The 57671-nt window shown below is 40.5% G+C and carries 51 protein-coding genes, 1 pseudogene, 1 riboswitch and 1 other annotated feature (2 of these 54 cut by a window edge); of the genes and pseudogenes, 33 read left to right on the top strand and 19 right to left on the bottom strand.

The window, feature by feature from the left end; genetic code table 11:
* The 3 genes from holB to ACE3G9_RS10640 form a co-directional block, all read left to right on the top strand.
* Nucleotides 1-141: the 3' portion of a DNA polymerase III subunit delta' gene (gene holB, locus ACE3G9_RS10650; protein ID WP_417879136.1), read on the top strand. The gene continues 819 nt to the left of window position 1, outside the view; the window shows 141 of its 960 coding nt (coding positions 820-960); its start codon lies beyond the left edge, outside the window; its stop codon occupies nucleotides 139-141.
* Nucleotides 142-207: 66 nt separating this feature from the next.
* A complete protein-coding gene (locus ACE3G9_RS10645; protein WP_449219105.1) occupies nucleotides 208-975 on the top strand; it encodes a TatD family hydrolase in 768 nt (255 codons plus the stop codon).
* A gap of 501 nt (nucleotides 976-1476) precedes the next feature.
* On the top strand, nucleotides 1477-2973 hold the full coding sequence (locus ACE3G9_RS10640) for a PTS transporter subunit EIIC (RefSeq protein ID WP_417879134.1): 1497 nt from the start codon (nucleotides 1477-1479) through the stop codon (nucleotides 2971-2973).
* 380 nt (nucleotides 2974-3353) lie between these two features.
* On the opposite strand, the gene ACE3G9_RS10635 is transcribed toward ACE3G9_RS10640, so the two are convergent.
* Entirely contained in the window at nucleotides 3354-3449 is a 96-nt protein-coding gene (locus tag ACE3G9_RS10635; protein ID WP_417879133.1) for a MetS family NSS transporter small subunit, read from the bottom strand.
* A gap of 1 nt (nucleotide 3450) precedes the next feature.
* Entirely contained in the window at nucleotides 3451-4923 is a 1473-nt protein-coding gene (locus ACE3G9_RS10630) for a sodium-dependent transporter (RefSeq protein ID WP_417879132.1), read from the bottom strand.
* Between the two features lie 715 nt (nucleotides 4924-5638).
* Between ACE3G9_RS10630 and ACE3G9_RS10625 the strand changes: the two genes are divergently transcribed.
* Complete coding sequence (locus ACE3G9_RS10625; RefSeq protein ID WP_417879131.1) at nucleotides 5639-6814, top strand: patatin-like phospholipase family protein; 1176 nt, start codon at nucleotides 5639-5641, stop codon at nucleotides 6812-6814.
* A gap of 181 nt (nucleotides 6815-6995) precedes the next feature.
* Complete coding sequence (tagH, locus tag ACE3G9_RS10620; protein WP_417879130.1) at nucleotides 6996-8057, top strand: type VI secretion system-associated FHA domain protein TagH; 1062 nt, start codon at nucleotides 6996-6998, stop codon at nucleotides 8055-8057.
* Nucleotides 8058-8247: 190 nt separating this feature from the next.
* Here the strand turns inward: tagH and pyk are convergent, their stop codons facing one another.
* On the bottom strand, nucleotides 8248-9693 hold the full coding sequence (gene pyk / locus ACE3G9_RS10615; protein WP_417879129.1) for a pyruvate kinase: 1446 nt from the start codon (nucleotides 9691-9693) through the stop codon (nucleotides 8248-8250).
* A gap of 268 nt (nucleotides 9694-9961) precedes the next feature.
* Between pyk and mlc the strand changes: the two genes are divergently transcribed.
* Nucleotides 9962-11176 carry a sugar metabolism global transcriptional regulator Mlc gene (mlc, locus tag ACE3G9_RS10610; protein WP_417879128.1) on the top strand — a complete coding sequence of 405 codons (1215 nt, stop codon included), beginning with the start codon at nucleotides 9962-9964 and terminating at the stop codon, nucleotides 11174-11176.
* An 88-nt stretch (nucleotides 11177-11264) separates the two neighbouring features.
* Here the strand turns inward: mlc and ACE3G9_RS10605 are convergent, their stop codons facing one another.
* Entirely contained in the window at nucleotides 11265-12023 is a 759-nt protein-coding gene (locus tag ACE3G9_RS10605) for a YciK family oxidoreductase (protein ID WP_417879127.1), read from the bottom strand.
* 154 nt (nucleotides 12024-12177) lie between these two features.
* On the opposite strand from ACE3G9_RS10605, the gene sohB reads away from it, so the two are divergent.
* Together sohB and focA are read left to right on the top strand one after the other, a co-directional pair.
* Nucleotides 12178-13245, top strand: a complete 1068-nt coding sequence (gene sohB / locus ACE3G9_RS10600) for a protease SohB (protein ID WP_449219104.1) — start codon at nucleotides 12178-12180, stop codon at nucleotides 13243-13245.
* Nucleotides 13246-13538: 293 nt separating this feature from the next.
* Nucleotides 13539-14381: a formate transporter FocA gene (gene focA, locus ACE3G9_RS10595; RefSeq protein WP_449219103.1), complete on the top strand. Its 843-nt coding sequence runs from the start codon at nucleotides 13539-13541 to the stop codon at nucleotides 14379-14381.
* A 104-nt stretch (nucleotides 14382-14485) separates the two neighbouring features.
* On the opposite strand, the gene ACE3G9_RS10590 is transcribed toward focA, so the two are convergent.
* Nucleotides 14486-14743, bottom strand: coding sequence for a YciN family protein (locus tag ACE3G9_RS10590; RefSeq protein ID WP_417879124.1), 258 nt, complete (start codon nucleotides 14741-14743; stop codon nucleotides 14486-14488).
* Nucleotides 14744-15078: 335 nt separating this feature from the next.
* On the opposite strand from ACE3G9_RS10590, the gene topA reads away from it, so the two are divergent.
* Nucleotides 15079-17706 carry a type I DNA topoisomerase gene (gene topA / locus ACE3G9_RS10585; RefSeq protein WP_417879123.1) on the top strand — a complete coding sequence of 876 codons (2628 nt, stop codon included), beginning with the start codon at nucleotides 15079-15081 and terminating at the stop codon, nucleotides 17704-17706.
* Between the two features lie 97 nt (nucleotides 17707-17803).
* On the opposite strand, the gene miaE is transcribed toward topA, so the two are convergent.
* From miaE to ACE3G9_RS10570, 3 genes and pseudogenes are all read right to left on the bottom strand, one after another.
* Nucleotides 17804-18580: a tRNA isopentenyl-2-thiomethyl-A-37 hydroxylase MiaE gene (gene miaE, locus ACE3G9_RS10580; protein WP_449219102.1), complete on the bottom strand. Its 777-nt coding sequence runs from the start codon at nucleotides 18578-18580 to the stop codon at nucleotides 17804-17806.
* A gap of 95 nt (nucleotides 18581-18675) precedes the next feature.
* Nucleotides 18676-19899: pseudogene (locus ACE3G9_RS10575) on the bottom strand (HlyD family secretion protein).
* Nucleotides 19893-20222: an MFS transporter gene (locus ACE3G9_RS10570; protein WP_449219101.1), complete on the bottom strand. Its 330-nt coding sequence runs from the start codon at nucleotides 20220-20222 to the stop codon at nucleotides 19893-19895. Before ACE3G9_RS10570 ends, ACE3G9_RS10575 begins: the two are co-directional and overlap by 7 nt.
* A gap of 314 nt (nucleotides 20223-20536) precedes the next feature.
* On the opposite strand from ACE3G9_RS10570, the gene cysB reads away from it, so the two are divergent.
* Together cysB and ACE3G9_RS10560 are read left to right on the top strand one after the other, a co-directional pair.
* On the top strand, nucleotides 20537-21511 hold the full coding sequence (cysB, locus tag ACE3G9_RS10565) for an HTH-type transcriptional regulator CysB (RefSeq protein ID WP_417879116.1): 975 nt from the start codon (nucleotides 20537-20539) through the stop codon (nucleotides 21509-21511).
* Nucleotides 21511-22035 carry a hypothetical protein gene (locus ACE3G9_RS10560; protein WP_449219100.1) on the top strand — a complete coding sequence of 175 codons (525 nt, stop codon included), beginning with the start codon at nucleotides 21511-21513 and terminating at the stop codon, nucleotides 22033-22035. The genes cysB and ACE3G9_RS10560 overlap by 1 nt, the downstream gene beginning before the upstream one ends.
* On the opposite strand, the gene ald is transcribed toward ACE3G9_RS10560, so the two are convergent.
* Nucleotides 22036-23151, bottom strand: coding sequence for an alanine dehydrogenase (gene ald / locus ACE3G9_RS10555; RefSeq protein WP_449219099.1), 1116 nt, complete (start codon nucleotides 23149-23151; stop codon nucleotides 22036-22038).
* A gap of 154 nt (nucleotides 23152-23305) precedes the next feature.
* Here ald and lrp point away from each other — a divergent pair, with 154 nt between their 5' ends.
* The 5 genes from lrp (at nucleotide 23306) to serS (ending at nucleotide 30915) form a co-directional block, all read left to right on the top strand.
* Nucleotides 23306-23800, top strand: coding sequence for a leucine-responsive transcriptional regulator Lrp (gene lrp, locus ACE3G9_RS10550; protein ID WP_027697130.1), 495 nt, complete (start codon nucleotides 23306-23308; stop codon nucleotides 23798-23800).
* A 283-nt stretch (nucleotides 23801-24083) separates the two neighbouring features.
* Nucleotides 24084-27377 carry a DNA translocase FtsK 4TM domain-containing protein gene (locus ACE3G9_RS10545; RefSeq protein WP_449219116.1) on the top strand — a complete coding sequence of 1098 codons (3294 nt, stop codon included), beginning with the start codon at nucleotides 24084-24086 and terminating at the stop codon, nucleotides 27375-27377.
* An 87-nt stretch (nucleotides 27378-27464) separates the two neighbouring features.
* On the top strand, nucleotides 27465-28064 hold the full coding sequence (gene lolA / locus ACE3G9_RS10540; protein ID WP_417879112.1) for an outer membrane lipoprotein chaperone LolA: 600 nt from the start codon (nucleotides 27465-27467) through the stop codon (nucleotides 28062-28064).
* A 30-nt stretch (nucleotides 28065-28094) separates the two neighbouring features.
* The gene (locus tag ACE3G9_RS10535) at nucleotides 28095-29444 is read left to right on the top strand and encodes a replication-associated recombination protein A (protein ID WP_449219098.1); all 1350 of its coding nucleotides are present in this window, start codon (nucleotides 28095-28097) and stop codon (nucleotides 29442-29444) included.
* A 148-nt stretch (nucleotides 29445-29592) separates the two neighbouring features.
* Complete coding sequence (gene serS, locus ACE3G9_RS10530; protein ID WP_449219097.1) at nucleotides 29593-30915, top strand: serine--tRNA ligase; 1323 nt, start codon at nucleotides 29593-29595, stop codon at nucleotides 30913-30915.
* 309 nt (nucleotides 30916-31224) lie between these two features.
* Here the strand turns inward: serS and ACE3G9_RS10525 are convergent, their stop codons facing one another.
* Both ACE3G9_RS10525 and bioA read right to left on the bottom strand, forming a co-directional pair.
* Nucleotides 31225-31821 (bottom strand): ATP-dependent zinc protease family protein, encoded by a 597-nt coding sequence (locus tag ACE3G9_RS10525; RefSeq protein ID WP_417879109.1) that lies wholly within the window; start codon nucleotides 31819-31821, stop codon nucleotides 31225-31227.
* Between the two features lie 129 nt (nucleotides 31822-31950).
* Entirely contained in the window at nucleotides 31951-33303 is a 1353-nt protein-coding gene (gene bioA / locus ACE3G9_RS10520) for an adenosylmethionine--8-amino-7-oxononanoate transaminase (RefSeq protein ID WP_449219096.1), read from the bottom strand.
* Between the two features lie 109 nt (nucleotides 33304-33412).
* Here bioA and bioB point away from each other — a divergent pair, with 109 nt between their 5' ends.
* Genes bioB through bioD form a run of 4 tightly spaced genes read left to right on the top strand, consistent with a single transcriptional unit; the run spans nucleotide 33413 to nucleotide 37204 of the window.
* Nucleotides 33413-34465 (top strand): biotin synthase BioB, encoded by a 1053-nt coding sequence (bioB, locus tag ACE3G9_RS10515; protein WP_417879107.1) that lies wholly within the window; start codon nucleotides 33413-33415, stop codon nucleotides 34463-34465.
* A gap of 5 nt (nucleotides 34466-34470) precedes the next feature.
* Complete coding sequence (locus ACE3G9_RS10510; RefSeq protein ID WP_449219095.1) at nucleotides 34471-35721, top strand: 8-amino-7-oxononanoate synthase; 1251 nt, start codon at nucleotides 34471-34473, stop codon at nucleotides 35719-35721.
* Nucleotides 35721-36524 carry a malonyl-ACP O-methyltransferase BioC gene (gene bioC / locus ACE3G9_RS10505; protein ID WP_417879105.1) on the top strand — a complete coding sequence of 268 codons (804 nt, stop codon included), beginning with the start codon at nucleotides 35721-35723 and terminating at the stop codon, nucleotides 36522-36524. Before ACE3G9_RS10510 ends, bioC begins: the two co-directional genes overlap by 1 nt.
* Nucleotides 36521-37204 carry a dethiobiotin synthase gene (gene bioD, locus ACE3G9_RS10500; protein WP_449219094.1) on the top strand — a complete coding sequence of 228 codons (684 nt, stop codon included), beginning with the start codon at nucleotides 36521-36523 and terminating at the stop codon, nucleotides 37202-37204. Before bioC ends, bioD begins: the two co-directional genes overlap by 4 nt.
* A gap of 94 nt (nucleotides 37205-37298) precedes the next feature.
* On the opposite strand, the gene ACE3G9_RS10495 is transcribed toward bioD, so the two are convergent.
* On the bottom strand, nucleotides 37299-37454 hold the full coding sequence (locus ACE3G9_RS10495; RefSeq protein ID WP_417879103.1) for a hypothetical protein: 156 nt from the start codon (nucleotides 37452-37454) through the stop codon (nucleotides 37299-37301).
* A 389-nt stretch (nucleotides 37455-37843) separates the two neighbouring features.
* Here ACE3G9_RS10495 and htpX point away from each other — a divergent pair, with 389 nt between their 5' ends.
* Nucleotides 37844-38707 carry a protease HtpX gene (htpX, locus tag ACE3G9_RS10490; RefSeq protein ID WP_237295261.1) on the top strand — a complete coding sequence of 288 codons (864 nt, stop codon included), beginning with the start codon at nucleotides 37844-37846 and terminating at the stop codon, nucleotides 38705-38707.
* Between the two features lie 186 nt (nucleotides 38708-38893).
* Here the strand turns inward: htpX and rsmS are convergent, their stop codons facing one another.
* Genes rsmS through dinG form a run of 4 tightly spaced genes read right to left on the bottom strand, consistent with a single transcriptional unit; the run spans nucleotide 38894 to nucleotide 42496 of the window.
* Nucleotides 38894-39064: a pleiotropic regulatory protein RsmS gene (rsmS, locus tag ACE3G9_RS10485; protein WP_417879102.1), complete on the bottom strand. Its 171-nt coding sequence runs from the start codon at nucleotides 39062-39064 to the stop codon at nucleotides 38894-38896.
* Complete coding sequence (locus ACE3G9_RS10480) at nucleotides 39054-39617, bottom strand: primosomal replication protein (RefSeq protein WP_417879101.1); 564 nt, start codon at nucleotides 39615-39617, stop codon at nucleotides 39054-39056. Before ACE3G9_RS10480 ends, rsmS begins: the two co-directional genes overlap by 11 nt.
* A gap of 11 nt (nucleotides 39618-39628) precedes the next feature.
* Nucleotides 39629-40399 carry a TSUP family transporter gene (locus ACE3G9_RS10475; protein WP_449219093.1) on the bottom strand — a complete coding sequence of 257 codons (771 nt, stop codon included), beginning with the start codon at nucleotides 40397-40399 and terminating at the stop codon, nucleotides 39629-39631.
* Between the two features lie 15 nt (nucleotides 40400-40414).
* Nucleotides 40415-42496 carry an ATP-dependent DNA helicase DinG gene (gene dinG, locus ACE3G9_RS10470; RefSeq protein ID WP_417879099.1) on the bottom strand — a complete coding sequence of 694 codons (2082 nt, stop codon included), beginning with the start codon at nucleotides 42494-42496 and terminating at the stop codon, nucleotides 40415-40417.
* A gap of 642 nt (nucleotides 42497-43138) precedes the next feature.
* Between dinG and ACE3G9_RS10465 the strand changes: the two genes are divergently transcribed.
* The 3 genes from ACE3G9_RS10465 to ACE3G9_RS10455 all read left to right on the top strand — a co-directional run bounded on the left by ACE3G9_RS10465 (nucleotide 43139) and on the right by ACE3G9_RS10455 (nucleotide 46338).
* Nucleotides 43139-44155: a porin gene (locus ACE3G9_RS10465; protein WP_449219092.1), complete on the top strand. Its 1017-nt coding sequence runs from the start codon at nucleotides 43139-43141 to the stop codon at nucleotides 44153-44155.
* A 75-nt stretch (nucleotides 44156-44230) separates the two neighbouring features.
* On the top strand, nucleotides 44231-44866 hold the full coding sequence (locus ACE3G9_RS10460; RefSeq protein WP_449219091.1) for a DUF2057 family protein: 636 nt from the start codon (nucleotides 44231-44233) through the stop codon (nucleotides 44864-44866).
* Nucleotides 44867-45033: 167 nt separating this feature from the next.
* Entirely contained in the window at nucleotides 45034-46338 is a 1305-nt protein-coding gene (locus ACE3G9_RS10455; RefSeq protein ID WP_417879096.1) for an inosine/guanosine kinase, read from the top strand.
* A gap of 171 nt (nucleotides 46339-46509) precedes the next feature.
* Here ACE3G9_RS10455 and ACE3G9_RS10450 read toward each other — a convergent pair whose 3' ends face one another.
* Nucleotides 46510-46926, bottom strand: a complete 417-nt coding sequence (locus ACE3G9_RS10450) for an H-NS family histone-like protein (RefSeq protein WP_192999320.1) — start codon at nucleotides 46924-46926, stop codon at nucleotides 46510-46512.
* A gap of 398 nt (nucleotides 46927-47324) precedes the next feature.
* Nucleotides 47325-47559, top strand: a riboswitch (Lysine riboswitch).
* Between the two features lie 120 nt (nucleotides 47560-47679).
* Here ACE3G9_RS10450 and ACE3G9_RS10445 point away from each other — a divergent pair.
* From ACE3G9_RS10445 to hisIE, 9 genes are all read left to right on the top strand, one after another.
* Complete coding sequence (locus ACE3G9_RS10445; RefSeq protein WP_417879095.1) at nucleotides 47680-49263, top strand: Na+/H+ antiporter NhaC family protein; 1584 nt, start codon at nucleotides 47680-47682, stop codon at nucleotides 49261-49263.
* Nucleotides 49264-49454: 191 nt separating this feature from the next.
* Nucleotides 49455-49582: a sequence feature (His leader region), on the top strand.
* 87 nt (nucleotides 49583-49669) lie between these two features.
* A complete protein-coding gene (gene hisG / locus ACE3G9_RS10440) occupies nucleotides 49670-50566 on the top strand; it encodes an ATP phosphoribosyltransferase (protein WP_449219090.1) in 897 nt (298 codons plus the stop codon).
* A 5-nt stretch (nucleotides 50567-50571) separates the two neighbouring features.
* A complete protein-coding gene (gene hisD / locus ACE3G9_RS10435; protein ID WP_449219089.1) occupies nucleotides 50572-51879 on the top strand; it encodes a histidinol dehydrogenase in 1308 nt (435 codons plus the stop codon).
* Nucleotides 51880-51890: 11 nt separating this feature from the next.
* Nucleotides 51891-52940 carry a histidinol-phosphate transaminase gene (hisC, locus tag ACE3G9_RS10430; protein WP_449219088.1) on the top strand — a complete coding sequence of 350 codons (1050 nt, stop codon included), beginning with the start codon at nucleotides 51891-51893 and terminating at the stop codon, nucleotides 52938-52940.
* A gap of 83 nt (nucleotides 52941-53023) precedes the next feature.
* Nucleotides 53024-54097, top strand: coding sequence for a bifunctional histidinol-phosphatase/imidazoleglycerol-phosphate dehydratase HisB (hisB, locus tag ACE3G9_RS10425; RefSeq protein WP_417879091.1), 1074 nt, complete (start codon nucleotides 53024-53026; stop codon nucleotides 54095-54097).
* Complete coding sequence (gene hisH / locus ACE3G9_RS10420) at nucleotides 54097-54738, top strand: imidazole glycerol phosphate synthase subunit HisH (RefSeq protein WP_417879090.1); 642 nt, start codon at nucleotides 54097-54099, stop codon at nucleotides 54736-54738. The genes hisB and hisH overlap by 1 nt, the downstream gene beginning before the upstream one ends.
* Nucleotides 54739-54752: 14 nt before the next feature.
* Nucleotides 54753-55490, top strand: a complete 738-nt coding sequence (gene hisA / locus ACE3G9_RS10415) for a 1-(5-phosphoribosyl)-5-[(5-phosphoribosylamino)methylideneamino]imidazole-4-carboxamide isomerase (RefSeq protein WP_417879089.1) — start codon at nucleotides 54753-54755, stop codon at nucleotides 55488-55490.
* Entirely contained in the window at nucleotides 55472-56245 is a 774-nt protein-coding gene (gene hisF / locus ACE3G9_RS10410; RefSeq protein ID WP_417879088.1) for an imidazole glycerol phosphate synthase subunit HisF, read from the top strand. The genes hisA and hisF overlap by 19 nt, the downstream gene beginning before the upstream one ends.
* On the top strand, nucleotides 56242-56901 hold the full coding sequence (gene hisIE / locus ACE3G9_RS10405; protein ID WP_417879087.1) for a bifunctional phosphoribosyl-AMP cyclohydrolase/phosphoribosyl-ATP diphosphatase HisIE: 660 nt from the start codon (nucleotides 56242-56244) through the stop codon (nucleotides 56899-56901). Before hisF ends, hisIE begins: the two co-directional genes overlap by 4 nt.
* Before the next feature lie 107 nt (nucleotides 56902-57008).
* On the opposite strand, the gene ACE3G9_RS10400 is transcribed toward hisIE, so the two are convergent.
* Both ACE3G9_RS10400 and ACE3G9_RS10395 read right to left on the bottom strand, forming a co-directional pair.
* Entirely contained in the window at nucleotides 57009-57497 is a 489-nt protein-coding gene (locus tag ACE3G9_RS10400) for a YchJ family metal-binding protein (protein WP_417879086.1), read from the bottom strand.
* Between the two features lie 10 nt (nucleotides 57498-57507).
* Nucleotides 57508-57671: the final stretch of an EAL and HDOD domain-containing protein gene (locus ACE3G9_RS10395; protein ID WP_449219087.1), read on the bottom strand. 1063 nt of this gene lie beyond the right edge of the window; the window shows 164 of its 1227 coding nt (coding positions 1064-1227); its start codon lies beyond the right edge, outside the window; it ends in the stop codon at nucleotides 57508-57510.

Below are 57671 nucleotides of genomic sequence, written 5' to 3'. Positions count from 1 at the left end.
CTTGCGAGTTGTATTTCGTATACTAGCGCCTATTCTCAATATCAACACCTGCAACAAATGCATCATTCATTAGCGACTTCGAGCGGTTTGAACGCTGAGTTACTGATCGTAGATTGGTATCTCACTTTAGTCCAATCTTAAGCTCAAAGAAAAACTCAAAGCTAAATCAATACCTTATTTTCGACCTATGACGTCAGGAACTAGATTATGTTAGTTGATTCACACTGTCACCTCGATAAATTAAATTACAATGACTTACATGCAGATGTTGCGGATGTGGTAACCAAAGCAAAGCAAGTGGGTGTGGAGCAAATGTTGACTGTTGGTGTGACACTGGAAGCTTTTCCTTCAATGCTGGCGATGGTCGAACCGTTTAATAATATTCATGCATCGTGTGGCGTTCACCCGCTAGATTGCGAAAGTGAATTCGATCTTAATACGTTTAAACAATATGCCAGCCATTCAAAGGTGGTGGCGATTGGTGAGACAGGATTAGATTTTTTCTATCAACCTGAAACCGCTCTGCGACAAATAGAATTGTTTGAGCAACATGTAGCGGTTGCTAATGAATTAGATAAGCCGTTGATAATCCATACCAGGAATGCTCGTGCTGAAACGCTAGATGTATTAAAAAATGGTCATGCTGAGCGTTGCGGTGGGGTGATCCATTGTTTTACTGAAGACTTGGCGTTTGCGAAAGCGGCCATCGACCTTGGGTTTTATATTTCTTTGTCAGGGATTATTACCTTCAAGCAAGCGACAGAGTTACAAGAAGTTGTAAAACAATTACCTCTAGATAGGCTGCTTGTCGAAACCGACTCACCTTATCTAGCGCCAGTTCCACATCGTGGCAAAGAAAATCAGCCTGCTTATGTATCAGAAGTGGCTACATTTTTAGCTGACCTACAACAATGCGATGTTGAAACGGTATCTAAAGTAACAACGTCTAATTTCAACAAATTGTTTTTAAGTTAGTTAGATATATACCCAGGTGACTTCAAGATGCAGAATTCAGAGCAATCATCCAGACCTTTAGGCAAGGAAGATTGGTGACGGAATGTAAGCACCTTTCAACCCAATCGTATAGCGGGTTCTGATTCGCATTACTTGCACAAAATGAGATTGAGATCCCATTTTTTAAGCTTAAATTCATCTGTCCAGTTAAAACTTGCTTCAAATCATTACTAGAATCTAATGGCATTGTTACAATTTTCACGTTATATAAAGAATTTTTAGTCAATAAAGATGATTTAAAATTGTTAACTTAAGCAGTTATGTTGTGGGTATTCTTGTTTTTATTGAGATCTATGTCGATAAAATAATGTGCATGGATCACTTTGTTAAATTAAAAAAGTTGATTTTACTACATAGATAGAACATCCTACGCCGATTTTAAAATGTTACATTTTTATGCAAGTGGGACGGGGGAGTTATACTTCGCGCTTGTATTTTTCTAAGCATAAAGGTTAAAAAATTATGTCAAATAAAGCAGCAGCAGAAAAAATCCTTGAAGGGATTGGTGGTGCAAGTAATGTCAAATTTATGACATTCTGTGCAACACGTTTACGTTTTGAATTAAATGATGGTTCTATCGTAAATAAAGAAGCACTAGACGCAATTCCAGAAGTTATGGGTTGTGTACCTCAAAGTGGAGATCGTTATCAAATCGTTATTGGCGGAGCCGTTGGTAATATTTATAACGCGATTAAAGCACTACCTTCTATGAGTGATGGTGCAGAATCTGCTGCAGCAGACAACAATGGGGCCGCATCAAATGAGGAACTAAAATCTTCTTTACGTTCTTCTGGTGTACGTGGCAAAGTTCAATGGATTGATGCTTTCTTTGAATATCTTTCAGACTCTTTCCGTCCAATCCTAGGTGTTCTACTTGGTGCATCATTAATTATCGCATTAGCCGCTGTTCTTGATGCTCTCGGCTTAGTTGATTTCAGGGGTGAAAAATCAGCAGGTTGGGTATTTGTCGATACAATGTGGCATACAGTATTCTACTTCTTGCCGATTATGATCGCTTATAATGCATCGAAAAAATTAAACGTAGACCCTTGGTTAGGTGCTGCGATTATGGGTGCCTTAATGACACCTGAATTCCAGAAGTTAGCTTCTATGGCTTCAACAACTTCGACTCTGGATCCAGAACTAGGTATCACAACAAAAGTTGCTGACATTTTTGGTTTTGCGATGCAGTGGAATGACTACTCAGGGCAAGTATTTGTACCGTTAATCATGGTTGCAGTATTAGCACTTGTTTATCGTTTCTTGCAAAAGATCTTCCCAGAGAATGTTCACATGGTATTCGTACCGTTTTTCTCTCTAGCGATTATGATTCCATTAACGGCATTCTTCATCGGCCCACTAGGTGTTTGGATTGGTATCGACTTAGGTAATGGCCTTGCATGGTTGAATAATAACGCACCATTTGTATTTGCATTGTTGATTCCTATGCTTTACCCATTCCTAGTTCCACTAGGTCTACACTGGCCTCTAAATGCTTTAATGTTAATGAATATCCAAACACTTGGTTATGACTTCATTCAAGGTCCAATGGGTGTATGGAACTTCGCATGTTTCGGTGCAACCGCTGGTGTACTATTAATCTCAATGCGTGAAAAAGATAAGACTATGCGTCAAACTGCATCTGGTGCATTGGCAGCAGGTCTATTTGGTGGTATCTCTGAACCGTCTCTATATGGTATTCACTTACGTTTCAAACGCGTTTATTCTCGCATGCTTCCTGGTTGTTTTGCTGGTGGTCTTGTGATTGCAATTCTTGGTTCTCAATACCAAGGCGTTAAAACAACAGCATTTGCATTTACTTCATTGTTAACTATCCCGGTATTTAATCCAATGTGGGTATATGCTGTGGCAATTGCGGTAGCATTTATAGTTCCTATGTTACTGATTTTCTTCTTGGATTATCGTACAGACGAAGAAAAAGAGGCATCAAAGAATTAATCGGATTTTAATATCAATTGATATGTGATTAATACAAATGAAAAAGTCAGTTGGGTTAACTCAACTGGCTTTTTTTTATAAAAAACTGGCATATGACTAACGGTCAACCGATCATCGTACAAGTTATTTATGGTTCAACTTTGTCTGGATAATAAATTATAGCTTAAGTGCCTTGGAGGGCCGATGATGTTACATATTGCTAAAACAGGTAGTTTGCTCGTTGGTTGTAGATTTTCAAGCAACGATAGGGGTTCGATACTCTTTATAATTCTGTGTAATCAATAGTTCGCTGTATATACCGAAGTGATTTGGATATATACGAAAACAAAAAAGCCCGCAGCAGTTGCGGACTTTGTTATATGTGATGTTAATTATTGTCTTTATTCACTTTTCATCGCACGGCGGATGCATAATGCTGCGCCACCCCAGGTAATGCCCAGGCCAATAATCATCATAATAATTGCATCAGTTGTCATATTAAGCCTCTTTTGATTTCTTTAAGTTAACAATGATAGAGATAACCAACATTAGTACTAATAGGCCCCAACCTAGTGTTAATAGATCCGACATGCTGTAGCCACCATATCCATCTGTCAAGGTCGCAATAATCTTATTAGTTAGGATGATTGCAATCATAATTGGGCTTAAGAAGCGGATACATAAGTCGAACCATATACCGATAGTAAGCTCTGATACTGCGTTAGCGTGTTTACGAATATCAGCGACTTTAAATAACCATCCAACAAGAACCAATTCGATTAGACAGCTTCCTAATAGAGCGATGTTGTTGATGAAGTAATCGACTAAATCTAATAGTAATAAACCACCATTAGTTGCGAATGCTAGGGATACTATAAGGCCTGTACCACATACAATACTTGCTGCTTTACGACGAGACCATTTTAGTTTGTCGATAAAGGCAGATGTTACCGCTTCCAGAATTGAAATATGCGAGCTGAAACCAGCAACAACCAATGCCAGGAAGAATAATGGACCTAGAATGTATGGAGCTGGTAATAAGTTAATCGCTGCTGGAATCGTCACAAAGGCCAAGCCAACACCCGCAGAAACCACCTCTGTTAATGGTTTGCCTTGTTCTTGTGCCATATACCCCAATACAGAGAAGATTAAAACACCGGCTAAGATAGAAAAGCCACAGTTAATCAATACTATCATTACAGCATTGTTATTGATGTCTGACTTCTCTGGTAGGTAGCTTGAATAAGCTAACATGATGGCGAAACCAACAGATAGAGTGAAGAACATTTGACCATAAGCCGCAGACCAAACAGAAGGGTCGGTTAAGCGACTAAAGTCGGGTTGGAACATGTAGTTTAAGCCATCAACCGCTCCGGGTAAGAAAATCATACGGCCAATCAAAGCAAGTACCATGATGAATAGGATCGGCATCATGATTTTCCCAGCACGTTCAATACCACCTTTAACGCCACCGAATAGAGCCGCATAGGTGACAAGCCAGCCGACAATCATCGGTATCGCAATGTGCCATTGAATGTTACCTAGTTGACTAGGAGAATTATCTCCACCTAGTTGTAGGTATTCACCAAAGAAGTAAGCATTTGGATCATTGCCCCAGCCTTGAGTGAAAGCTAAACCAACATAAGAAATTGCCCAACCGATGATCGCGATGTAGTACACGCCGATCACCGCCGCAATCATTACTTGGAACCAACCAAGCCACTCAAATTTTGAATTGATTTTTGCTAATGTTCTTGGCGCGGAACCACGAAATTTATGACCCATGGTGAATTCCATGATCATAAAAGGAATACCCGCGGTAAGCATGGCAAAAAGGTATGGAATAAAGAATGCACCACCACCATTTTCATACGCCATGTATGGAAAACGCCAAATGTTACCTAATCCTATTGCCGATCCTACGGCCGCTAGAACAAACCCCGCTCGGGAGCCCCATTGTTCTCTTTTCATGTACAAATCCTCTGTAACTGCGTAAATGGATACTTAACAAGTTATAAACAGATTTAATTTTTAGGTTTAAAATTCTGTATTGCTTGCTACATTCCAGATTATTATTCTGATATTTTAAATGTGTGTTTGCATTGGGCGAAATATTCACCTATGCATGGCTTGAGATTACATATTCAATATAAAGAACGCAATAGAAGCACTCGAATGTATAGGTTAGGTTAAATATTGGATAAAACTTGATAAAATTATCAATATGCTAGATTGAACTGCTGTAATTAAAATTGTTAGTGTTATTTGCTGGAAATTGACGGTATTTGTCGATGTTTATATTTTAGTTTTCTGTAATCTAAATGTTGTTTTAATGTGCGATTTTTTGAGCCAGTACAATATTTTGTTCTAAATCTTATCCTAAGTGCAGTTGATTTTTTGTAAGTTGTTTACCGATCTAGGGAAGGAATGTCGTTAAATTTTATGAAAGATATTTTTTGATATATTGAGAGTTTAACGACACTTTCATAGGCTTGTAGATTAGAGTCATGCTAATATTAGTTCATCTTAATTACCTGAGGTTTTATTATGAGTCGTGATTTGAAAATTTCTGCAGTGATCATTTGTTCTATTATCGCTTTTCTTACTGCGTATGCTGCTATTGTTGTTACGCATTAATTGCATGAGCCAAAGAACATATTGCTACAAATAGAGTTAAGGAGTGAGGGTGAAAAATAGTGGCGTTATTACCGATGCGGGTATGTCTATTGACCTCACTACACTTAACAAGTATGCCAACGGACGGCATGCTTTAGTTGCCCAAGGAGGAGGACAAAAAGGCATTTTTACCGCCGGCGTTCTTGATAGTTTTCTTGAAGCAGCGCTTGATCCTTTCGATGTTTTTTATGGCACATCTGCTGGTGCTTTAAATTTAACCTCCTATATCTGTCGTCAACGAGGACTAGGCAAAGCGTTCATTACAGAGTTAACCACTCGTCCGGAATTTTTTCGCTTATTCAAACATATTCGTCGTAAACAACGTCTCGATCTTGATTGGGCTTTTGATCAATTAGTTGCTCCTCCTTATCTACTTGATATTGATGTTGGACGTTTTGCTTTAGGTGATCGAGAAGCCTATGCCGCGGTTACTAATATGGCTGATCTTCACGATGAATATTTGCCGATCACTTCTAATAACTGGTCTGATATCTTAAAAGCAACTTGTGCAATCCCAGCCTTATATCGTCATGAAGTTGAAATTAATGGTCAATATTACGTTGATGGTGGCGTTTCTGCCGCCGTTCCTGCGCAAGAGGCTTGGCGTAAAGGCGCGCGTTTAATTACGGTTATCCGTACTGAGCCAATAGATTTAACTGAAGAAATCAGACAAGAACAAAGTGCTACCGTGCTTAATTCATTTTTGAATAGAGTGGGGTTAGATCAACACTTAGAATCGCTACAAACTCGTATTGCGGAAAGAACCGCGAGTTGGCGTTTGGATTTTGATAGTTTCTTAAAACAGCGTATAGAGCGCTCTAAACTCATTGAAACAGAGCAAGCGAAACCGTTGTTAAATGGTGGGCGTTGGTTATTTGGCAGCAGTGATGTGTACCGCTTGTGTCATCTATTAGGTGATCAGTTTGATGCTGGAATCATGGACATGCTTCTAGTACATTACCAAACCTTTACGCTGACTCATAACTTTATGTTTAAACCGCCAGATGATTGTTTCATTCTGCAAATTGCTCCCGAGCAACCATTAAGATCTTCCCCATTACTTAGTAAGCAGGAAGATTTAGAATTTGATTATCAACTAGGTCTTAAAGCTGGGCGACGTTATATTGAGCACTTTTCTACCCTTGTATCAAAACCTGCGATAATTCACAAAAGCGCTTATTCTTAACTTCAGTCATATTTTAGTGATCTGATTCGATAAGCGATCGAAATGAAAGTTAACTCGATCGCAATTCTTCCTTCCTTTTATTCCCACTTGAATATTTTACGCCAAAATTTCTTTTTTATAGCCTCAAGGTAAACAAACCTTAGTGGTAATTGAAATGTTTTGCTGTGTAAATGGAGTGGTCATGGAAGAGAAAACTTTTCTCACGTTTGTTGTGATGAATACTCGTCTTTTAAAAACAGGTGGTGCAGCATCGCATCAATTTAAACAAGAAGGTGGTTACATTGGTAATGATGAGAGTTGCCACTGGGTATTACCAGATCCGAACAATGCGCTTATTACCCCTTATTGCCAGATCAAGTTTGAAAATGGAGAATACCATCTTATTGATATTCAAGGTGGGATCAGTATTAATGATGAGTCGCCTCAATTTGAACAACAACGACATATAAAAGTAAAAGATGGTGATGTTTTTCGTATCGGTTCTTATCAAATTAGAGCACATTTAAAAGTCGTGGAAGTGGAAACAGAGCAACGTTATCGCGTGGCGGAAACCGTTGCTTCTGGCGTACAAGAAGCTCCTAGTGTACAAGAAACTTCTAGTGTACAAGAGACAACTCCCTCATATATTCCTCAACTCGATATTGATTTGCCAGAAGCGCGAGAGGTTCAAGCATCGAAAACCGAGGTTGAACCACCCATAAGGCAAGATGATCAGAACAAGGAAATAAGGATGTCACCTTCAATCAATACTAATGAAATGAATGAGCCGCTAGCCGCAAGTATCGCAGGGCTATTAGCTATCCATAGCAGACAAGATAATTCTTTTCATTTATTAAATCGCAGTTTCCAGCCGATTCAAGATAACCCACTGAAAATGGGACTAACGCCAGAAGAAACCAAAAACTTGATGTTTGGTGAAGAGCGTAGTCTATTTCATTTGGAGCCAACTCAAGCAATTGAAAGTAGTTTTAAATCTATAGAATCACACAGTGAGAGAATGCATCAGGCAACAGAGTTAGCTTTAAAGTATCTACTCAATGAATTCGCACCTGAAACTTTAATAAAGCGCTTTGAAACCTATCGTAAAAATGCACCAGATAATGTAGATAAAGATGCTTGGGCTTGGAAAATGTACCAATCGTATTTTTCTGAATTAATGTCGGGGAGACAAAAAGGTTTTGAAAAGCAATTTTGGGAAGTGTTAGAGCAGTCGTATGATATTTTACAACGTAAACAACTTTAAACTCAGGTAGTTTTTCTTACCACAAATTTCAAAATTAAACCGACCTCGATACCCAAATAACTGGATATCGAGGCCTTATTTTATATATCGATATTATACCAATCTCATTATTTTTACTTGTGAAAATTCTTGATAACTGCGTTATACTTTTCGTTTATAAAGAAGTTGATTGGTATTACTTTGAGTATTTCTATTCTACTTCAATGATGCGCATACAGTTAGTTGAACCCACTAAGTCCATTACATCGCCTTGAGTGATGATGACTTTATCACCCTTCTCAAGTAGGCGATTTTCTTTTAATGTCGTAATTGCTGCTAATGCGCAAGGTAGCCCGGAGCCTGCTTCATGCTCAAAAAAAACCGGCGTCACACCACGATATAGTGCTGCTCGGTTAAGCGTAGTCTCATTACGGGATAAAGCGAAAATGGGAAGGCCAGAGCTTAGGCGTGACATCATCAATGGAGTGCGGCCTGATTCAGTCATTGAAACGACAGCAGTGATGCCTTGCATATGGTTTGCTGAATACATAGTTGCCATCGCAATGGTTTCTTCTGCCGATTGGAACTTACGGTCTAAGCGGTAGTTTGACACATTAACTGACGGCATTTTTTCGGCGCCAACACACACTTCTGCCATTGATTTTACCGTTTCAACAGGGAAACTACCTGCTGCGGTTTCCGCTGAAAGCATTACCGCATCGGTGCCATCAAGAACAGCATTCGCCACATCCATCACTTCTGCACGTGTTGGCATTGGGCTTGTGATCATTGATTCCATCATTTGTGTTGCGGTAATCACATTGCGATTTAGGCTACGTGCGCGTCGAATCAGTTGTTTTTGCACACCAACGAGCTCTGCATCACCAATTTCTACTCCTAGGTCACCACGAGCTACCATCACGACATCAGACGCTAAGATAATATCATCCATGCTTTCTTCGCTAATAACGGTTTCGGCACGCTCAACTTTGGCGACTAATTTGGCTTCAAGACCAGCGTCACGCGCTAAGCGACGGGCATAATGCATATCTTCGCCATTGCGTGGGAAAGAGATAGCAAGGTAGTCTACTTTGATTTTTGCAGCCGTGATAATGTCTTGTTTGTCTTTGTCAGTTAAGGCATCAGCGGATAAACCACCACCTTTTTTATTGATACCCTTATTATTTGAAAGAGGGCCAGCAACGGTGACTTCGGTATGTACTTTATTGCCATCGACACTGGTTACTTTAAGTTGGACACGACCATCATCAAGTAAAAGAATATCACCAGGCCCCACATCTTTTGGTAATTCTTTATAGTCTAAACCGACAGCATGTTGGTCACCATGGCCTTTTTCAAGATCACTATCCAGTGTAAATTTATCACCAATATTTAATTGAATTTTTCCGTCTTTGAAGGTTGAAACACGAATTTTAGGGCCTTGTAAGTCACCTAAAATAGCCACATGAATGCCTAATTTTGCCGCAATCGTGCGGACTTTTTCTGCTCGAATAATATGGTCCTCAGCTGAACCATGTGAGAAGTTCATTCGGACAACATTAGCACCAGCTTTGATGATATTTTCCAGGACATTATCTTTGTCTGTGGCTGGACCAAGGGTAGTGACAATTTTGGTACGTCTTAAACGTTGAGACATGAATTACTCCATTTCAGATATATAAATTATTTATACGTTATCATTAATTAAAGTGTAATTTTATGAGTTTATTTAATAAATAGTGTTTGAAAATTTATCCCTATAATTCGTGTGTGTTTTACTTTAAATTTATTTAGTGTTTAAAACTGTCAGAATAGCCAATATTTATAATTTAAGCGTGATACTTGTCACGCAACGGTTGTATGGTGCTTCACAATTAGTTTGCAGTGTAAAAAAATTGCGACAGGTTTTTCAAAAGGAGTTCTTTATGTACATGGCTCAACCTGGTCATATTGATCAAATTAAGCAAGTCAATACAGGTCGTGTATATAAACTCATCGATCAGTTTGGCCCAATCTCTCGTATCGATCTGTCAAAATTAAGTGGCTTGGCACCAGCCAGTATTACTAAAATTTCTCGTGAATTAATGGAAGGGTACTTAATTCATGAAACCGTAGTACAAGAGTCTCTTAGTCGGGGTCGTCCTGCTGTGGGGCTACAAACCGATAATACTGGTTGGCAGTTTCTGTCTATTAGACTCGGTAAGGGCTATATAATTATTGCCTTACACGAACTTGGAGGAGAGGTGGTCACCGATTATAAGGTGGAAATAGAAGCCTCAAATCAAGATCGATTACAACAACAAATCTTAAATGAAATTGAGAGTTTTTTTGTTCAGAATGCCCATTTAGTTGAGAGGATGACCAGTATTGCAGTGACACTACCTGCTCTGGTCAATTTCTCTGAAGGTGTGGTGATTCAGATGCCGCATTTTAATATTAAAAATTTAGCGTTAGGCCCCGCAATCTATGCTCAAACGGGCGTACCAGTTTTTATTGCAAATGATACTTGTGCTTGGGCTTTGGCAGAAATGTTGTTTGGTCAGTCTCAAGAAGTTGATAATTCATTACTCATTAGTAATCACCAAGGCGTTGCGGCTGGAGTGATTTTAAATGGACGTTTGGTTTACAGTCGTAATGGCAACATCGGAGAGTTAGGACATATTCAAATTGATCCTGATGGTGCCGTATGTGAGTGTGGCAAGCGCGGTTGTTTAGATACGGTCGCGTCCTCCCAAGCGGTGTGCCGTGCTGTTACCGAGAAAGTTGCTCAAGGCGAGCCAACAATATTATCGGTTAATAATATTACGATGGAAACCATTTGCTCAGCAGCGTTAGAAGGTGATGAATTAGCTAAACAAACCATTGAGAAGCTAGGGAGAGATTTAGGTAAGGGCATTGCTATTATGGTAAATATATTTAGCCCAGAAAAAATATTGCTTGGTGGTGCATTAACCAAAGCTAAGTCAATTTTATTTCCCGCTATTGAGCAAGCTTTGCAGCAATATAGCCTACCTATTTTTCACAAAGGTGTGCCTTTAGTGGAAAGTAAATTCTTTACTCAAACCACGATGCCAGGTGCGGCATTGATTAAGCAGGCACTTTATGACGGTTCATTGCTCTTGAAGGTGGTTGAAGGCTAATTCTGCATCTTGAAGTTACTAGGGTATGTATAAATAAAGCCAGCGTAATTGCTGGCTTTGTTGTCTTTGATGAACTGAGTAAGGCTTACTATTTAAATAGCTTATTACGTTCAGGTTGCGCATCAATGCATTGACCATGAATCCCTTGGCTTTCTGCTGCCATAAGGTAAACATACAGTGGCATGATATCTTTGCCCGTTTTTAGCAGGTTAGTATCTTCTGCTGGATAAGCTGAGGCTCGCATTTTTGTACGAGTTGCACCAGGATTAATCGCATTAACACGAATAGAGGTGTCACTGAGTTCATCTGCCAGAATTTGCATCATGCCTTCGGTGGCAAATTTAGAAATGGAATAACTGGCCCAGTAAGCTTTACCAATATGACCAACCGTTGAAGAGGTGAAGACAATGCGGCCGTTTTCTGATTTTTTAACCAGAGGCAGTAATGCTTGGGTCATTAGTAGCTGTGCTTTGACATTGACTTGCATCACTTCATCAAAAGCACTTTCTTCAATTTGTTCAAATGGTGTGATCGTACCTAGTAGGCCAGCATTATGTAAGATACCATCAAGTTTACCGAATTGAGCTGCGATTGTATCGGCCATATCAAGGTAGTTCTGTTTGGTCGCCCCCTTCATATCAAGAGGGATAATTGCCGCTTGCGGGTAACCTTTCGATTCGATTTCATCGTACGTCACTTCTAGTTTGGACACGGTGCGCCCTAGTAAAATAACGGTTGCGCCATGTTGAGCGTAGTGTAAGGCCGCTTCTTTACCTATACCGTCACCAGCACCAGTGACTAAAATGGTTTTACCAGTAAGCGCTGAAGGGGAAACTGAATAATTCACCGTATGTAATCCTTAATCTAACTTTATGTCATTTATGTCCATCTTATTTGAAGTCACTTAGGTATATGCAATAATGTACCGCTATTTCAAATAATAAATGGTTAGCATCAACGTAAACTCGCTTACCATACACTAAACCGTAAGTTTTGAGGGAATGATATTGGAATTTTTGTTGAATTATGGGCTGTTTCTAGCCAAAGTCGTGACGTTTGTCGTTGCAGTAATCGCATTGTTTGTTGGCATTAAAGTATTAGGCGGAAAGGGCGGTCATGCGAAAGGTGAATTACAGATCACTGACTTGTCAGAAAAGCATACTGAAACGGTCGCACAATTAGAAGAACACTTACATGATGAAGCGTATTTAAAAGCGCGTCATAAAGCTCAAGAAAAAGAACAAAAAGAAAAGAACAAAAAAGACGCCAAAGAAGCGAAAAAGGCCGCAAAATCAGGTGAGCTTGTAGATACGCGCAAACCTCATTTATTTGTTTTAGATTTTAACGGTAGCATTGATGCTAAAGAAGTATCGTCTTTACGTGAGGAAGTCACCGCAATTCTTTCTGTAGCGAAAGACGGGGATGAAGTACTACTTCGTTTAGAGTCTGGCGGTGGTATGGTTCATGGTTATGGGTTGGCTTCTTCTCAGCTTGACCGCCTTAAAAATGCCAATATTCCATTAACTATTGCCGTCGATAAAGTGGCAGCAAGTGGTGGCTATATGATGGCTTGTGTGGCGGATAAAATTGTTTCTGCACCATTTGCGATTGTTGGCTCGATTGGTGTGATCGCACAAATTCCAAATTTCAATAAATTGTTGAAAAAGAATGATATTGAATTTGAACAAATGACCGCAGGCGAATATAAACGTACCTTAACCATGTTTGGTGAAAATACTGATAAAGCCCGTGATAAGTTCAGGCACGAGTTAGAAGAAACTCATGTGCTATTTAAAGACTTTATTCGTGAGCACCGTGCAGAGCTTGATCTCGAGAAAGTAGCAACTGGTGAACATTGGTTTGGTAGCCAAGCACTAGAGTTAGGGTTAGTGGACGAAATTAAAACCTCAGATGATTTGATTGTTGCGGCAACCAAAGAAAAATCAGTATTAGCTTTACATTATGTTCGAAAGAAAAAAATATCGGATAAAATTTCTGGTAGCGCAGCGAAAACCGTCGATAGTGTACTACTTAAATTGATATCTAGAGGTCAGCGTCCAATCGTATAATGGATACCTCTAATGAGGTAGGCGTATGAAGAACTGATTTATATCAATCTTTATTGAATTAAGCTCACATCTTGTGGGCTTTTTTTTTAGTGTAATGATTTTTTATTTAGAGCTTTTTTTGTTGATTTTAGCCGGAATTCGCGACTTTTTGGTGGTTTTTCATTGATCATTTCTTGTAGTGGAATTAACTTTTTCTAACTTTTGACTAGGATTAGAAAGCTTGAATTTGGTCACATTAAAACGCAATATTCAACCATTACTCTTACTTTGTATCTAGTTGTTACGAGAGAAAAATGAAAAATAATCAATTTGAATCGTTAATGCCAGCAGATATGGCAAAAAAAGCTGCAGAAGCTGGTGTTTACAAAGTTAATAAATCTTTCTTTAAAACCTTTATGTTGGCAGTTACCGCTGGTATGCAAATTGGTATCGCATTTATCTTTTACACTACGGTAACTAGCGGTACGGCTGATGTCGCACCAGGTTTTTCACATTTTGTTGGCGGTTTAGCATTTAGTCTTGGTTTGATTTTAGTGGTCGTCACTGGAAGTGAATTATTTACCAGTTCAACTCTAGTTGTCGTCGCGAAAGCCAGCGGCTTGGTCACTTGGAGGCAATTAATTAAGAATTGGGTACAAGTTTATTTTGGTAACTTTGTTGGTTGTATTGTGTTGGTTGCTATCATGTTAGTGGCTCAGCAATATATGAGTGATGCCGGCGGCATTGGCTTGAATGCGATGCATATTGCTCAACATAAAATGCATCATTCTTTTGCTTCTGCAGTTGCACTCGGTACGATGGCTAATTTGCTCGTCTGTATTGCCGTTTGGATGTCTTATGCTGGCCGTACCTTAACTGATAAAATCCTTATTTTAATTTTGCCTGTTGCGATGTTTGTATCATCAGGTTTTGAACATAGCATCGCAAACATGTTCCAAATTCCATTTGCGATTGGCATCAAAAACTTTGCACCTTCTGAATTTTGGGAAATGACTCATACCACAGCTAGTCAGTTTGCCGACTTAAATATGGTTGATTTTGTAATGAACAACCTTATCCCTGTGACTATCGGTAATATTATTGGCGGTAGCTTATTTGTCGGTTTATGGTTTTGGTCAATTTATCTACGTAAGTAATGTAGTGATAGATAACTGACACAAAAATGCCCTAGCGGTGAACCGAACTGCCCCTCAATAGTTGGACAACCAACATTGGGGGGTTATAAGGTCCAATGTCTGAATTAGTGCGCCATATTTTCTAAGGTGAATTCTTTAGATAAATGATGTGCTAGATATTTGAACATATTAAATACCGCTGTAGTTTTTTCAGTCGGTAGTCCTTGCTCATCTAAGAAATATTCCCCTTTAAAAATCAACACATCATCTTTTTCCGTAACGGATGTGGTGCGCATTCCTTCCAGATAATTTTCATGTTCCTGAATAACTTGGTTTGCAATCAAAAGGAGTTCAAATTCGGAGATGGCTTTTTTACTACTCATAGGGCCTACTTAGAATGAAAGTTAAGGTTTTGTTGAATATCATTAAATAAGGCGTTATTGTCCGCCTCAATTTGATTTCAAAGTTTATACCTAACTCGTTTCTGGGTATAGCGAATGGCAGTAAAAAATGCTTAATTTTGTTTTTCAAAAATCGTAGCTGGTGGTCAGTTTTCTTACTGCTACTTAGTTGGTGATATGTCGTTCATTCAGAATGAAAAGTGAAAAAACAGGTTGATCTTATTTAAAACTCACTCGATAGTAAAAAAAGAAGCAATTAATTAAAGCAGCGTGCGTAATCAATAAACGCGACCTGATGAGGATGTTTAGAATTAGTTATGGGCAAATCTCTTGTTATTGTAGAGTCACCAGCTAAGGCAAAGACTATCAATAAATATCTTGGAAAAGATTTTGTTGTGAAGTCGAGCGTTGGCCACGTACGTGACTTACCTACTGCTGGCCAAAGTAGTGGAAAAAAAGCGGCCGCGATTTCAACTAAAGGTATGAGCCCTGAAGAAAAAGCTCGTATTAAAAAAGAAAAAGATAAAGCAGCCCTTATTAAAAAGATGGGAATCAATCCTTACCAAGGTTGGGAGGCAAATTATCAAATCCTTCCGGGTAAAGAGAAGGTTGTTGCTGAATTACAGAAATTAGCCAAAGACGCTGATTACGTTTATCTCGCAACCGATTTAGACCGCGAAGGGGAAGCTATTGCGTGGCACCTTCGTGAGATCATCGGTGGCGATGATACGCGATACAAGCGAGTAGTTTTTAACGAAATTACTAAAAATGCCATTCAACAAGCATTTGAAACACCAGGTGAATTGAATCTAGATGGTGTGAACGCCCAACAGACACGACGCTTTTTAGACCGCGTAGTAGGCTTTATGGCATCACCTCTGCTTTGGAAAAAAGTGGCCCGTGGTTTATCTGCTGGTCGTGTTCAATCGGTAGCTGTGAAATTATTGGTTGAGCGTGAACGTGAAATCAACGCATTTATTCCTGAAGAATTTTGGGATATTCACGCCGACACGACAACACTAAATAATACAGATTTCCGTTTACTCGTTGCTCAACAGGGTGGCTCTGCTTTCAAACCCGTCAATGAAGCGGAAACCAAAGCAGCATTATCGATTCTTGAAAAAGCGACTTATGAAGTCTGTAAGCGTGAAGATCGTCCAACTTCAAGTAAGCCTTCTGCGCCATATATCACTTCAACATTGCAACAAGCGGCAAGTACCCGCTTAGGCTATGGGGTGAAAAAGACCATGATGCTCGCTCAGAGGCTCTATGAGGCAGGTTATATCACCTATATGCGTACTGACTCAACTAACTTGAGCAAAGAGGCTGTAGAGGCTTGTCGTGAGTTTATTCAATCTGAGTTTGGTGACGCCTATTTACCAGCCAATCCTTTAGCTTACGGTAGTAAACAAGGTGCTCAAGAGGCGCACGAAGCGATTCGTCCATCTAGTGTTGAAGTAAAAGCTGAAGACTTAAATGGTATGGAAGCAGATGCCCACAAACTTTACGCACTGATCTGGAATCAATTTGTTGCCTGTCAAATGACACCAGCAAAATACGATTCAACCACAGTAAGTGTTAAGGCTGACGACTTTACGCTAAAAGCCAAAGGGCGTATTTTGAAGTTTGACGGTTGGACTCGCGTTCAGCGTCCAATGGGTAAAAATGAAGATCAAATCTTACCTGAAGTGAAAGTTGGCGATACCTTGTCGTTGAAACAACTCGATCCGAAACAGCACTTTACTAAACCGCCTGCACGTTATACCGAAGCGGCGTTAGTTAAAGAGCTTGAAAAACGTGGTATTGGTCGTCCATCGACTTATGCATCGATCATTTCCACCATTCAAGATCGTGGTTATGTCAAAGTTGATCAACGTCGTTTCTATGCAGAAAAAATGGGCGAGATTGTGACTGATCGTCTTGAGGGCAGCTTTAACGATCTGATGGATTATGATTTCACTGCTCGCATGGAAGAAAAACTCGATAAAATCGCCGAAGGTAATTTAACTTGGACCCAAGTCCTCGATGAGTTTTTTGATGCGTTCACTGCCGATTTAGATAAAGCAGAATTAGACGAATCCGAAGGTGGCATGATGCCAAATAAGATCGTTGAAACGAGCATTGAATGTCCAACGTGTTCACGTCCTATGGGCATTCGAACTGCCTCAACAGGTGTGTTCCTAGGTTGTTCAGGTTATGCGCTACCACCAAAAGAGCGTTGTAAAACTACTATTAACTTAGGTGATGAAGAAGGCGTAGTTAACGTTTTAGAAGAAGACGTTGAAACTGCTGCTCTTCGTGCTAAAAAGCGTTGTCCAATTTGTGAAACCGCAATGGACGCTTACCTGATTGATGACAAGCGTAAGATGCACGTTTGTGGTAATAACCCGAACTGTGAAGGTTATGTGGTTGAATTCGGTGAGTTCAAACCCAAAGGCTACGATGGCCCATTAGTTGAGTGTGACAAGTGTGGCTCAGATATGGTGCTGAAAAATGGCCGTTTTGGTAAGTACATGGGTTGTACTAACGAGGAATGTAAAAATACTCGTAAGATCTTACGTAACGGCGAAGTTGCGCCACCGAAAGAAGATCCAGTACATTTCCCTGAGTTGCCTTGTTCTAATTCGGATGCTTATTTCGTACTGCGTGATGGTGCATCTGGTTTGTTTATGGCGGCAAGCAACTTCCCTAAATCTCGTGAAACTCGCGCGCCGCTAGTCGCAGAAATGGTAGAGTACAAAGATCGTATTTCTGAAAAGTTCCAGTACTTAGCGTCTGCACCGGTTGCCGATCCTGATGGGATCCCAACCGTCGTTCGTTTTAGTCGTAAATCGAAAGAGCATTACGTGCGCTCCGAAGTGGATGGTAAACCATCTGGCTGGACTGCGCTGTATATCGACGGTAAGTGGGAAATCACAGACAAGCGTAAGAAACCTAAAAAATAAGGTTTAAGCGCCTAACAAAAAAAACAGCCCGATGCATTTGCACCGGGCTGTTTTTGTATCAAAATTTCGCTACACGCTACACGCTACACGCTACACGCTACACGCTACACGCTACTACTTCGACAGGAACGCCACTATGAAAACGAAATTCCGCTTCTTCTCGTTGAATGAGCTGACTTTCACGCTCGCCAATTAAGCGCACTCTTTCACTAATATCTTCTCCCGCAATTGCTTCAGCTAGCGCTAGGTAGTCTTGATAATGACGCGCTTCTGAACGTAACAAAGAAACATAAAACTTATTCAGCTCTTCATCTAAAAACGGTGCCAGTTTGGCAAAACGCTCACAAGATCGCGCTTCGATATACGCACCAATAATCAGCTTATCAATGAGGGCTGCGGGCTCGTAGGTTCTGACTGTCTTCATTAAACCTTTGGCGTAAGTTCCCGCGGTAAGATTTTGATAAGGGATGCCTCGGTTTTCCATAATCTCAAGCACTTGCTCAAAGTGATGGAATTCCTCTTTAATCAAACGCACCATTTTATCGACGAGATCTTGGCCATGCTCAAAGCCATCACGAACGGTTAGGCTACTAGATTGCATTATGCTCTTTTCTGGAAACTCGACATCACGAATACACTTGTAGACATAATCTTCATAAGGTTTAGCCCATTGCATCAGTGTTTGACCATTTTGCTCATCAACCGCATATTTGCGCACCATGAACATAGCTGTTTGAGCCGCTTTTAATTCGCAATTGCAATGGTCAATCAGCAAGGCGTTTAAATGTTCTGGTTGCTTGGCTTTTTCTATCCAAGCCTCTGGGGTTGGACAATGTAGAAATTGGTGTATAGGTTTCAGTAATTCTTGATACATAATTGACTATTTTATGGTGCTTATCATTACTAGGATTTTATCATGAAATGACTCTGACCTCAGAGCTATTTCACGGAACAATATTATCGAGTGACTTAGATGGAATAAAAGTAGTACAGTTGTGATTTCATTCGAATGATAATTCCTCGTATTACATCAAGAAAGTTTAAGAATGAAATTGGCTTTTCAGCACTAACCTAAGCTAATCCTACAGAACCCACTGGTAAATCATAATCCTCAGTTTCAATGACTTTTAAACGTACAAAGTGATGTTTGTTATTGAGGTTTTTACTGGTTGTTGAGTGTATTGATTGATCAAAGCCAATTAAATTACCTTGAGCTTCACCTGTTGCTTCAACAATACCTTCAACTTCAGCGGCAAAGATTTTTCCTGGATATACCGAAGAAGAAAATTCTGCTACTTGGCCGACTTGTACATTACGAATGGCTTGGTGATTTACTCTCATTAACACATACTTTTCATTGGTATACATTTGCAATCTAGGTATTCGGGAAATCAACTGCCCTTCACGTAAAATAAAGTTAGTGACAAATCCGTCTGCTGGAGCAAAGACTTGAGTGCTTTTGAGATCCCACTCAGCTTTCGCTACTAATTGTATTTTATCGTCATAGTCTGATTTTTTGCTTTGTACGGTTAAAATACTACGTGAAATTTCTTGTTTTGCTCTTTCGATACTTAACGTATTTTGTCGTAGCTTTGACGTAATCGAATTTACTTTTTGCTTTGCAATTTCAACAGCACTTCTTTGTTTATCAATGACGCTTTGAGAAATGGTATTTTGGGCTACTTGGTTTTGAGTCTCATATCGTTTGAGCATTTTTACTTGTAAGTCATAATCTGAATTCGCTGTTGAACGCTCATTATTTAAAATCTTCTCATCATGTATTAATGTTTGATGATTCAGTTTTGCTATTTCTATGTTCTGCTGAGCAGTATCAAATGCTATCAAAGCGGATTGCTTTGCTACTTTCGCTTGCTTTAATGCGATTTGGTAAGGTTCATTTTCGATCTCATAAATTAATTGGCCTTTTTTCACATCTTGATTTGGCTGTACATAAATGCGCTTCACTTTACCATTCACATTGATATTGTCTGGTTTGAGTTGAATGTGTGGAGATTGAACAACGGAACCTCCAGATAAATCCATTGGTGCATAATTGATCAAGCCTACCCACACAAACATCAACCAACTCATACCACCTAGATAAGCGAACATTTTGGTTGCCTTGTTCCATGGCATACCCACGAGTCTTAATAGATAGATTAAGAGTGCCCAAACGGCTAAACCTTCTAGCATTGTTTATCCTCTTTCAATTCTGAACTGGTTGGAGAGGCTTTCCATGTGTCACGTAAATAAATAATGGCTTTATCCATATCCACAAAAGCTAAAATGACAGCGAGTACCCAAACCCAATGCCAAATAAACCCTATCCAGGTTAGTATCGTAATGAGACCTATCTGACTGTGATCTTTTCGGTGCGCTTTGTTTATGGGTAGTTCATGAAATTTCCAAAATCCATATAAGGCAGCTGCTACGCTAGTCACTAAAACCAATCCTGCAATAATGTGTAAAGCGGTATCCGTACCAGTCCCAACGAATGGGGTGGTAATTAAACTCATAAAAACTCCTAGATTTAAGGGGGGAGTTCTATTGTGCAAACATTTTTATTGGATTAGTTTGTAATGATAGATTAATTTAAATTTCGTAACGATTAGGTTATAAAAATATTGAAAGTTTTAATCGAATGTTTAAGAAGCAAAGAGGGATTACACCGCTGCAATATCAGCAAAAATTTCTTTAAAGGGGGGTAATTACATACTGTGGGACTGGCATTTATACGTTTTAGCTAGAAAAACCCGGTTATTCACGTTATAACTAATCTTCATAAGCTGGAATAGCAATAGATATTGAGTGATTGGAGAGGGAGGCCTATATGAAGTTACAGCAGCTGAAATATATTGTAGAAGTGGTGAATAATAACCTAAATGTCTCTGCTACGGCGGAGAATCTATATACATCGCAACCGGGCATTAGTAAGCAAGTTCGTTTGTTAGAAGACGAATTAGGCATTCAGATTTTTGAACGTAGTGGCAAGCACCTAACAACAGTGACTCCCGCGGGGCAAGAAATCGTCCGCATTTCTCAACAAATCTTATCCCGAGTAGAAAGCATTAAGGCAGTAGCAGGTGAGCACACTAACCCTGAAAGTGGAACACTCAATATTTCGACTACTCACACTCAAGCTCGTTACGCTTTACCGGATGTGATTAAAGGCTTTACCGCGCGTTATCCTAAAGTGTCTTTGCATATGCACCAAGGTACGCCGAGTCAAATGTCAGAAGCGGTGTCAAAAGGCACGGCTAACTTTGCGATTGCGACAGAAGCGCTGCATTTATATCAAGATGCCATCATGCTGCCTTGTTATCATTGGAATCGTTCTATTGTCGTCCGAAAAGATCATCCTTTGGCACAATTAGGCAAAGTAACGATTGAAGAGTTGGCTAAGTACTCTTTGGTTACTTATGTCTTTGGTTTCACTGGTCGCTCTGAGTTAGATACCGCGTTTAATCTGGCGGGCTTACAACCTAAGATTGTGTTTACTGCCACAGATGCCGATGTGATTAAAACTTACGTTCGTTTGGGTATTGGCGTTGGTGTTTTTGCTAGTATGGCGATCGATGAAGAACAAGATGATGATTTGGTGGCCATCGATGCCAGCCATATCTTCGGCGCGAGCACCACAAGTATTGGCTTTAAACGTGGTACGTTCTTACGTAGCTACATGTATGATTTTATGGAGCGTTTTGCCCCACATTTAACACGTCCAGTTGTCGAAAAAGCAATTGGCTTGAAGAATAATCAAGAAATCGAAACCATGTTTAAAGGTATTGAGTTACCTGTTCGTTAATGAGTGAATCTTTCTCTCAGCGCTTTTCTTTATTAGATAACGCGCTCATTTCTACTCAAGAACTTCACCTTTCCAAAACAGAGCTCAAGATCCCATTACAAGAAACCGTAACGGGTGGGGAAAGGGTGAAGCATCATCGTGAACAGGAAATGACGTATCGTTTAGGTTTAGATTGTTTGTTGCAAGAGGCGAGTAACCACCAAGGTTATACGCCTATTCCAAGCATTAAAAAATCACAGCTAAGCCAAGGGTTTGCTAGTTTCTGCCAATGGGCGAAAGTGCAGCGAAATTTAGAGGTTACTCTTGAGGATTTAGATTATTGGCAACAAAGAGGTCAAGAACGTTTTATTCAGATGGAGCGTTTGAGCTTAGTGCAGCAAGCTTTTCGAAGACCGCTTGAAATATGGTTAGTGTGTGATAAAGCCTTGCGTTTAGAACAAGCGGGATATAACGTCTCGCTTAGCATTTTCTGCCAGCGAAACATCACACCACGCAATATTCTTATTCAAGCGATTGAGAATTGATTACTCTAGCGCTTGTCTTGCATCTAAGTAGGGTAGATTAAATCCCTCAGCGACTTCTTTAATAGTTAACTTACCATCAATAACATTTAGCCCTTTTAAAAAGCCCGCATCTTCTAATAAAGCTTGTCGATAGCCTTTGTTCGCAAGTTTAAGAATATAGGGTAGGGTTGCGTTATTAAGAGCAAAGGTTGAGGTTCTAGCTACGGCACCGGGCATATTGGCGACACAATAATGAACGATATCATCAACCACATAAGTCGGATCCGCATGAGTGGTCGCACGAGAGGTTTCAAAGCAGCCCCCTTGATCAATGGCTACATCGACGAGAGCAGATCCAGCTTTCATGGTGAGTAAATGTTGTTTATTGATGAGTTTTGGCGCAGCTGCGCCTGGGACTAATACTGCCCCTATAATGAGGTCAGATTCGGTAACGAGTTGGTCAAGAATTTCTCGAGTCGAATAGGCTACTTTTGCGGTGCCTTGAAACTCTTCATCTAGTTTTCGAAGTGTATCGATATTTTTATCTAAAATCGTCACATCAGTACGTAATCCGACTGCCATCCTGGCAGCATTAGAACCGACGACGCCACCGCCAAGAATCAGCACTTTTGCTGGCATTACCCCTGGTACACCAGAAAGAAGTAAGCCACTGCCACCATGGGATTTTTCTAATGTTTGAGCGCCAGCTTGAATTGACATTCTACCGGCAACTTCAGACATTGGTGCTAATAGTGGCAGACGACCCATATTATCTGTTACAGTCTCATAGGCGATACAGATGGCTTTGCTTTTTATTAGGTCTTCCGTTTGTGGAAAATCTGGCGCGAGGTGCAAATAAGTGAACAATATTTGTCCTGGTTTGAGTAAAGCTCGTTCAGTGGATTGAGGTTCTTTGACCTTAACAATCATATCTGCAGTAGAATAAATCTCTTTTGCAGAGGGAAGAATGGAAGCGCCTGCGGTGATGTAATCGTGGTCACTAAAGCCGATACCGGCTCCAGCTTGACTTTCGATAAACACTTGATGCCCGTGAGAGTATAGTTCTCTTACGCTAGCAGGGATCATACCTACACGATATTCGTGGTTTTTGATTTCTTTTGGTACGCCAATTTTCATTCTGAACCCTCTTTTGCTAGTGGTTGTTATATCTGTTTAAAGGCTTATTCATTGGACTAATGTAAAGTGTAGTTATGATTTAGTAATATTTGATTCTGAATATAAAGAGAATGTAGAATATATTTTTGCAGGGAAGTAATTAAGGTGAATATCAATGACAGATAATTATAAAAAGCCATCAAAGGACTTAGACAGGATTGACCGTAATATTCTAAATGAATTACAGAAAGATGGTCGAATTTCGAATGTAGAGCTTTCAAAGCGTGTGGGGTTATCACCAACGCCTTGTTTAGAGCGTGTAAGACGCCTTGAGCGCCAAGGCTATATTACTGGCTATACCGCACTACTTAATCCGCAATATCTTGATGCATCACTTTTAGTGTTTGTTGAGATTACATTAAACCGTGGTGCGCCGGATGTGTTCGAACAATTTAATACCGCAGTACAAAAATTAGATGATATCCAAGAATGTCATTTAGTTTCTGGTGATTTCGATTACTTATTGAAAACCCGTGTATCAGATATGAGTGCTTACCGTAAGCTATTAGGTGACACTTTATTACGCCTTCCAGGTGTGAATGACACACGTACTTATGTGGTGATGGAAGAAGTCAAACAATCAAATCAGTTAGTGATTCAAACTCGATAATCAAAATATGTCCAAATGGTGTCAAGATGTGTTCAAATCTTCCTTTTGACGCTGTTTGGGTATAGGTTTTTCCACCTATTTCGGTTATTGTTATCGAGTGTTGTCTACCGAGCGGCTTAGGCCGCTCGTCGTATTTTGGACCACCGAGTGAATTATCCTTATTTTCATACCCGATTTGCTATTTTCAACAATGTAATAAGGTTTGACGTCATGTCTAAAATAAGAGTAAACGCCCATTAACCACTCGGAATAGGGGAACGTTTTGTTTACGTACAGTAAAAATATTTTCAAGCAAGGCAAGTCGAAAACCGTCACTATCATCAAAGCGAAAGAATTTAAGTCGAAATCTCGTCTTAATGGTTCACAACGTTTGAAAGAGTGTGGTTTGATCTTAGGCTTATTGATTGCCATTTTAATGATGGTGGCACTTTTCTCATTTAACCCAGCGGATCCATCTTGGTCACAAACAGCGTGGGGTGGAACTGTCCATAATGCTGGTGGTTATATAGGCGCTTGGCTTGCGGATACTCTATTTTTCACTTTTGGCGTGTTTGCCTATCCATTACCTTTTATTATCCTAGGCGCAAGCTGGGCATTCTTCCGTTCACGAGATGAAGGGGAGAGGATTGATTTTTTTCTATGGGGTACACGTCTACTTGGCCTGACTATTATGCTGCTAACCAGCTGTGGCCTAGCCGATATTAATTTTGATGATATTTGGTATTTCTCATCAGGGGGTGTCGTCGGTGATGTGTTAACCTCAGTTGCCACTCCTGCATTGAATATTTTAGGGTCAACATTGGTATTTATGTTTTTATGGGGTGCAGGTTTTACTTTATTAACTGGCATTTCTTGGTTGAGCATTGTTGAACATTTAGGACAAGCTGCTCTACGTTTCACTCAGCGTATATTTAATCGCGCACGTCATTCAGAACCGACGACACTATCAGCGAACCATTATCAGCAAGCTGAATTAAGCCAAATGCATATTGAAGGCATTGATGATGATGCACTTTCTTTGAAAGCGGTTAATTTACAGCAAGATGAAGAGTTAGATATCGTAGATGATGCGCAAACTGCTGAGCTAGCTGTTGAATCTGAGCAGAAAAAGCCACGTTTCAATATTCACTTCCCACGTAAATCTGCGAAGAAAACTCAAATTGAACCAAGTGCACATAGTGAGCCAGACCTAGAGCTTAGCGAAGAAGATCTGGATGATCCGTTATTTTCAGCACCTTCAGTAACGACATCAATAAAAGCTACGCCAGCACAACCTGCTCAAACCGTAGAAGCAGCAGTGAGCACAAAGCAAGAGATGAGAACTCAACAGGAAATGAGTTCAGCATCTTCTGATATTGAAAATAATTCTGCTACAGAATCATCAAATCGTTACCAAAATCCAAATGCAACGATTGCAGAGTTAGATCAGCAAGCGGTTTCTGAAAATGACTTTGTTGAGCAAGACGCCGATACTATTGCTTCATTACAAGCACAAGCTCGTCAACAAACAACACCAATTAATACAGAGCAAAGCACAACTAAGGCAGAAAGCGCTATCGATGATGCTGCTTTAGATGAAAATACTCCTTCATTAGGAAATCTCGATTCTGTTCTTGACGATGAACCTAATCAGAACGTTGAAGCTGAATTATCTCAAACGGTATCTACTGCTACTGAGCAAAATTTTTCACCTCAACAAGCAAGTGAGCAGTCAGTACAGTCACCGCAAACCCAGCTTACTAACTCGAAAAATAATGAAGAGCTAACGAATGCAACCTCAAATGACTCTTCATCGTCATTGAATGCTGTAGCGGAACAATCGAAATCTACGCAGACGCATTCCGAGATCAATTCTCAAGCTGATATGGTTCAACAAGACAATACGCAAGACGAAACTGTTCAACAACCTGTCGCTCAACCAGAAGAACCAGTGCAGCAAGCTGTCCAACCTGAGCAAAATCAAGTTGCCGATCAAGATGCTGCCGCGTTTCAAAATATGGTTGCCACTGCACAAGTAAACGCCTTGGCATCGCAAAACCCATTCTTAGTACAACAAGATGCGAACTTACCTGTGCCAACATCACCAATGCCAACATTGGAGTTGTTGTATCACCCTGAAAAACGTGAAAGCCATATTGACCGCGATGCATTGGAAGAGATTGCTCGCTTGGTTGAATCTAAGCTTGCCGATTATAAAATTGAAGCGCGCGTTGTGGACATTTTCCCAGGTCCGGTGATCACGCGTTTTGAGTTAGACTTAGCACCGGGCGTGAAAGTGAGCCGTATTTCTGGCCTTTCCATGGATCTTGCTCGTTCATTATCTGCAATGGCAGTGCGCGTAGTCGAAGTGATTCCAGGCAAACCGTATGTTGGTTTAGAACTACCAAATATGAGCCGCGAAACGGTTTATTTGTCAGATGTTATTAGCAGCGAACAATTTCAAAATTCTAAATCGCCAACAGCTGTTGTGCTAGGGCAAGATATTGCTGGTGAAGCGGTGATTGCGGATCTAGCTAAAATGCCTCACGTACTGGTTGCAGGTACTACCGGTTCTGGTAAATCGGTCGGTGTGAACGTGATGATCTTGAGTATCTTGTATAAAGCGACGCCAGAAGATGTGCGCTTTATTATGATCGATCCAAAAATGTTGGAATTATCGATCTACGAAGGTATTCCTCACTTATTATCAGAAGTTGTTACTGATATGAAAGATGCCTCAAACGCCTTACGTTGGTGTGTTGGGGAAATGGAGCGTCGTTATAAACTCATGTCAGCATTAGGCGTTCGTAACCTGAAAGGCTACAACGAGAAGCTGAAAATGGCCGCTGATGCGGGTCACCCAATCCATGATCCACTATGGCAACCGGGTGATAGCATGGATGAAATGCCACCACGTTTAGAAAAACTGCCATACATTGTCGTGATCGTCGATGAATTTGCTGATCTGATTATGGTAGTAGGTAAAAAAGTGGAGGAGTTGATCGCACGTTTGGCTCAAAAAGCACGGGCGGCAGGTATTCACTTAGTGCTGGCGACTCAACGTCCATCGGTAGATGTGATTACCGGTCTGATTAAAGCTAACATCCCAACCCGTGTTGCGTTTACCGTATCAACCAAAACTGACTCACGTACTATTTTGGACCAAGGTGGTGCTGAATCACTGCTTGGTATGGGGGATATGTTGTATCTACCGCCAGGTTCAAACCATACTATTCGTGTGCATGGTGCGTTTGCCTCCGATGATGATGTGCATGCGGTAGTGAATGATTGGAAAGCACGTGGTAAGCCTGTTTATATTGATGAAATTGTTCATGGTGAGCCAACGGCAGAGAGTTTATTGCCAGGTGAACAATTAGAAAGTGAAGAAGATGCTGATCCACTTTACGACCAAGTCGTTGAATTCGTAACAGAATCACGCCGAGGTTCCGTGTCTGGTGTCCAGCGTCGCTTTAAAATTGGTTACAACCGTGCCGCAAGAATTGTGGAACAACTTGAAGCTCAAGGTGTCGTAAGTGCACCGGGACATAACGGCAATCGTGAAGTGATTGCTCCACCACCGATTAAGCAATTTGATTAGTATTTTAATCTATATCCAAGTGACTTGGGTATAGAGAGATTGAGATTCTAAATTGGGCAATCAAGTTTTATAATGTCGAGGATGGATATGAGAAATTGGCTACTAGTGTTGTTACTGGCAAGTACCAGTGTTTGGGCAGCACCGAAAGATGAATTAAATGCTCGATTGAGTAAAAATGATGGCTTTAGTGCTGACTTCACTCAAAAAGTGACTAGCCCTGAAGGTGAAGTACTGCTTGATGGTGAAGGGAGCGCTGATATCTCTCGTCCAAGTTTATTTCGTTGGAAAACATCAGCGCCAGATGAAACTCTGCTCGTGTCTGATGGTGAAAATGTTTGGTATTACAGCCCATTTGTCGAGCAAGTGACGATTTTAAGTCAAGAACAAGCGACCGCTCAAACGCCGTTTGTTTTGCTAACCCGAAATCGTGCTAGTGATTGGGCACATTATGATGTGACTCAATCGGATGATACGTTCACGTTGAAACCTACGGCAGCAGATAGCTCGGTTGGTACATTCCAAATCAAAATCAATGCCAAGGGTGTCGTTCAGCAATTTAATGTGATAGAACAAGATGGCCAGAAAAGCCAGTTTGAGTTTACCCATTTCTCAATGAAGAAACCGGATGCTGCAATCTTTAGTTTTAGTGTTCCTAAAGGTGTTGAGGTCGATGACCAGCGCCAATAATCAGGTAGACTATACCCAAGTGACTTCAAGATGAATAATTTTAGTTTAGACTTTTCAGTTGATGAAGACTTTCGCCCACTGGCCGCTCGTATGCGGCCAGTGTCGATTGAGCACTACTGTGGTCAGCAGCATATTCTAGGCTCTAATAAACCATTACGTAGGGCGTTAGAAGCCGGGCATTTGCACTCAATGATCTTGTGGGGACCACCGGGTACAGGCAAAACGACGCTTGCAGAAGTGGCGGCCAATTATGCTAATGCGGAAGTAGTACGAATTTCCGCAGTGACGTCAGGGATAAAAGATATCCGTCTGGCAATTGAAAAAGCGCGAGAGCATAAACTATCTGGCCGTAAAACCGTTTTGTTTGTTGATGAGGTGCATCGTTTTAACAAGAGCCAACAAGATGCTTTTTTGCCGCATATCGAAGATGGAACAGTGACCTTTATCGGCGCAACCACTGAAAACCCTTCTTTTGAGTTAAATAACGCACTGTTATCTCGTGCTCGCGTATATAAGCTTACCTCTCTCGATCATGCTGATATTATGGCTGTGCTTAAGCAAGCGATCGACGATCCGGAGCGCGGTTTAGGCAAAATTGCTGCGACATTTGAAGATGAAGTGCTTGAACGTTTAGTTGATTTAGTCAATGGCGATGCTCGTATGTCGCTCAACTATCTTGAGTTACTGTACGATTTAGCCGATGAAAATTCACAAAATCAAAAGGTCATTACCTTAGCTTTATTAGCGGAAGTAGCGGGTGAGAAAGTTGCTCGTTTCGATAATAAAGGCGACATGTGGTATGACTTAATCTCAGCGGTACATAAATCGATCCGAGGTTCTAACCCCGATGCAGCGCTCTATTGGGCGGCACGTATGATGGCGGCAGGTTGCGATCCTTTATATATAGTCAGACGCTTATTAGCGATTGCCTCTGAAGATATTGGTAATGCCGACCCTAGAGCAATGCAAGTCGCTATTTCCGCTTGGGACTGCTTCACTCGAATTGGTCCAGCTGAAGGCGAAAGAGCAATTGCTCAAGCGATTGTGTATTTAGCTTGCGCGCCAAAAAGTAATGCAGTTTATACAGCTTGGAAGCAAGCGCTTGCAGATGCTCATAATCAACCAGAGTTTGATGTGCCACTGCATCTGCGTAACGCGCCTACCAATTTAATGAAAGATATGGGTTATGGACAAGAGTACCGTTACGCTCACGATGAACCCGGTGCTTACGCCGCAGGTGAGAATTATTTCCCTGAAGAAATGGCCGATACTCGTTACTATTTTCCGACAAATCGTGGCTTAGAAGGAAAAATTAACGATAAGCTAGAGTATTTGGCTGAATTAGATGCAAAAAGCCAACAAAAGCGCTATCAAAAGTAGTGCTTTTTGGGTATCTTTTTATTATACCCAACTCGCATATTGAAGTTACTTGGGTGTATGACATTTGCCTTGTTTAGGCATCACACCACATTTTCTTAAAAGTAGCTTAAAGGCTGCTTTAATCACACTTAGACCAACAGGATTAGCAATGCTTGATTCTAAATTATTTCGAACTGAGCTGGATAATACAGCTGCCAAATTAGCCCGTCGCGGCTTCACGCTGGATGTAGAAACCATCCGTAGCCTAGAAGAACAACGCAAGTCTTTACAAATTAAGACTGAAGAATTGCAGGCATTGCGTAACTCCCGTTCGAAATCCATAGGCCAAGCGAAAGCAAAAGGTGATCACGACGAAGCCGCGCGTATTATGGCGGAAGTCGGTAATTTAGGCGCTGATCTTGATGCAGCAAAAACGGCTCTATCTGAGTTACAAAACAAGCTAGATGAAATTACTTTCTCAGTTCCAAACTTACCCGATGACTCTGTACCAAATGGTAAAGACGAAAATGACAACGTAGAAGTTGCTCGTTGGGGTGAGCCAAAAGCGTATGAATTTGAATTAAAAGATCACGTTGATTTAGGTGAAATGGGCGACGGTTTAGATTTTGCTAGTGCAGTAAAAGTAACCGGTTCTCGTTTTATCGTAATGAGAGGCCAATTTGCTCGTCTGCATCGTGCAATCGCGCAATTTATGCTGGATCTCCACACTGAGCAACATGGCTATACTGAACTGTATGTCCCATACCTAGTGAACTCAGACAGCTTATTTGGAACAGGTCAACTACCTAAGTTTGGCGAAGACCTATTCCACACTCGTCCTCTAACTGAACAAGTGAGTGATGAACCGCTGAAAACATTGTCATTGATTCCAACCGCAGAAGTGCCAGTGACTAACTTAATGCGTGATACAATTACAGATGAAGCGGATCTCCCTGTCAAAATGACCGCACATACACCATGTTTCCGTTCTGAAGCGGGCTCTTATGGTCGTGATACTCGTGGTCTGATCCGTATGCACCAGTTCGACAAGGTTGAACTAGTACAAATTGTGAAGCCAGAAGATTCAATGGCGGCATTGGAAGAGCTAACAGGTCATGCTGAAAAAGTACTGCAATTACTAGAGCTTCCTTACCGTAAAGTTGTGTTATGTACTGGCGATATGGGCTTTGGTGCAGTGAAGACTTACGATTTAGAAGTTTGGGTTCCTGCGCAAGAAACCTATCGTGAGATTTCATCGTGTTCTAACTGTGGTGATTTCCAAGCTCGTCGTATGCAAGCGCGTTTCCGCCGCAAAGGCGAGAAGAAACCTGAATTACTACACACACTGAACGGTTCTGGCCTCGCGGTAGGTCGTACTATGGTGGCGATCTTAGAGAACAACCAACAAGCAGATGGCACAATTGAAGTGCCTCAAGTATTGCGCCCATACATGAATGGCTTAACACATATTGGTGGTATAAGGTCTAATTAAAGTGGTGTAATATCTTGCCGCTTTATATCCAGGTGAATCCTGCATTTTGACGTTACTTGGATATATGATGAAATTTAACCAATAAAAAACCGAAGCATTTGCTTCGGTTTTTTGTTGTTTAAGGTTTGGTGATATTAATACCAATCGTACTAATTATCTGATCATTTTTGCTTGCTAAAAGTTTCGATAACTTCGTTGGAAATTTTGATTGTAGAATAACTACTTATCGAAAATTTTCGCCTTGTTCTCAAGCCTTTTTTCTACGCAATTTCTGGCCATCTAATTAGTGTGATTGGTATAATCTCGTGATTATTTTTCTGCTTTGGCAGATTTATCACCGTCTTCAGCAATTGTTTTTTCTAGTTTGACACGTGGTTGTACATATTTATGCGATACATCTACTAGGGCAACATTGTCAATAAAGGTACGACCTAACAATACAGGGTATTGAAGGTGAGTACGGTCAGTTAAAGTAAAGTCGGTTTTGGTTTTGTAGTCGCCTACTTGCACTTCTAATTGCACTACTGGGCGAGAAGCTGATGGTTCTTCCGATGTGGATTGACGAACTTCTACCCAACGAGTGACTGGGTAAGTCATCGTTTTGCTCTGCCATGTTTTATGCGCGAGTTTGAAGTCAACAAAGCTCTTACCATCTTTCTTGTAAGTTTTGATATCGACAGCACTAATCGAAGATGATGTAGCACCGGTATCAACACGAGCTAATACATTACGATTCAGTGGTTTGATAAAAATCCACTCTTTCTCACCCAAGATCAAATTACCGTTTGAGGTGTGAGTCTCAACGTTAATTGCTTTTGGTATTACTTTACTTACAGGTTGGGCTTGTTCTGCTGCTATTGCTGAAAAAGAGTAAGAGAATAAAGCAATAAGTAACCATTTAAACATATTAAACAAACCTTAAATTTTATTGGGCAAAATCTTTAGGCCAATGTTAACACAAACCTTTGATGCTACAGAATAAGCAAAATACGCATTTTGCTGGTTACTTACAATTGTTATTAATTACCTCTACCTTTAAGTATATTGAAAGCAGTTATCGTTATTGAGAGCCAATTCTATTGTGTTAACCAAGTGAGTGATTTGCGCTGGCGTGGCAATGAAAGGTGGCATAACGTAAATCAATTGTCCAAATGGTCGTATCCAGACACCATTTTCGATAAATAGCTGCTGAATTTTTTCTATATTAACTAATTGGCGAGTTTCTACTACGCCGATAGCGCCGAGCCAGCGCACTGATTTGACTCGTTGGTGGTTTTCAAGCTCAGGTAGTGTGCTTTCAAAAATCGATTCTATTGCAGCTACCTGATGTTGCCACTGACCTTGCCTAATAATATCTAAACTGGCGCTGGCAACCGCACAAGCGAGAGGGTTTCCCATAAAGGTTGGGCCATGCATAAAGCAACCAGATTCTCCGCTACAGATAGTATCGGCAATAGTTTGGCTAGTGAGGGTGGCTGAAAGCGTCATATAACCACCGGTTAACGCCTTACCCAAGCATAAGATATCTGGCTCAATGCTCGCATATTCAAAGGCAAACAGTTTTCCAGTACGTCCAAATCCGGTCGCAATTTCATCTAAAATTAATAGTAGTTCATATTGGTCACATAGTTGACGCACTTCTTTTAAAAACTCAGGATGGTAAATCCGCATCCCACCAGCACCTTGTACGATTGGCTCTAAAATCACAGCCGCAATTTCTTGATGATGCTTTGTGATCTTATCTTTAAAGTCCGTAATGTCTTGCGGATCATAAGCAGGCCATTGGCCTTGATGAATTTGGTAACATTTCGGTGACTTGGCAAAGATATGTTCTGGCAAAAAACCTTTATACATTTTGTGCATCGAATTATCTGGATCGGTCACCGACATGGCGGCAAAGGTATCGCCGTGATAACCGTGTGAAAGGCTCAAAAACTTAGCACGTTTAGTTGATTCAGGATTTTCTACTTGTTTTGTGTGCCAGTACTGTAGCGCCATTTTTAACGCAACTTCGACCGATACCGAACCCGAGTCGGCAAGAAATACTTGTTGTAGATTTTCTGGGGTCAATTCCAAAAGACTTTTGCACAGCGAAATAGCTGGACGATGAGTTAAGCCTCCAAACATCACATGCGACATAGCATCTATTTGATTATGGACAGCTTGATTGAGTTGTGGATGGTTATAACCGTGAATTGCTGACCACCACGAAGACATACCATCAATCAGCGTTTCGCCACTTTCCAATTCAATATGTACACCATGCGCTTTACTTACCGGATAACACTTTAGCGGAGCAAGCGTCGAAGTGTAAGGGTGCCAGATATGCTGACGGTCAAATTCTAGATCGCAATTTTCCATAGCATTATTGTTTGTTATTAAACTCATTGTAAACCTTATTATTTGTATTTGGTTGACATGTTATCTTGCATGGTTAGACTAGCCAAGTTTTTGACATAAGATTTTTACATTAATGCTTTTTAGATAAGGAAGAATTGTGGAGATAAGGCATAACTGGACTGTGCAGCAAGTGCATGAATTACTTGATAAACCATTTATGGATTTATTGTTTGAAGCGCAGCTTGTACATCGAAACTTTCAACAAGCGAATCATGTTCAAGTCAGCACATTACTCTCAATTAAAACGGGAGCTTGCCCTGAAGATTGTAAGTATTGTCCACAAAGTGCCCATTATCGAACCGATGTAGAAAAAGAGCGCTTAATGGAAGTTGAGCGAGTTTTAGATGCTGCTCAAAAAGCAAAAAATTCAGGTTCAACAAGGTTTTGTATGGGAGCGGCTTGGAAAAACCCTAAAGAGCGTGATATGCCGTATTTGATGGAAATGATCAAAGGTGTCAAGGAGATGGGGTTAGAAACCTGTATGACACTCGGTATGTTAACACCAGAACAAGCGCAAGATTTATCAAATGCTGGGCTTGATTACTACAACCATAACCTTGATACCTCGCCAGAATTCTACGGCAATATTATTACTACTCGAACTTATCAAGACCGTCTCGATACTCTTTCTCATGTTAGAGATGCAGGAATGAAAATATGTTCAGGCGGTATTATTGGTATGGGAGAGAGTGTCAGCGACCGTGCTGGTTTATTGGTTGAATTAGCGAACTTACCCACTCAGCCAGAAAGCGTACCAATCAATATGCTGGTGAAAGTAAAAGGCACACCAATGGAAAATGTGGATGATGTTGAACCATTTGACTTTATCCGTTTAATCGCTATTGCGCGAATTATGATGCCACATTCTGCAGTACGTCTATCGGCAGGACGCGAAAATATGAATGAGCAAATGCAGGCGTTGTGTTTTATGGCAGGAGCCAATTCTATTTTCTACGGCTGTAAATTACTGACGACTCCAAACCCAGAAGAAGATACTGATCTGCAACTGTTTAAAAAGTTAGGTATTAATCGTTCCGAGGTACACCAGAAACCGGATGAAGTACAAGAAAGTGATTTAATTGAGCAAGTTATCGAGCGTGTCGTTAATCGACCAACCAAAGATGACTTGTTCTATGAAGCTCAGAGCTAGTCGTCATGTTTAACAGAAAACATCAGCTTATTAGCAAAAATCAGTTTGATGAAAAAATCCAAACAGCCTTGATAGCTCGGCGTGAAAAAGGGCTACAAAGACACACCCAAATATTTTCGCATCTGGCTGATAATCAGATTTCAGTTTCTACTTCGGACTCAACCGCAGAGTCTAAGCCGTATATCAATTTTTCGAGTAATGACTACCTAGGTCTTGCTCGTGATCCTGAATTAATTTCAGCTTGGCAACAGGGATTAACTCAGTACGGTTGCGGTAGTAGTGCATCTCCTGCTGTAACTGGGCTCTCTATGGCGCATCAAAGTTTGCAGGCTAAGCTGTGCGAATGGTTGGGTTACTCGCGAGCGGTGTTATTTAATTCGGGTTTTAGCGCCAATCAAGCCTTGTTGTTTACCTTATTGGATAAGCACGATCATCTTATACAAGATAAATTGAATCATGCTTCTTTGATGGAAGCAGGCATGCTAAGCCCTGCGTCAATGTCTCGTTTTAAGCATAATGATGTGAATGATCTTAGTCGCAAACTTGCTGAGCTTTCAGCAACACCAACACAAGCACAAGCACAAGCCAAGCTAGTGGTATCTGAAGGCGTATTTAGTATGGATGGTGATATCGCACCATTAAATGAGCTTTCACTACAATGCCAAAAATATCCAGCTTGGTTGGCCATCGATGATGCTCATGGACTAGGAGTATTAGGTTCATCCGGCGGTGGGATTACTGAGCTATCAGGAATTAAACCTAATATCTTAATCGTGACGTTCGGTAAGGCAGTAGGGCTTTCAGGGGCGGCAATCTTATGCGATGAAAGTACGGGAGAATTCTTGAATCAGTTTGCGCGACATTATGTTTACTCAACCGCAATGCCTCCAGCGCAAGCTTATGCCATTAGTCATGCGATTACTATGATCCAACAGCAATTATGGCGACGTGAAAAGCTTGCAGAATTATCGGAAATTTTCCATGGCTCACTCTCAACACTTTCTGGATATAAATCGACTAGTACGGCGATTAAGCCTTTGATATGTGGCAATAGCCAACAGGCTATCGATTTGTCGAGTTATTTAAAGCAGAAAGGCATGTGGGTTGGAGCCATTCGTCCACCAACGGTTCCCGCGAATGCGGCAAGGTTAAGGATCACCTTGAATAGCTGTCACTCTCAACAACAAGTGTTACAGCTTACTCAAGCAATTATTCAATATTATCAATTCGACGCCAATCTTAGAGGGCAGAATTGATGGCGTTAGCATTAGATATTGAATGTCGAGATACAGATAAAATAGCCGTTGCCCAAGCGTTCAGTAAAGCGGCGAAAACCTATGATCAACACGCCGCTTTTCAAAGACAAGTTGGGCAGCTTTTGATGGATAAATTACCGCATGATTTATCAGGGTGGAAAGTGTTGGATCTTGGCTGCGGTACAGGTTATTTCACTCAATTACTGGCATTGCGTGGCGCGCAAGTAATCGCGTTCGACCTATCCGATGCTATGTTAGCGGTGTGCCAGTCTCGTTGTGTTAACTTACCTGTGACTTACTTGAAAGGGGATGCTGAGCAGTTACCGTTTGAAGCCCATAGCTTTGATTTGATTTTTTCCAGTCTTGCATTGCAATGGTGTCATCAGTTGGATGCTTTAATGACATCACTGGTCCAAGTATTAAAACCGCAAGGAAAATTGGTTTATTCAACGCTTTTACAGGGATCATTAATCGAATTACATACTGCTTGGCAGCAAGTCGATCGTCAATATCAGCATGTGAATCAATTCCATCAAATAGATTGCTTAGAATCGGCCGTATTTCAATCGGGAGCGAGACAATGTCAGTTAGAAAGCCTAAAAATAATACTTAACTATTCTTCGGCTATTGAATTAATGAAAGATTTAAAAGGAATTGGTGCAACGCATGTTTCTGGACGCTCACAAGGGTTAACCAAACCTAGAACTTTATTACAAGTCGATCAAGCCTACCAAGTGTTTAAAAATTCGAATGGTGAACTTCCTGCCACTTATCAAGTTTGTTTAGGAGAGCTGACAAAATGAGTCATTGTGTATTTATTACTGGTACGGATACCGAAGTCGGCAAAACTTTAGTATCTCAAGCACTTATTAAGGCGTTTGCTGAACGTGATTATCGAGTTTCAGGATTTAAACCTATCGCGGCGGGCTGTGAAGTTAGCGAGCAAGGTTTAGTTAATGAAGATGCTCTAGCGCTACAGAAAGCCTCGAATGTTGAGCTAAGCTATGCCGAGGTTAATCCTTTTGCTCTGTTGCTACCCACATCGCCGCATATTGCTGCTAAGCGGGAATCAGTCACTATTGATTTTGATTCGTTAGATAAAAGCCTAGATCAGCATAAAGTGAAATCTGACATAGTTGTGGTAGAAGGCGCGGGTGGCTGGAAAGTGCCAGTGTCTGATAGTGAGTTTTTATCAACTTGGGTAAAACAGCAAAAATTACCGGTTATTATCGTAGTCGGTATCCGACTCGGTTGTTTGAATCATGCTTTGCTTACCCTAGAGTCAATCCAAAATGACGGTTTAGAAGTAGTCGGTTGGGTGGCAAATAAGGTTGATCCTAATTTTGGTTGTTACGATGAGAATGTTGCTTTTTTAAAACGCCATATTGCCGCGCCTAAATTAGCCGAAATTCCTTATTTGCCTGCATCGAAAATGATGGATGTGGAACAATATATTGATTTAGGCTTGCTTAAGTTTGAGTAGTGGAGTGACGACATAAAGGTATACTCTTAAAGAAAACAAAAGCCGCATAACGAATGATATGCGGCCTTTGTACTTTAAATGGGTATAGTTATGGTTATGATTGAACTTGATACTTTTCAGGGACCAGAATGATAGGTTGCTTTGATTTCTTTTCTGCTAAACCTAAACGCTCTTTTGCTTCTTCTTCTGATAAACCTAAATGGCACGATAATAAATCGATCGCCATTTGATAATTTTCCTTATCCGCCATAGTTATCATCCTTATTTGTAGCAGTAATATCGATAAAATAAGGTTAATAATTGCTATGGGCAATACGACTAAAGTATAACTCAATGAGAGTGAATCAGGTGAAGGGCTATATAAGGCTTAGTATTCATTTACTTGAGTATTAATCAGCTAACTATATATTTGAGCCTTTTGTCACAAATTGTATGTTTAACACTCGCATATAGAGTAATCGTTAATCTGCTTAATAGTGTCTGATGTATCGACATTAAATGTTTCAATTTAGCGCTTAACCTTGAACTTAAAATGAATGACTATATCTATACTTAAACCATATTGGTATACGCTGTTTTTTCGCCGTGGCCATAAGGTTACGATGACTAATGAATAGTTTCTCAATGGAGACCGAAAGAATGAAACGAGTGATGTTATTTTTAGCAACTAACTTAGCAGTAGTGCTAGTTTTAAGTGTTGTTTTAAATATAGTTTATGCGGTAACTGGAATGCAGCCTGGTAGCCTTTCTGGACTATTGGTGATGGCAGCTTTATTTGGTTTTGGTGGCTCATTCATTTCATTATTAATGTCTAAAAAAATGGCATTGCGTTCTGTTGGTGGTCAAGTGATTGAAACCCCAAGAAATGAAACCGAGCATTGGTTAGTTCAAACAGTAAGCCGTCAAGCTCAGCAAGCCGGTATTGGTATGCCAACCGTGGCTATTTATGATTCTCCAGACATCAATGCCTTTGCAACTGGTGCTAAGCGTGATGATTCTTTGGTTGCGGTATCTACGGGATTATTGCACAACATGACTCGTGATGAAGCTGAGGCCGTGCTCGCTCATGAGGTTAGCCATATTTCTAACGGTGATATGGTGACCATGACGTTAATGCAAGGCGTAGTAAACACCTTTGTTATCTTCTTATCTCGCACAATTGCAAATCTTGTGAGTTCGAGAGATAACGAAGAAGGTGGTGGTACCAATATGATGAGTTATTTTTTGATCTCTATGGTACTTGAATTGGTGTTTGGCTTCTTAGCAAGCTTCATTACGATGTGGTACAGCCGCCATCGTGAATTCCATGCAGACGCTGGTGCAGCAAACTTGGTCGGTAAACATAAGATGATTGCTGCTCTTGAGCGTTTGAAAATGAGCCACGAACCACAGCTAGAAGGTTCTATGATGGCATTTGGTATTAATGGCAAGCGTACCATGATGGAACTATTAATGAGTCACCCACCGCTTGATAAGCGTATCGATGCTCTACGTAATTCATAATACAAGATTTATCGTGTGAGTAAATTTCGCCTCTTGTCGGATAAAAGCGACAAGAGGCGAATTTGTTTTTTAATATGTGGCTTGATTCTCGGGCGTTTCACTTCTCGTTGCTCGAAAATAAGCTTAGTTCTTAGTTCTTAGTTCTTAGTTCTTAGTTCTTAGTTCTTAGTTCTTAGTTCTTAGTTCTTAGTTCTTAGTTCTTAGTTTTCTGATTAAATCTGCTTCAACAATCTTCAATGCTTCTAGCGCAATACTCGGATCGATTTCATTCGACTCTAGCAAATAAATAAGATCGACCGCCAATTTTATCTCTTCTGGTGCAGAATCTAATGAGTTAGATTGATTATCAGTAGTCATTGCTTGGGTTATGCCTTTCTCTGTAGGTAATTTGTTTTTCTATTTTCAATTTTGCCGCTTGGCAACGCTCTAGTCGTTGTTCTGCTAGTAGGAGATCTTGTTGAGCTTTGGCACGTTGCAAGCTGCTGCAATGGTCAACTTGGTGAGTCCTTTGCAGTACTAGATCTTTCAAGCGAATTTCCCACTCTTGATGTTGCGATAAATCTTGATAAAGCTCACTGATGGGCTTGCGGTAATAACTGCTGTGCTTTATTTCGGTATTGCGAATAGAACCTGTGGCTAATTCACGTTGAATGGCTTCCAATTGCGCTATCAGCTTTTGAGCGAGATGTTCAGCGCGTAACTGAGTTAGCCTGTTTGCCTGTTGCTCTCGAATGATGCTTTCATAGGTTGCTTGGGCTTCGGAAACACATGGAACCAAGAAACGGGCCCTACAGCTAAAAAGGTGATCATCAAATAACGGCTGATGATGCTCGCCTTTTTGCCTATCTCGCTGAGCTGCTTGCTTGGCTAAAGTATCAAGTTTATCTGCTATATCGCTGAAGCTACTCATCTCTACCTCAATTAGAACCAGGCTTCATAAGCCAGTTTTATCGCCATGACACTTACCACGGTAACAAAGACTGGGCGAATAAATGCTGCGCCAAAACGAATCGCTGAATGTGCGCCAACATAAGCACCCGCCATTAAACACAACCCCATAGTTAAACCTAGTGTCCAATTAATGTGACCTAATATGGCAAAGGTAACCAGAGAGGTGAAATTGCTGGTGAAGTTCATGGCTTTAGCTACGCCAGATGAAAGTAAGATATTCATCCGGTATAGAACCATATTACTGACCGTCCAAAATGCACCAGTGCCGGGGCCAATCGCACCATCATAAAAGCCAAGGGTCAATCCTTGAATAATTTGTTTCTTATGCGTCTTAGCGTCAAAGTCTGGCATATCGCTGTGATTTTCTATTGGCGACTTATGAAAAATAGTATAAATCGCCGTGGCGAGAATAATTAAAGGTAATAGCTTTTCTAACCAATCTGTACTGATGACATTGACGACAAGCGTACCGCTAATTGCACCAATTAAAGTCGCAATAAAGGAACGATACCAAAATTCAGGTGTGAACAAGCGTTTCTTGTAATAAGTAAAAGCGGCCGTCGAAGATGCAAAGGTTGCAGATAGTTTGTTGGTACCGAGCGCCAAATGAGGAGGTAGACCAATAGAAAGTAATGCTGGTACGGTTAGCATACCGCCACCGCCAGCAACCGCATCGATAAAACCAGCAGCAAAAGCAACAAGGCCCAGAATGATAAGCATCGTTGGGTCTAACATTTCCATAAATGATCTTCTTAATTAGTATTCTATTTTCCGCTTAAAAGGCGGTAGGGCATCCAATAACGATTTTCCGTAGCGTTTTGTCACGATGCGGCGGTCTAAGATCACGACTCTACCAGAATCTTGCTCTTTCCGCAGTAAACGTCCAACAGACTGAATCAGTTTTTTACTTGCCTCGGGAACAGAAATTTGTAAAAACGGATTTCCACCTTTTTGCACAATATATTCTGAATGCGCTTCTTCGACAGGTGAGGTTGGAACACCAAATGGAATTTTGGTGATGATCAGGTTTTCAAGTAGCTTACCAGGTAAATCCAGCCCTTCAGAAAAACTGCCAGTGCCGAAAATAACGCTGGTTTGGCCAAATTGGCAATACGCTTTATGTTTATTGAGTATTTCGGTGCGTGAGCATTTACCTTGAATTTGCAAGTTCCACTTTTCTTTTAATGCGATAGATTCCAGTTTTTCTGCAACTTGATTCATTTGCCAGTAGGAAGAAAATAAAATTAAATTTGCTTTCTTTTTTTCAATATAAGTAGGCAAAATTTCACACAAATATCGAGTAAAGTCAGGATGCTGGGGTTCAAATTTTACATTTGGGACGAGTAATTCAGCCTTATTTTGGTAGTCAAAAGGTGATGCTAATGCCAGATACTGGGTCGCATCTTCAGCTTTTTGACTGATTCCGGCTTGAATAGCAAAATATTGAAATGAGTTTAATGCTCTCATGGTTGCCGACACTAGTACTGCACCAGCGCAGCGACTCCATAATTGACGATCAAGTTGCCAGCCAACCTCTAACGGTGACACACTAATAATAAAGTCATCTTCTCGTTCAGAACTCACTTCTATCCAACGGGCAAGCGGTGCGCCTTTATCATGATTTTGCTCTGCCATTAAATGCCACACTTTAGCTAAGTTTTCTAAGCGTTGCAGATAAAAGCCTGATTCTGCGAGAGCCGGTTCAGCCAGACGTGAAGATAACTCACCATCTTTAACTCGTTCTGAAATCAAATCGGCGATTTTATTCATGGCCTGATGCGCTTTCTTGCTCAGTATTTTTAGGCTTTTAGATTCTTCTTCTAACCAAGCCGGTAATTCTCCGTGCTCAAAGCGATAGGTACGCTCCTTAAATTCATTAGCATTAAATCGCGTGCTTAATTGAGTGAGGGCAGGGATTAGTTGTTGAATAGCATCTTGTAATTCATTTCTAAATCGAGTGCTACGTTTAGCATCAGTCAAATTTACTATTTTTACTACCGCTTTATTGAGGCTTTCTAGCCAGCCCGCGGCGCCTTTTAAGCTTGCAGCAGCGGAAGCATGTTCACGAGCCACGTTCGGTAGATGGTGCGCTTCATCAAAAATATAAATACTTTGTTCTGGTTCTGGGAGGATCACGCCTCCACCAAGATCGGCATCGGCCATCACTAAGCTGTGGTTGGCAATAATAATATCGGCTTTATCAAGATCGGCTCTCGCTTTCTGGAAAGGGCAGTCACGATGCGAAGGCATAGAGTTATTGCAACTGTGCTTATCACTGACGATGGTTTTCCAAATCTCGTCGTTAATGGTTTCTGGCCAGCTATCTCTATCGCCATCCCACTTGTGAGTTGAGAAGGCTTCATATAAATCTTGCAGTTGTTTTATATCTTGTTTCTTCGGCTTGCTTTCAAACATAGCCATTTGCTGACCATCTTGTTGCCCACCAGAAGCCAGCATTAACTTTTCAGCACAGCAGTAGCGCTGACGTCCTTTTGCCAATAGAAAAGTAAAGGGGGTTTCGACTAAGCGTCGATAGAGTGGCATATCTTTATTAATCAACTGTTCTTGTAGAGCGACCGTCGCAGTAGAAATAATGATTTTCTTTTCACCAAAATGAGCGAAAGGAACCGAGGCCATTAAGTAGGCCAGTGATTTACCAATACCGGTTCCCGCTTCAGCCACAATTATGCGATTGGATTGATGGTAGGTGCCTGCCAATGTTTTTGCGATTTCTGCAACTAGGTAGTTTTGAGCTCGGCGAGGAATAAAGCCATCTAATTGATGAGAGAGATTCTGATAGCTCTGTTTGATGGCTTTTTGAATATTGGCAGATAGCATGTTTGAGTCTCATAATTGAACAACTGGATATTATCACAGTGGTTTGATTAAGTAACCTACTGAGTGTGGTTATTTAAATATAAGGAGTTAGGTAGGGAAAATGTGAGTTTGGTTTATTAGAGAAGTCATTAATTGCATCGTGAATGATAAGTTTTTTCAATGTCGTATAGGTCGAAAATTCACCGTTTAGTTACTGTATTCTCACGAAAAATAAGATCGGAATCACATATTGATGCATAAAACTTATCGTTTACTATGGTTTGTATGAATTGTGTTCAATTAAGTATTAAATTCTATTTATTCTACATTATCTAGTGTTTGTGTGTATTTATTTTAGGTTTTTTTAGTTTTTATGGCTAGTTTTTTGTTTTTTGTTACATCTGCTGTGGGTGTTTTTATGGTGTTTATTCTTTCCTTTTTATCTTTGGGGTGATTGTAATTTATTGTTTATTAATGATTTTTATGTTTTTTGATTGGTGGTTTATTTTTTTTTATTAAATTTGACACTTTCAGGGAACTTATTGCAATCTTTAGGTGCGAATCAGATGTACCGCTTGTTGGCTTGATGTTAACGAGCGATAAAACAAAAAAAGAAAGGAATCCCAAAGGGAATTTCAAATTAATAAAAGGCAGTGGATTATTATGAAAAAATCGCTTTTAGCTCTTGCAGTATCAGCAGCAGCATTCACAGGCGCAGCAAGTGCGGCTGAGATTTATAGCAACGATGATGCGTCGGTTGATTTTTACGGTCAATTACGTACCGAAATGAAGTTTATGGATGCTGATGATCACAGTGGTGATCTTTCTACAGGTTCATCTCGTGTGGGTGTTGACGCGAAATACAATGTAACCGATAGCTTTGGTGTTTTAGGCTTAGTGGAAGTTGGTGTTCCTGCAAATTCTAGTGATGATGTTACTGTTCGCCGCCATACAGTCGGTTTTGCTACCGATTACGGTACGGTTTTATTTGGTAAAGATTGGACTATATCTGATGATTTAGGTGGTACGGATTACTCTTATTTCTTCGGTGGTACAGGCAACCTATATGGTCAATTAAACGGCGCATTAAATGATTCTCAAATCAAATACTCATTAGATCTAGATAACTGGTGGGTAAAGGCTGCATATGGCTTTAATGACAGCTCAAGCAATCAAGATTTTTATGAAGGCTTTGTAGGTGCTTCATTTGGTGCATTTAGTTTCCACGCAGGTGGTGGTTACAATCGTAATCATGATTTTAATGGTATGGATCTCAACAACACTTACTATGAAGCAACAGGTATATTCGATGCGACTGATGCGTTGCAGTTAAGTGCAACATACTACGGCTCTCAACTAAAGAGTGATAGTACTGACGGTAAAATTGATCAAAATGCTATTTCAGTTGGTGGTTACTGGACATTTGTTGAGAAAACATCTCTTTATGCTGGCTACGAATATGTAAATCAAGATGCAGAGAATGCTGATGGTAGTGAGCATGGTAATAATGCATTCGCTGGTCTTGAGTACAAGTTTTCTAGCTGGGCTCGTGTATTTGCTGAGGTTGGTTATGCAGACGGTACAACTCTAGGTTTTGTTAACGCAGATCAAGAACTTGTTGAAGCACAAAAAGTTGACAGCGAAACAAACTTCGGTCTTGGTGCTCGTTTCTACTGGTAATACAGTTTAGAACTTGTGATAGTATAAAAGCTCGGTATCTACCGGGCTTTTTTATTTATAAATAAAGGAATGTATATGAGTAAGAAATTATTTTCTGCAGTAGGCTGCATTGCATTATTCGTTAGTCAGTTAGCACAAGCTGATGTGAAAATACCACTTCCAGATAGCATTAATTTATTAGTGGTTAACTCACTTAAACCTGAAATTGAAAAAGGTGGTTTGTTTGGCAAAGATACTTTGGTGTTACCTAATGGAGAGAATCAAATTGTCTTTAAGTTTCAGCCAAGTGTGATGGAAAATGACACATTACGTAAAGTATATAGCGAAGTGATAGTTGCCAAATTTACTGCAGAAGATGATGAGCTAACTTTTGTATTGCCAGAATATCGCGATTTATCTCAAGCACGTAATGAAATAGATGATTTTCAATGGTCGTTGATGAACAATCAACAACAACAGCTAGAAGTAATGCAAGAGCCTTTATCTGCTGAAGGTGTGCAATTAGGTCGCAACTTTATTGAAGATGTCATGGATTATAATTTGAAAGGTGGTATTGCGGCAATTAGTATTACGACAGTTTTAACCAAGAAGTTATCAATTCTTTCCAAGTCGACTGATAGTGAAAATGTTGCTCAGTTGAAAGCGTGGTATTTGAAAGCAAATGAGCAAGAAAGAAAAGATTTTCAAGTTTGGTTAATTGACCAAAAATAAAGATCAAAATAGATGATAAAAAAGTGACCAGAGTGTCGCTTTTTTCTATTTAAACTATAGTGTGACACTTTATTTAGTGGGCAAACGGTTGCTATTTTGTGTCATATTGCTGCAATCTAATTTGATGGCTACAATTCAGATCCCTGTTCATAACCTACATAATCTCTATGAAATTCCCCGGCCAACGTAAATCTAAACACTATTTTCCTGTCGATGCTCGTGATCCGCTTGTTAGTCAAGCACAAGAAAGCAAGCGAATGTCTCGTACTCACATTATCGGTATTGACCAAACGTTGGTTGATATAGAGGCGAAAGTCAGTGATGAGTTCATTGAAAAATATCAATTGAGTAAAGGGCACTCGTTAGTTATAGATGATGAAAAAGCAGAAGCATTATATAACGAGTTAAAGGAATATGACCTGGTTACCGATGAATTCGCGGGTGGAACCATAGGGAATACGTTACATAATTACTCCGTATTAGCTGATGATAAATCGACCTTACTTGGTGTGATGAGTAATAGTATTAAAATTGGTAGTTATGGATATCGCTACCTTTGTAACACTTCTAGTCGTATGGATTTAAATTATCTACAAGGTGTTGAAGGCCCAATTGGTCGTTGTTTTGCATTAATTAGTGATAATGGTGAACGTACCTTTGCAATTAATGAAGGGAGAATGAATCAATTATTACCAACTAGTATTCCCGAACGTATTTTTGAAAACGCTTCAGCTTTAGTGTTAACTGCTTATTTGGTTCGCTGTAAGTCGGGCGATCCTATGCCAGATGCAACAATGAAAGCGATTGAATACGCGAAAAAATATGACGTTCCAGTCGTTCTTACTCTAGGAACCAAATATGTTGTTCAAGATGATCCTCAATATTGGCGTGATTTTGTTAAGCAAAATGTTTCTGTTTTGGCAATGAATGAAGAGGAGGCAGAAGCTTTAACAGGAGAACATGATCCTTTATTAGCTTCAGATAAAGCGCTGGATTGGGTAGATTTAGTCTTATGCACCGCCGGCCCGGTAGGTTTATATATGGCTGGTTATACTGAAGAAGAAGCAAAGCGCCCAACAAGTTTGCCTTTATTACCAGGCTCGATTGCTGAATTTAATCAGTATGAATTTAGCCGCCCAACGGTTCGTTCTCAATGTGAAAATCCAATTAAAGTGTACTCTCATATTGCACCATATATGGGGGGGCCAGAGAAGATTATGAATACGAATGGAGCAGGTGATGCGGCATTATCTGCGATATTACATGATATGGCGGCTAATAAATACCATAAAGAAAATATCCCTAATTCAAGTAAACATGAATATCCATTTTTAACTTATTCATCTTTCTCTCAAGTATGTAAGTATGCTAACCGAGTAAGTTATGAAGTATTAGCACAACATTCTCCGCGTTTATCTCGTGGCTTGCCTGAGAAAGAAGACAGCTTAGAAGAAGCATACTGGGAAAGATAAGTTTATTTAATTCAATAATTTTACCCGCTATGAAAAGGGTGGGTAAAATGAATTGATGAGTTTAATTATTCTTAATCATTGAATCTAAAATCTACAGTAACTTATTGTTAGGAATAAAAAAGGGAGCTAAATACTCCCTTTTTTATTAATAATCAAATAAGAGTTTTGTTATTATTTGATTAGGAAATCATCAATCGATTTACCTGCATCAAGAGCTTCTTGAATTGCAGAAGGCGTACGGCCTTGACCAGTCCAAGTCTTACGCTCACCATTTAAAGTATATTCATATTTTGCAGGGCGAGGTTGACGTTTCTTACGAGCTTTAGATTTTGATTCACCACCGCTCATTGCTGAGATAAGGTCTTCTAAATCAATTCCGTCTTTAGCGATCATTTTAGCGTATTCTGCTAATTTAGCTTCGCGCTCTGCTTGTTCCGCTAATTCTTTTTCTTCTGCTTCTTTTCTTTCTGCTACAACAGTAGTTAGTTTTTCTAGTAACTCTTCTACTTCCGCTAGGGTAAATTCGTCACGAGTAAAAGCGCGAAGACTACGAATATTTAGTAGTGCTGATTTTTTGATTTCTGACATATGTGGATCCTATACAGTAGAATTGTTGAATTAAGTTTTATCTAAAATAAATATCTTTATTAGATAAAGTTAAACTGATTTTATATAGCTTGTCTTTTTTAGTCAAAAAATATATTTGCTTAAATAGAGAAATTTGAAATTTATTTAATAATTTATACTGTTACAAATAGTGCTGTTATTTTAGATATGGATTCAAATTAACTATATTTAGCTTTATAATTAAGTTGTTAGTTGTTAGTTGTTAGTTGTTAGTTGTTAGTTGTTAGTTGTTAGTGGCGAAATGGAAATGTTAGACTTTTGTCTTGCCATTTGATTTTCGATCATTACAATGAGCCAAATCTTGCTAGAACCCTTTTAAAATGTCCTGAAAAACGGCTGTTTGTAAGGAGATTGTTTTAGTTTGATGTAGAGGCGCAATATTTATTAGTAATACGTTTTAGGGTGATGCCTTTGAGAGCGTACGAAAGGAAATGTTGCCGAAGTAAGAGCTAATCAGTGCGTTTTGATTAGTTAGGCGTATCAGAGCCACTTGCTGGGGTTGCATTTAATAGATGCAGCACTGCCATAGTTTGCAGAGTGCTAGCCTTAAAGGTTACATACTGTATTTTTTTACTATGGAGCGCTACTGTAGACATATGAAAGTGATTTGGCTTTCAACGTTTATCAACAAGCTAATTTATTGTTTTATGATTATACTCTTCAACAATATCCCTTCTGCAGTAGATCTCTAACCAATTTTGGTTTTTTTTGATCATGAACTTAATCGATTTTACTTCTTCCTCGGCATCGCTGTTGCCTCCAGCAATTGCTTTGACGATGGCCATTTTGACACGACGTGTTCTTTTATCACTTGGTTTTGGTATTTTACTGGGTGGTTTTTTGCTGGCTGATTTTTCATTATCAGGTGCATTAAGCTATACCAGTTCTACTGTATTGGGTGTGTTTGTTAGTGATGGCGGATTGAATTGGGATAGTCTTTTTATCCTACTTTTTCTTGTTCTTCTTGGCATGATGACTGCTTTATTAACGCTATCTGGTGGTACTTATGCTTTTGCTGAGTGGGCTCAAAAGCGCATTAAAAGCAAAAGAGGAACACAATTTCTTGCGGCTTGGTTAGGGGTATTTATCTTTATTGATGATTACTTTAATAGTTTAGCAGTAGGTGCAATTTCTCGTCCTGTGACCGATCGCTTTCAAGTTTCTCGCTCCAAGTTGGCTTATATTTTGGATTCTACTGCTGCACCTATGTGTGTCCTTATGCCTGCTTCTAGCTGGGGGGCTTATATCATGACAGTAGTAAGTGGAATTTTAATTTCACATGGTATTACTGAATATTCTGCTCTAGGAGCATATATGCGTTTAGTACCGATGAACTATTACGCGATTTTTGCTTTATTAATGGTATTTTCTATGATCTGGTTTGATCTTAATGTTGGTCTTATGCGTAAGCATGAGATTGCTGCGGGTCAAGGTAAAACTGATGATCGTGATGAGAATGCACCAGATTTAACAGAAGAATCTGAAATTAAAGAAAGTAAAGAGGGAACAGTTTCTAACCTGATTCTGCCTATTGTTGCTTTAATTATCGCCACTGTATATTTCATGATTAGTTCAGGCGCAGATGCACTAAGTGTTAATGGCCAAGCATTTAACTTATTAAAAGCGTTTGAAAATACCAATGTTGGTCAATCTTTATTCTATGGTGCGTTAGTTGGTTTGATTTGTGCTGTAGGTGCAGTATTCAAGCAAAAAATGCCAACAAAAGATGTACTAATCACGTTATGGATTGGTGCAAAGTCAATGTTTGGTGCGATTTTGATCTTAGCCTTTGCATGGACTATTGGCGCAGTGATTAAAGATATGGGTACAGGTGCTTATCTATCAACACTAGTAGAAGGTAACATCGATGTACATTGGTTGCCGGTATTGTTGTTCTTGCTTTCAGGTGTGATGGCATTTTCAACTGGAACTTCTTGGGGCACATTCGGCATCATGCTACCCATTGCAGGCGATCTAGCAGGTGCGACAGATTTAGCGCTGATGCTTCCTATGTTAAGTGCAGTACTTGCAGGTTCTGTATTTGGTGATCACTGTTCTCCAATTTCAGATACCACAATTTTGTCATCGACAGGGGCTCGTTGTAACCATATCGACCACGTCTCTACTCAGTTACCATATGCATTAGCAACAGCAATAGTTTCATCTGTTGGCTTCATCGTTTTAGGTATGACAGAGTCTTCGTTGATGGGCTTTAGTGCTGCAAGTGTGACTTTTGTGGTTTGTTGTATCGTTATGTCTGTTATTTCAAAATCGAAAATGAAAAAAGTAGCCGTTTAATTTCCTATTTTGATTGTATTACCAAAGGCTGAGTTAGCGAATAACTCAGCCTTTTTGTATAAGACTTTCATGATTAGTCTTATGTGAAAATAATTCAAATAAAGGCTTGAAAAAATATTCGAGCTTGGGTAGTGTGAAGTTATTGAAACTGATTGAGCAAACAAAAATATGCGCACATTGAATATTAACATTCATCATCACCATCATCCTGTTATATCTTGCGGGTGAGTGTGTGCATCCGGAAGATATCTCTTCCGGACGTGAATCAGTAAAAAGATTCAAACCCTCGGAAGAGTTTTCTCTCCGGGGGTTTTTTCATTTAGGGACACTTTAAAAAATCAATCATTTTTGGATGTGCTAAATAAACCAACTATGACTATTAAATTAAAAATACAGGGATAGAAAGATGACAAATTCACGATTAAGAATTGCGATTCAAAAGAAAGGCCGCTTGAGCAAAGAGTGTCAAGAGCTACTTAAAAAGTGTGGTGTTAAATTTAATATTGCTGGTGAGAGGCTGGTAGTACACAGTGAAAATATGCCAATCGATTTATTGTTAGTTCGTGATGATGACATTCCTGGTTTGATCATGGATGGAGTGGTTGACCTTGGCTTTATCGGTGAGAATGAATTAGAAGAAGTACGCTTAGATCGTAAAGCAGAAGGTGCTCCATGTGAGTTTAAAGCACTGCGTCGCCTAGACTTCGGCGGTTGTCGTTTATCTATCGCGATTAATAAAGATGAAACTTACAACGGCCCACAAGATCTCGCGGGCAAACGTATTGCGACAACCTACCCACACTTATTAAAAAGCTACATGGATGAGCAAGGTATTAACTTTAGCACTTGTATGCTAACGGGTTCAGTTGAAGTTGCGCCTCGTGCTGGCCTTGCCGATGCGATTGCAGATTTAGTCTCTACCGGTGCAACTTTAGAAGCCAATGGCTTAAAAGAAGCGGAAGTGATTTTCCGCTCTAAAGCGACACTCATTCAACGTATTGGTGAATTTTCAGTTGAGCAAGATGGTTTGATTGAAAAACTGCTCACTCGTATGCAAGGTGTGATTCAAGCGAAAGAATCAAAATACATCATGCTGCACGCGCCATCTGATAAGTTAGAACAAATCAAACAATTACTGCCTGGCGCTGAAGATCCTACTGTCCTACCTCTATCTCAAGAAAAAAATCGTGTTGCAGTGCACCTAGTGAGTACCGAGAACCTTTTCTGGGAAACTATGGAAGGCTTAAAAGCGCTTGGTGCAAGTTCAATCTTAGTGTTACCAATTGAAAAAATGATGGAGTAAGCAATATGAAAACCGTCGTTTGGCAATCATTAAGCGAAGAGCAACAAAATGCAGTTCTTGAGCGCCCAGCAATTAGCGATGGTGCTAACATCACCTCAATTGTCACTGATGTATTAAATCAAGTGAAACAAGGTGGTGATGCTGCAATCAAAGAATTAACCGCCAAGTTCGATAAAGCAACGCCTGATTCTATTCGTGTATCGGAACAAGAAATCGATGAGGCTACTGCACGTTTATCGGAAGAAATGAAACAAGCGCTAGAACAAGCGCACAAAAATATTTCGGTTTTCCACAAAGCGCAAAAAGCACAGCCGTTAAGTGTTGAAACGCAACCGGGTGTGGTGTGTGAATTAGTGACCCGTGCGATTAATAAAGTCGGTTTATACATTCCAGGTGGCAGTGCGCCACTACCTTCAACGGTATTAATGTTAGGCGTTCCGGCGCAAATTGCAGGTTGTCGTAAAGTGGTGTTATGTTCACCTCCGCCGATTGCGGATGAAATCTTATATGTAGCAAAACTGTGTAATATCGATGAAGTTTACAATGTCGGTGGCGCTCAAGCGGTTGCGGCTATGGCTTACGGCACCGAGACAGTGTCTAAAGTCGATAAAATATTTGGCCCAGGTAACGCCTTTGTAACCGAAGCCAAACGTCAAGTAAGCAATGATTTCCGCGGTGCCGCGATTGATATGCCTGCCGGTCCTTCAGAAGTATTAGTGATTGCTGATGAAACAGCTGATGCAGATTTTGTCGCTGCAGATTTATTGTCTCAAGCTGAACACGGCCCAGATTCTCAAGTGGTGCTATTAACGCCATCACCGATGATTGCTGATCAAGTAGCAGAAGCGGTTCAAAAACAGCTGAAGAGTTTATCTCGCAGTGATATTGCTGAGAAAGCCTTAGGCTCAAGCTTGATTGTGATTACCGAATCGTTGACCCAATGTGTGTCAATTTCAAACTTCTACGGCCCAGAACACTTAATTGTTCAGACTAAAAACCCTCGTGAATTGTTGCCTTTACTCGATAACGCAGGCTCAATCTTCCTTGGCCAATGGTCGCCTGAATCAGTTGGGGATTACGCTTCGGGAACGAACCACGTACTGCCTACTTATGGCTACACTAAAACCTACTCAAGCTTAGGTTTAGCAGATTTCTCAAAACGTATGACAGTACAAGAGTTATCAAAAGAGGGCTTGAAAGGCTTAGCGCAAACAGTGGTTACTATGGCAGAAGCGGAAGGTCTTGATGCGCACAAACGCGCCGTGACTATTCGTATCGACCGTATTTGTAACGAACAATTGAATCAGCAATAGGCAGGAAGAACATGGAAAAGTTAGCCCGTAAACAAGTTCAAGCTTTAACACCCTACCTGTCTGCTCGCCGTATTGGTGGCAGTGGGGATGTTTGGCTAAATGCCAATGAATCACCGTTTGATAATGAGTATAAAACCAATTTTACTCGCTTAAACCGTTATAGTGAGTGCCAGCCAAAAGCTTTGATTGAAGCCTACGCGACTTATGCTGGCGTGAAAGCAGAGCAAGTATTAACTTCTCGCGGTGCCGATGAAGGTATCGAGTTACTTATTCGCGCTTTTTGTGAGCCGAATCAAGATGCAATCCTTTATTGCCCTCCGACTTATGGCATGTATGCGATCAGTGCCGAAACCATCGGTGTTGAACGTAAAGTCGTGCCTTTAACTCAAGAGTGGCAGCTGGATCTGGGGAGCATTCAAGCGCAGTTAGAGAATGTGAAACTGGTGTTTGTATGTAGCCCAAATAATCCAACCGGGAATCTGATCAAGCGTGAAGATATCGTTGCTCTATTAGAGATGACACAAGACAAAGCGATTGTAGTGATGGATGAAGCCTATATCGATTTTTGTCCAGAAGCGTCAACAATCGATTTACTTGCACAATATCCTAATCTAGCCATTTTGCGAACTATGTCGAAAGCCTTTGCTCTCGCTGGATTGCGTTGTGGTTTTACTTTGGCTAACGAAGAGTTAATCAATGTATTATTGAAAGTGATTGCTCCGTATCCTGTACCGATTCCGGTGGCTGAAATTGCTTGTCAGGCATTATCTGAAGCAGGGCTTGCACGTATGAAATATCAGGTACTGGATCTCGCGGCGAATCGCGCCTATTTGCAAGCGGGTTTATCTATGCTGCAAGGTGTGACGGTTTATGATGGCTGGGGTAACTATCTGTTAATCCAATTCACAGAGGGCGATGCGATGTTTAAAGCGGCGTGGGATAACGGCATTATTCTACGTAACTCTCCGATTAAAGATTGCGTGCGAATCAGTATCGGTAACCGTGATGAATGTGAAAAGACCTTAAGCTTCATCCGTAATCAAATCAGCGCCATCGTGTAGCTTTTTAACTTATAAAGAAAAGTATATAAATAATTTGAGCCATCAAACCTAAATTGGTGGCTGCTCTAAGAAAGGAAGTCAATGTGAGCCAAGCTAATAAAATTCTTTTTATCGACCGAGATGGCACCTTAATTGTTGAGCCGCCGGAAGATTTTCAAGTTGATCGTTTAGACAAGCTGAAATTTGAGCCTAATGTCATTCCGGTATTATTAAAACTTCAAGATGCTGGTTATCGTTTAGTGATGGTCACCAATCAAGATGGTCTAGGTACGGATAGCTACCCACAAGCGGATTTTGATGCGCCACACAATATGATGATGGATATTTTTACATCGCAAGGCGTTAAATTTGATGATGTGTTGATTTGCCCGCACTTTGATGCCGATAACTGTACTTGCCGTAAACCTAAACTCGGTTTAGTTAAAGATTACCTACAGCAAGGTAAAGTCGATTTTAAAACCTCGGCAGTGATTGGCGATCGTGCAACCGATTTACAGCTGGCAGAGAACATGGCGATTCGTGGTATTCAGTACAATCCTGAAACCATGAACTGGTTAGATATTTTAAAAGACCTAACGGTTAATTCTCGTACCTCTACGGTTGTTCGCACGACTAAAGAAACCGATATTCGTATTGCGGTTAATTTAGATGAGCAGGGTGGTAATCAAATCTCTACCGGAATGGGCTTTTTTGATCACATGCTAGATCAAATCGCCACACACGGTGGTTTCCAAATGAAAGTGGACGTTAAAGGTGATTTGCACATTGATGATCATCACACCATTGAAGATACGGCTTTAGCTCTTGGTCAAGCGTTAAAAGAAGCACTTGGTGATAAACGTGGTATTGGTCGCTTTGGTTTTAGCTTGCCAATGGATGAATGTTTAGCGCAATGTGGTTTGGATTTATCTGGCCGTCCTTATTTGAAATTTGATGCTAAATTCAGCCGTGAACAAGTGGGCGATTTATCGACGGAAATGGTGGTGCACTTCTTCCGCTCATTAACAGATACGCTGGCTTGTACTCTGCACTTATCTTCAACTGGCGATAACGACCACCACATTATTGAAAGTTTATTTAAAGCTTTCGGTCGTACGTTACGTCAAGCGATCAAAGTAGAAGGTAACGAATTGCCAAGTAGTAAAGGAGTGCTGTAATGGGATCAATATCTGTCACAAATGATGCTCAACAAGTGGTGATTATCGACACCGGTTGCGCCAATGTGTCATCAGTCAGATTTGCTATTGAACGCCTTGGTTATACGGTTACGATTTCTAAAGATCCTGCCGTGGTTCTAGGCGCGGATAAACTATTTCTACCGGGCGTAGGCACTGCTTCTGAGGCAATGAAGAACCTAGAAGAGCGTGATTTAATTAGCTTGGTTAAAAAGGTAGAGAAACCGTTATTGGGCATTTGTCTTGGTATGCAATTACTAGGCAAACTGTCTGAAGAAAAAGGTCAACAAGGTAATGCAGAAGTCAATTGCCTAGGTCTATGTGATGGTGAGGTTCGCTTAATGGATACGGGTGATTTACCTTTGCCTCACATGGGGTGGAATACGGTGAAATCTCAATCTGGTCATCCATTATTTAAAGACATTCCGGAAGATAGTTATTTCTACTTTGTGCACAGCTATGCCATGCAAGTCGGTGAGTACACCATTGCAAGTTGTGACTATGGCAACCCATTTACCGCAGCGGTGCAAAGTGGCAACTATTATGGTGTGCAATTTCACCCAGAGCGTTCCTCAAAAGCAGGCGCAAAACTGATTCAAAACTTTCTTGAGCTAAACGTATAAAAGGGAAATATAGGATGATAATTCCTGCATTAGATTTAATTGATGGACAAGTCGTACGTTTATTTCAAGGCGACTATGGACAGAAAACCGAATACAAAGTCGATCCAGTCGAGCAATTTAACCTCTACCATCAAGCCGGTGCCAATTGGCTGCATTTGGTGGATTTAACTGGTGCAAAAGATACTTCAGCACGTCAACTCGATTTAATTGCTAAGTTGCTTGCAGGCACACCGGCTAATATCCAAATTGGTGGTGGTGTACGCACAGAGCAAGATGTGATTGATCTGCTTGAAGCGGGCGCACAACGTGTTGTGGTTGGCTCGACTGCGGTGAAACAACCTGAGCTGGTCAAAGGCTGGATGGAAAAATACGGCGCAGAAAAAATCGTACTGGCTTTAGATATCAACATTGATGAGCAAGGCGTACGTCGTGTGGCGATTTCTGGCTGGCAAGAAGACTCTGGCGTGACGATTGAAGCCCTTATAGATGATTACCTTACTGTGGGGTTGAAACACGTGCTGTGTACTGATATTTCGCGTGATGGCACTTTAGCGGGCTCGAACGTTGAGCTGTATGTTGATTTATGCAAACAGTATCCACAAGTGCAATTTCAATCTTCAGGTGGCATTGGTAGCCTAGAGGATATTGCTGCGCTTAAAGGTACTGGTGTTGCTGGCGTGATTGTTGGCCGTGCATTACTTGATGGCAAGTTTACCGCAGAGGAGGCATTCTCATGTTGGCAAAGCGAATAATTCCGTGTCTTGATGTTCGAGATGGTCAAGTCGTCAAAGGCGTGCAATTTCGTAACCATGAAATCATTGGTGATATCGTACCGTTAGCGCAACGTTATGCGGAAGAAGGTGCAGATGAGCTCGTGTTTTATGATATTACTGCGTCGAGCGATGGCCGCGTAGTGGATAAAAGTTGGGTAGCTCGCGTGGCTGAAGTGATTGATATTCCTTTCTGTGTGGCTGGTGGTATTAAATCTGCCGAAGATGCCGCGCGTATTCTTGAGTTTGGCGCCGATAAAGTGTCAATCAACTCCCCAGCGCTCGCGAATCCAGAATTGATCACCGAACTGGCGGACAAATTTGGCGTGCAATGTATCGTAGTGGGCATTGATTCATACTACGACAAAGACACTGGCAAATATCAAGTTTACCAATTTACCGGTGATGAAGAGCGCACCAAGGCAACGAAATGGGAAACCCGTGATTGGGTGCAAGAAGTGCAAAAACGTGGCGCAGGGGAAATCGTACTCAATATGATGAACCAAGATGGCGTGCGTAATGGCTACGATATCGATCAATTAAACATGGTTCGTGAAGTGTGTCAGGTACCTTTGATTGCCTCAGGTGGCGCAGGCGCGATGGAGCACTTTGCAGAAGCCTATCAAAAAACTCATGTTGATGGCGCGTTAGCAGCGTCTGTTTTTCACAAACAAGTGATCAACATAAGTGAACTGAAACAATACTTAAAACAACAAGGCGTGGAGATACGTTTATGAGTGAAGGATTAACAACACAATCAAAGTTTCAAGCATCTGACGTTGTTGACTTGAATGAACGTATTAATTGGGACAAAGTCGATGGCTTAGTGCCTGTGATTGTACAAGATTACGTTTCTAGCCAAGTATTAATGATGGGCTACATGAATGCGGATGCGCTACAAAAAACCGCTGATACCGGCTTAGTCACTTTTTACTCTCGTACCAAGCAGCGTCTTTGGACCAAAGGGGAAGAATCAGGAAACAGTCTAGGTTTAGTAAACCTTTCTCTAGACTGTGACAATGATACTCTGTTGGCGAAAGTTAACCCAATTGGCCCAACTTGTCATACTGGCACGACAACATGTTTTGATGGTGATAAGCAAGAAGAAAGCCAATTGGTGTGGCTTCATCAACTTGAGCAATTACTGGCTGCCCGCAAGAGTGCCGATCCAGAATCCTCCTACACTGCAAGTCTCTATGCTCGTGGCACGAAGCGCATATCGCAGAAAGTGGGCGAAGAGGGTGTTGAAGTCGCGCTTGCGGCAACGTCGGGCGACAAGGCGGAATTAGTGTGTGAATCGGCAGATTTAATGTATCACTTGTTTGTATTGCTGCAAGATCAAGGTCTATCGTTTAATGACGTGATTAATAAATTGAAAGAACGTCATCAATAAACTAACCGCTGATCTCTAAAAGCGGATAGCCGAATAGATAAAAACCCAAATGATTTGAAGTCATTTGGGTTTTTTAATGGTTTATTTAAAACAGTCTGTCATTGAGCTTAACCACAGCACTTTTTAAACTTTTTACCACTGCCACACAGGCAAGGATCGTTTCGGCCTATTTTAGTGCTGGTAATGGTTTGATTAAGTCGTGGATCAATTTTCTCTTTTGGCATCACACCATCTATATAGCGCCATTGGCCATCTTCTTTAACAAATCTTGAGCGTTCATGTAGGCAATATTGTTTGCCGTTTTCTGCAAAGTAAGCTTTAAACTCCACCAAACCTTCAGAATTAGAAGGGGTTGGAGCATCAAGGACTTCCAGTTGTACCCAGTTACTTTCAACCGATTGAGCAATGGCGTTGGCTTCTTGTTCCGCTTGGCAAGATGAATGGTAAGTCTGGATGACAAACTCTACATTGCCAAGCACATGTGCCGAGTAACGGGCACGCATCAATTGTTCAGGCAGTTGAGCGTTAGCAGTATTTTGGTGAATAGGTTGACAACATTGGTCGTAAGGTTGCTGACTACAGCATGGGCAAAGCATAGTGTTCTCTTTACTGTTGATGAAGAAGCTTGCCTTCTAAGCGAAGGTGGTCATTTTCAGGGGTTACCCAATTAATCGCATTGTCATAAAATTGACGAGTTAGTTCTGGGGAGATTTGAAGTTTATCAGTAAACCACTGAATACTGGAATTATCGTTTTTCTCATAGGCAATGG

This window comes from Vibrio sp. E150_018, from assembly GCF_053544035.1.
Note: the sequence above shows the minus strand (reverse complement) of the source record. Positions and strands in the feature narration are given on the sequence as shown.

Coding starts and splice junctions, on each gene's coding strand:
- hisF (WP_417879088.1), top strand. CDS start 55,472: ATGTTGGCAAAGCGAATAATTCCGTGTCTTGATGTTCGAGATGGTCAA.
- topA (WP_417879123.1), top strand. CDS start 15,079: ATGGGCAAATCTCTTGTTATTGTAGAGTCACCAGCTAAGGCAAAGACT.
- ACE3G9_RS10560 (WP_449219100.1), top strand. CDS start 21,511: ATGAGTGAATCTTTCTCTCAGCGCTTTTCTTTATTAGATAACGCGCTC.
- ACE3G9_RS10465 (WP_449219092.1), top strand. CDS start 43,139: ATGAAAAAATCGCTTTTAGCTCTTGCAGTATCAGCAGCAGCATTCACA.
- ACE3G9_RS10445 (WP_417879095.1), top strand. CDS start 47,680: ATGAACTTAATCGATTTTACTTCTTCCTCGGCATCGCTGTTGCCTCCA.
- pyk (WP_417879129.1), bottom strand. CDS start 9,693: ATGTCTCAACGTTTAAGACGTACCAAAATTGTCACTACCCTTGGTCCA.
- ACE3G9_RS10460 (WP_449219091.1), top strand. CDS start 44,231: ATGAGTAAGAAATTATTTTCTGCAGTAGGCTGCATTGCATTATTCGTT.
- miaE (WP_449219102.1), bottom strand. CDS start 18,580: ATGTATCAAGAATTACTGAAACCTATACACCAATTTCTACATTGTCCA.
- rsmS (WP_417879102.1), bottom strand. CDS start 39,064: ATGACTACTGATAATCAATCTAACTCATTAGATTCTGCACCAGAAGAG.
- bioD (WP_449219094.1), top strand. CDS start 36,521: ATGAGTCATTGTGTATTTATTACTGGTACGGATACCGAAGTCGGCAAA.
- bioA (WP_449219096.1), bottom strand. CDS start 33,303: ATGAGTTTAATAACAAACAATAATGCTATGGAAAATTGCGATCTAGAA.
- ACE3G9_RS10635 (WP_417879133.1), bottom strand. CDS start 3,449: ATGACAACTGATGCAATTATTATGATGATTATTGGCCTGGGCATTACC.
- ACE3G9_RS10510 (WP_449219095.1), top strand. CDS start 34,471: ATGTTTAACAGAAAACATCAGCTTATTAGCAAAAATCAGTTTGATGAA.
- htpX (WP_237295261.1), top strand. CDS start 37,844: ATGAAACGAGTGATGTTATTTTTAGCAACTAACTTAGCAGTAGTGCTA.
- ACE3G9_RS10590 (WP_417879124.1), bottom strand. CDS start 14,743: ATGAGTAGTAAAAAAGCCATCTCCGAATTTGAACTCCTTTTGATTGCA.
- ACE3G9_RS10455 (WP_417879096.1), top strand. CDS start 45,034: ATGAAATTCCCCGGCCAACGTAAATCTAAACACTATTTTCCTGTCGAT.
- ACE3G9_RS10450 (WP_192999320.1), bottom strand. CDS start 46,926: ATGTCAGAAATCAAAAAATCAGCACTACTAAATATTCGTAGTCTTCGC.
- lolA (WP_417879112.1), top strand. CDS start 27,465: ATGAGAAATTGGCTACTAGTGTTGTTACTGGCAAGTACCAGTGTTTGG.
- hisC (WP_449219088.1), top strand. CDS start 51,891: ATGGAAAAGTTAGCCCGTAAACAAGTTCAAGCTTTAACACCCTACCTG.
- focA (WP_449219103.1), top strand. CDS start 13,539: ATGAAAAATAATCAATTTGAATCGTTAATGCCAGCAGATATGGCAAAA.
- ACE3G9_RS10640 (WP_417879134.1), top strand. CDS start 1,477: ATGTCAAATAAAGCAGCAGCAGAAAAAATCCTTGAAGGGATTGGTGGT.
- ald (WP_449219099.1), bottom strand. CDS start 23,151: ATGAAAATTGGCGTACCAAAAGAAATCAAAAACCACGAATATCGTGTA.
- ACE3G9_RS10570 (WP_449219101.1), bottom strand. CDS start 20,222: ATGAGTTTAATTACCACCCCATTCGTTGGGACTGGTACGGATACCGCT.
- ACE3G9_RS10645 (WP_449219105.1), top strand. CDS start 208: ATGTTAGTTGATTCACACTGTCACCTCGATAAATTAAATTACAATGAC.
- serS (WP_449219097.1), top strand. CDS start 29,593: ATGCTTGATTCTAAATTATTTCGAACTGAGCTGGATAATACAGCTGCC.
- hisD (WP_449219089.1), top strand. CDS start 50,572: ATGAAAACCGTCGTTTGGCAATCATTAAGCGAAGAGCAACAAAATGCA.
- hisA (WP_417879089.1), top strand. CDS start 54,753: ATGATAATTCCTGCATTAGATTTAATTGATGGACAAGTCGTACGTTTA.
- ACE3G9_RS10535 (WP_449219098.1), top strand. CDS start 28,095: ATGAATAATTTTAGTTTAGACTTTTCAGTTGATGAAGACTTTCGCCCA.
- ACE3G9_RS10630 (WP_417879132.1), bottom strand. CDS start 4,923: ATGAAAAGAGAACAATGGGGCTCCCGAGCGGGGTTTGTTCTAGCGGCC.
- cysB (WP_417879116.1), top strand. CDS start 20,537: ATGAAGTTACAGCAGCTGAAATATATTGTAGAAGTGGTGAATAATAAC.
- tagH (WP_417879130.1), top strand. CDS start 6,996: ATGGAAGAGAAAACTTTTCTCACGTTTGTTGTGATGAATACTCGTCTT.
- ACE3G9_RS10480 (WP_417879101.1), bottom strand. CDS start 39,617: ATGAGTAGCTTCAGCGATATAGCAGATAAACTTGATACTTTAGCCAAG.
- ACE3G9_RS10525 (WP_417879109.1), bottom strand. CDS start 31,821: ATGTTTAAATGGTTACTTATTGCTTTATTCTCTTACTCTTTTTCAGCA.
- hisG (WP_449219090.1), top strand. CDS start 49,670: ATGACAAATTCACGATTAAGAATTGCGATTCAAAAGAAAGGCCGCTTG.
- ACE3G9_RS10475 (WP_449219093.1), bottom strand. CDS start 40,399: ATGGAAATGTTAGACCCAACGATGCTTATCATTCTGGGCCTTGTTGCT.
- bioC (WP_417879105.1), top strand. CDS start 35,721: ATGGCGTTAGCATTAGATATTGAATGTCGAGATACAGATAAAATAGCC.
- hisH (WP_417879090.1), top strand. CDS start 54,097: ATGGGATCAATATCTGTCACAAATGATGCTCAACAAGTGGTGATTATC.
- ACE3G9_RS10495 (WP_417879103.1), bottom strand. CDS start 37,454: ATGGCGGATAAGGAAAATTATCAAATGGCGATCGATTTATTATCGTGC.
- hisIE (WP_417879087.1), top strand. CDS start 56,242: ATGAGTGAAGGATTAACAACACAATCAAAGTTTCAAGCATCTGACGTT.
- dinG (WP_417879099.1), bottom strand. CDS start 42,496: ATGCTATCTGCCAATATTCAAAAAGCCATCAAACAGAGCTATCAGAAT.
- ACE3G9_RS10400 (WP_417879086.1), bottom strand. CDS start 57,497: ATGCTTTGCCCATGCTGTAGTCAGCAACCTTACGACCAATGTTGTCAA.
- sohB (WP_449219104.1), top strand. CDS start 12,178: ATGATATTGGAATTTTTGTTGAATTATGGGCTGTTTCTAGCCAAAGTC.
- mlc (WP_417879128.1), top strand. CDS start 9,962: ATGTACATGGCTCAACCTGGTCATATTGATCAAATTAAGCAAGTCAAT.
- lrp (WP_027697130.1), top strand. CDS start 23,306: ATGACAGATAATTATAAAAAGCCATCAAAGGACTTAGACAGGATTGAC.